Annotated in this window: 52 protein-coding genes and 11 pseudogenes (2 of these 63 cut by a window edge); 19 read left to right on the forward strand and 44 right to left on the reverse strand. The window is 66.9% G+C overall.

Annotated features, from left to right (window positions below):
* The 4 genes and pseudogenes from BMG07_RS43875 to wrbA form a co-directional block, all read right to left on the reverse strand.
* A protein-coding gene (locus tag BMG07_RS43875; protein WP_307866836.1) for an OsmC family protein crosses the window boundary here: on the reverse strand, positions 1-494 show its 5' portion. The gene continues 199 nt to the left of window position 1, outside the view; the window shows 494 of its 693 coding nt (coding positions 1-494); the start codon lies at positions 492-494; its stop codon lies beyond the left edge, outside the window.
* Positions 495-511: 17 nt separating this feature from the next.
* Positions 512-994, reverse strand: a pseudogene (locus BMG07_RS43880) (alpha/beta hydrolase family protein); the annotation flags it as partial.
* 11 nt (positions 995-1,005) lie between these two features.
* Positions 1,006-1,392 (reverse strand): OsmC family protein, encoded by a 387-nt coding sequence (locus BMG07_RS02405; protein ID WP_198083019.1) that lies wholly within the window; start codon positions 1,390-1,392, stop codon positions 1,006-1,008.
* A gap of 26 nt (positions 1,393-1,418) precedes the next feature.
* On the reverse strand, positions 1,419-2,021 hold the full coding sequence (wrbA, locus tag BMG07_RS02410) for an NAD(P)H:quinone oxidoreductase (RefSeq protein ID WP_198083020.1): 603 nt from the start codon (positions 2,019-2,021) through the stop codon (positions 1,419-1,421).
* Positions 2,022-2,427: 406 nt separating this feature from the next.
* Between wrbA and BMG07_RS02415 the strand changes: the two genes are divergently transcribed.
* Entirely contained in the window at positions 2,428-3,345 is a 918-nt protein-coding gene (locus tag BMG07_RS02415; RefSeq protein ID WP_198083022.1) for an MBL fold metallo-hydrolase, read from the forward strand.
* 52 nt (positions 3,346-3,397) lie between these two features.
* Here the strand turns inward: BMG07_RS02415 and BMG07_RS02420 are convergent, their stop codons facing one another.
* Together BMG07_RS02420 and BMG07_RS02425 are read right to left on the reverse strand one after the other, a co-directional pair.
* Positions 3,398-3,766 (reverse strand): hypothetical protein, encoded by a 369-nt coding sequence (locus tag BMG07_RS02420; RefSeq protein WP_269758562.1) that lies wholly within the window; start codon positions 3,764-3,766, stop codon positions 3,398-3,400.
* 49 nt (positions 3,767-3,815) lie between these two features.
* Positions 3,816-4,595: a sensor histidine kinase KdpD gene (locus BMG07_RS02425; RefSeq protein ID WP_198083023.1), complete on the reverse strand. Its 780-nt coding sequence runs from the start codon at positions 4,593-4,595 to the stop codon at positions 3,816-3,818.
* A 495-nt stretch (positions 4,596-5,090) separates the two neighbouring features.
* Between BMG07_RS02425 and BMG07_RS02430 the strand changes: the two genes are divergently transcribed.
* The gene (locus tag BMG07_RS02430; protein ID WP_198083025.1) at positions 5,091-6,110 is read left to right on the forward strand and encodes a helix-turn-helix domain-containing protein; all 1,020 of its coding nucleotides are present in this window, start codon (positions 5,091-5,093) and stop codon (positions 6,108-6,110) included.
* An 18-nt stretch (positions 6,111-6,128) separates the two neighbouring features.
* On the opposite strand, the gene BMG07_RS02435 is transcribed toward BMG07_RS02430, so the two are convergent.
* Positions 6,129-6,662 carry an EF-hand domain-containing protein gene (locus tag BMG07_RS02435; protein WP_198083026.1) on the reverse strand — a complete coding sequence of 178 codons (534 nt, stop codon included), beginning with the start codon at positions 6,660-6,662 and terminating at the stop codon, positions 6,129-6,131.
* 304 nt (positions 6,663-6,966) lie between these two features.
* Here BMG07_RS02435 and BMG07_RS41330 point away from each other — a divergent pair, with 304 nt between their 5' ends.
* From BMG07_RS41330 to BMG07_RS43890, 3 genes and pseudogenes are all read left to right on the forward strand, one after another.
* Positions 6,967-7,455 carry a winged helix-turn-helix domain-containing protein gene (locus tag BMG07_RS41330; RefSeq protein WP_269758563.1) on the forward strand — a complete coding sequence of 163 codons (489 nt, stop codon included), beginning with the start codon at positions 6,967-6,969 and terminating at the stop codon, positions 7,453-7,455.
* Positions 7,449-7,682 (forward strand): annotated as a pseudogene (locus tag BMG07_RS43885) (hypothetical protein); the annotation flags it as partial. The gene BMG07_RS41330 and the pseudogene BMG07_RS43885, both read left to right, overlap by 7 nt.
* 104 nt (positions 7,683-7,786) lie before the next feature.
* On the forward strand, positions 7,787-9,817 hold the full coding sequence (locus BMG07_RS43890; protein WP_307866843.1) for a transcriptional regulator: 2,031 nt from the start codon (positions 7,787-7,789) through the stop codon (positions 9,815-9,817).
* 16 nt (positions 9,818-9,833) lie between these two features.
* On the opposite strand, the gene BMG07_RS02445 is transcribed toward BMG07_RS43890, so the two are convergent.
* Positions 9,834-10,553, reverse strand: a complete 720-nt coding sequence (locus tag BMG07_RS02445) for a substrate binding domain-containing protein (RefSeq protein WP_307866837.1) — start codon at positions 10,551-10,553, stop codon at positions 9,834-9,836.
* 59 nt (positions 10,554-10,612) lie between these two features.
* A pseudogene (locus tag BMG07_RS43895) lies at positions 10,613-10,813 on the reverse strand (LysR family transcriptional regulator); the annotation flags it as partial.
* A gap of 13 nt (positions 10,814-10,826) precedes the next feature.
* Between BMG07_RS43895 and BMG07_RS02450 the strand changes: the two are divergent.
* Positions 10,827-11,576 carry an SDR family NAD(P)-dependent oxidoreductase gene (locus BMG07_RS02450; RefSeq protein WP_198083028.1) on the forward strand — a complete coding sequence of 250 codons (750 nt, stop codon included), beginning with the start codon at positions 10,827-10,829 and terminating at the stop codon, positions 11,574-11,576.
* Between the two features lie 33 nt (positions 11,577-11,609).
* Here the strand turns inward: BMG07_RS02450 and BMG07_RS02455 are convergent, their stop codons facing one another.
* A complete protein-coding gene (locus BMG07_RS02455) occupies positions 11,610-11,966 on the reverse strand; it encodes a hypothetical protein (RefSeq protein ID WP_198083030.1) in 357 nt (118 codons plus the stop codon).
* A gap of 316 nt (positions 11,967-12,282) precedes the next feature.
* Here BMG07_RS02455 and BMG07_RS02460 point away from each other — a divergent pair, with 316 nt between their 5' ends.
* The 3 genes from BMG07_RS02460 to BMG07_RS02470 all read left to right on the forward strand — a co-directional run bounded on the left by BMG07_RS02460 (position 12,283) and on the right by BMG07_RS02470 (position 15,443).
* On the forward strand, positions 12,283-13,512 hold the full coding sequence (locus tag BMG07_RS02460) for a hypothetical protein (RefSeq protein WP_198083032.1): 1,230 nt from the start codon (positions 12,283-12,285) through the stop codon (positions 13,510-13,512).
* Positions 13,513-13,724: 212 nt separating this feature from the next.
* Positions 13,725-14,315, forward strand: a complete 591-nt coding sequence (locus BMG07_RS02465) for a hypothetical protein (RefSeq protein WP_269758565.1) — start codon at positions 13,725-13,727, stop codon at positions 14,313-14,315.
* A gap of 114 nt (positions 14,316-14,429) precedes the next feature.
* Complete coding sequence (locus tag BMG07_RS02470; protein WP_198083033.1) at positions 14,430-15,443, forward strand: acyltransferase; 1,014 nt, start codon at positions 14,430-14,432, stop codon at positions 15,441-15,443.
* A gap of 222 nt (positions 15,444-15,665) precedes the next feature.
* On the opposite strand, the pseudogene BMG07_RS02475 reads toward BMG07_RS02470, so the two are convergent.
* Both BMG07_RS02475 and BMG07_RS02480 read right to left on the reverse strand, forming a co-directional pair.
* Positions 15,666-17,190: pseudogene (locus tag BMG07_RS02475) on the reverse strand (catalase).
* A 127-nt stretch (positions 17,191-17,317) separates the two neighbouring features.
* Positions 17,318-17,956: a hypothetical protein gene (locus tag BMG07_RS02480; protein ID WP_198083034.1), complete on the reverse strand. Its 639-nt coding sequence runs from the start codon at positions 17,954-17,956 to the stop codon at positions 17,318-17,320.
* A 276-nt stretch (positions 17,957-18,232) separates the two neighbouring features.
* On the opposite strand from BMG07_RS02480, the gene BMG07_RS02485 reads away from it, so the two are divergent.
* Positions 18,233-19,273: an alpha/beta fold hydrolase gene (locus tag BMG07_RS02485; protein WP_198083036.1), complete on the forward strand. Its 1,041-nt coding sequence runs from the start codon at positions 18,233-18,235 to the stop codon at positions 19,271-19,273.
* Positions 19,274-19,439: 166 nt separating this feature from the next.
* Positions 19,440-19,613, forward strand: a pseudogene (locus BMG07_RS02490) (IS5/IS1182 family transposase); the annotation flags it as partial.
* Between the two features lie 205 nt (positions 19,614-19,818).
* Here BMG07_RS02490 and BMG07_RS44615 read toward each other — a convergent pair.
* The 5 genes and pseudogenes from BMG07_RS44615 to BMG07_RS44620 form a co-directional block, all read right to left on the reverse strand.
* Positions 19,819-20,223: pseudogene (locus BMG07_RS44615) on the reverse strand (tyrosine-type recombinase/integrase); the annotation flags it as partial.
* A 555-nt stretch (positions 20,224-20,778) separates the two neighbouring features.
* The gene (locus BMG07_RS02495; RefSeq protein WP_198083038.1) at positions 20,779-21,666 is read right to left on the reverse strand and encodes a hypothetical protein; all 888 of its coding nucleotides are present in this window, start codon (positions 21,664-21,666) and stop codon (positions 20,779-20,781) included.
* A 417-nt stretch (positions 21,667-22,083) separates the two neighbouring features.
* Positions 22,084-23,949, reverse strand: a complete 1,866-nt coding sequence (locus BMG07_RS02500) for a hybrid sensor histidine kinase/response regulator (protein WP_198083044.1) — start codon at positions 23,947-23,949, stop codon at positions 22,084-22,086.
* Positions 23,950-23,972: 23 nt separating this feature from the next.
* The gene (locus BMG07_RS02505; protein WP_198083045.1) at positions 23,973-24,659 is read right to left on the reverse strand and encodes a response regulator transcription factor; all 687 of its coding nucleotides are present in this window, start codon (positions 24,657-24,659) and stop codon (positions 23,973-23,975) included.
* A 55-nt stretch (positions 24,660-24,714) separates the two neighbouring features.
* Positions 24,715-24,808: pseudogene (locus tag BMG07_RS44620) on the reverse strand (IS5/IS1182 family transposase); the annotation flags it as partial.
* Positions 24,809-24,885: 77 nt separating this feature from the next.
* On the opposite strand from BMG07_RS44620, the gene BMG07_RS02510 reads away from it, so the two are divergent.
* A complete protein-coding gene (locus tag BMG07_RS02510) occupies positions 24,886-25,599 on the forward strand; it encodes a DUF4339 domain-containing protein (RefSeq protein WP_198083047.1) in 714 nt (237 codons plus the stop codon).
* A gap of 72 nt (positions 25,600-25,671) precedes the next feature.
* Here BMG07_RS02510 and BMG07_RS02515 read toward each other — a convergent pair whose 3' ends face one another.
* The 4 genes and pseudogenes from BMG07_RS02515 to BMG07_RS02530 all read right to left on the reverse strand — a co-directional run bounded on the left by BMG07_RS02515 (position 25,672) and on the right by BMG07_RS02530 (position 30,821).
* Positions 25,672-26,109: a CBS domain-containing protein gene (locus BMG07_RS02515; protein ID WP_198083050.1), complete on the reverse strand. Its 438-nt coding sequence runs from the start codon at positions 26,107-26,109 to the stop codon at positions 25,672-25,674.
* A gap of 45 nt (positions 26,110-26,154) precedes the next feature.
* Complete coding sequence (locus BMG07_RS02520) at positions 26,155-27,210, reverse strand: 2-oxoacid:ferredoxin oxidoreductase subunit beta (protein ID WP_198083051.1); 1,056 nt, start codon at positions 27,208-27,210, stop codon at positions 26,155-26,157.
* A pseudogene (locus BMG07_RS02525) lies at positions 27,207-29,026 on the reverse strand (2-oxoacid:acceptor oxidoreductase subunit alpha). The gene BMG07_RS02520 and the pseudogene BMG07_RS02525 overlap by 4 nt, the downstream one beginning before the upstream one ends.
* A pseudogene (locus BMG07_RS02530) lies at positions 29,023-30,821 on the reverse strand (FAD-dependent oxidoreductase). Before BMG07_RS02530 ends, BMG07_RS02525 begins: the two co-directional pseudogenes overlap by 4 nt.
* Positions 30,822-31,040: 219 nt before the next feature.
* Between BMG07_RS02530 and BMG07_RS02535 the strand changes: the two are divergent.
* Positions 31,041-32,267, forward strand: a complete 1,227-nt coding sequence (locus BMG07_RS02535; RefSeq protein ID WP_198083053.1) for a hypothetical protein — start codon at positions 31,041-31,043, stop codon at positions 32,265-32,267.
* Here the strand turns inward: BMG07_RS02535 and BMG07_RS02540 are convergent.
* Genes BMG07_RS02540 through BMG07_RS43905 form a run of 4 tightly spaced genes read right to left on the reverse strand, consistent with a single transcriptional unit; the run spans position 32,264 to position 34,512 of the window.
* Positions 32,264-32,788, reverse strand: coding sequence for a ketopantoate reductase family protein (locus BMG07_RS02540; protein ID WP_198083054.1), 525 nt, complete (start codon positions 32,786-32,788; stop codon positions 32,264-32,266). The two genes, BMG07_RS02535 and BMG07_RS02540, sit on opposite strands and share 4 nt — an antisense overlap.
* Positions 32,755-33,279, reverse strand: coding sequence for a ketopantoate reductase family protein (locus BMG07_RS02545; protein ID WP_269758566.1), 525 nt, complete (start codon positions 33,277-33,279; stop codon positions 32,755-32,757). The genes BMG07_RS02540 and BMG07_RS02545 overlap by 34 nt, the downstream gene beginning before the upstream one ends.
* A complete protein-coding gene (locus BMG07_RS43900; RefSeq protein WP_307866838.1) occupies positions 33,269-34,000 on the reverse strand; it encodes a porin in 732 nt (243 codons plus the stop codon). The genes BMG07_RS02545 and BMG07_RS43900 overlap by 11 nt, the downstream gene beginning before the upstream one ends.
* Positions 33,967-34,512 carry a porin gene (locus BMG07_RS43905; RefSeq protein ID WP_307866839.1) on the reverse strand — a complete coding sequence of 182 codons (546 nt, stop codon included), beginning with the start codon at positions 34,510-34,512 and terminating at the stop codon, positions 33,967-33,969. Before BMG07_RS43905 ends, BMG07_RS43900 begins: the two co-directional genes overlap by 34 nt.
* A gap of 171 nt (positions 34,513-34,683) precedes the next feature.
* Here BMG07_RS43905 and BMG07_RS02555 point away from each other — a divergent pair, with 171 nt between their 5' ends.
* From BMG07_RS02555 to BMG07_RS02570, 4 genes and pseudogenes are all read left to right on the forward strand, one after another.
* Complete coding sequence (locus BMG07_RS02555) at positions 34,684-35,556, forward strand: fumarate hydratase (protein ID WP_198083056.1); 873 nt, start codon at positions 34,684-34,686, stop codon at positions 35,554-35,556.
* An 8-nt stretch (positions 35,557-35,564) separates the two neighbouring features.
* Positions 35,565-36,182 (forward strand): fumarate hydratase C-terminal domain-containing protein, encoded by a 618-nt coding sequence (locus BMG07_RS02560; RefSeq protein ID WP_198083058.1) that lies wholly within the window; start codon positions 35,565-35,567, stop codon positions 36,180-36,182.
* Between the two features lie 22 nt (positions 36,183-36,204).
* The gene (locus tag BMG07_RS02565) at positions 36,205-37,164 is read left to right on the forward strand and encodes a tripartite tricarboxylate transporter substrate binding protein (protein ID WP_269758567.1); all 960 of its coding nucleotides are present in this window, start codon (positions 36,205-36,207) and stop codon (positions 37,162-37,164) included.
* A 52-nt stretch (positions 37,165-37,216) separates the two neighbouring features.
* A pseudogene (locus BMG07_RS02570) lies at positions 37,217-37,971 on the forward strand (HpcH/HpaI aldolase/citrate lyase family protein).
* Here the strand turns inward: BMG07_RS02570 and BMG07_RS02575 are convergent.
* The 9 genes and pseudogenes from BMG07_RS02575 to ilvB form a co-directional block, all read right to left on the reverse strand.
* On the reverse strand, positions 37,958-38,725 hold the full coding sequence (locus BMG07_RS02575) for a DNA-binding transcriptional regulator (RefSeq protein ID WP_198083060.1): 768 nt from the start codon (positions 38,723-38,725) through the stop codon (positions 37,958-37,960). The pseudogene BMG07_RS02570 and the gene BMG07_RS02575 sit on opposite strands and share 14 nt — an antisense overlap.
* A 44-nt stretch (positions 38,726-38,769) precedes the next feature.
* A complete protein-coding gene (locus BMG07_RS02580) occupies positions 38,770-39,606 on the reverse strand; it encodes a hypothetical protein (protein WP_198083062.1) in 837 nt (278 codons plus the stop codon).
* 35 nt (positions 39,607-39,641) lie between these two features.
* Positions 39,642-40,271 carry a flavin reductase family protein gene (locus tag BMG07_RS02585; RefSeq protein ID WP_198083064.1) on the reverse strand — a complete coding sequence of 210 codons (630 nt, stop codon included), beginning with the start codon at positions 40,269-40,271 and terminating at the stop codon, positions 39,642-39,644.
* Positions 40,272-40,306: 35 nt separating this feature from the next.
* Positions 40,307-40,528, reverse strand: coding sequence for a hypothetical protein (locus tag BMG07_RS41350; RefSeq protein WP_269758568.1), 222 nt, complete (start codon positions 40,526-40,528; stop codon positions 40,307-40,309).
* The gene (locus BMG07_RS41355) at positions 40,528-40,746 is read right to left on the reverse strand and encodes a hypothetical protein (RefSeq protein WP_269758569.1); all 219 of its coding nucleotides are present in this window, start codon (positions 40,744-40,746) and stop codon (positions 40,528-40,530) included. The genes BMG07_RS41350 and BMG07_RS41355 overlap by 1 nt, the downstream gene beginning before the upstream one ends.
* 31 nt (positions 40,747-40,777) lie before the next feature.
* Positions 40,778-41,605, reverse strand: coding sequence for an amidohydrolase (locus tag BMG07_RS02595; RefSeq protein WP_198083158.1), 828 nt, complete (start codon positions 41,603-41,605; stop codon positions 40,778-40,780).
* A gap of 100 nt (positions 41,606-41,705) precedes the next feature.
* Positions 41,706-42,675, reverse strand: a pseudogene (locus tag BMG07_RS02600) (Bug family tripartite tricarboxylate transporter substrate binding protein).
* A complete protein-coding gene (locus BMG07_RS02605) occupies positions 42,672-43,883 on the reverse strand; it encodes a PLP-dependent aminotransferase family protein (protein WP_198083066.1) in 1,212 nt (403 codons plus the stop codon). Before BMG07_RS02605 ends, BMG07_RS02600 begins: the two are co-directional and overlap by 4 nt.
* A gap of 206 nt (positions 43,884-44,089) precedes the next feature.
* Positions 44,090-45,916 carry a biosynthetic-type acetolactate synthase large subunit gene (ilvB, locus tag BMG07_RS02610; RefSeq protein ID WP_198083069.1) on the reverse strand — a complete coding sequence of 609 codons (1,827 nt, stop codon included), beginning with the start codon at positions 45,914-45,916 and terminating at the stop codon, positions 44,090-44,092.
* Positions 45,917-46,167: 251 nt separating this feature from the next.
* Here ilvB and BMG07_RS02615 point away from each other — a divergent pair, with 251 nt between their 5' ends.
* A complete protein-coding gene (locus tag BMG07_RS02615) occupies positions 46,168-46,395 on the forward strand; it encodes a hypothetical protein (protein WP_198083071.1) in 228 nt (75 codons plus the stop codon).
* Positions 46,396-46,454: 59 nt separating this feature from the next.
* On the forward strand, positions 46,455-46,763 hold the full coding sequence (locus BMG07_RS02620) for a hypothetical protein (RefSeq protein WP_307866840.1): 309 nt from the start codon (positions 46,455-46,457) through the stop codon (positions 46,761-46,763).
* Positions 46,764-46,803: 40 nt separating this feature from the next.
* Here BMG07_RS02620 and BMG07_RS41360 read toward each other — a convergent pair whose 3' ends face one another.
* The 10 genes from BMG07_RS41360 to BMG07_RS02665 all read right to left on the reverse strand — a co-directional run.
* A complete protein-coding gene (locus BMG07_RS41360; protein WP_269758570.1) occupies positions 46,804-47,139 on the reverse strand; it encodes a hypothetical protein in 336 nt (111 codons plus the stop codon).
* Positions 47,140-47,290: 151 nt separating this feature from the next.
* Positions 47,291-47,458 (reverse strand): hypothetical protein, encoded by a 168-nt coding sequence (locus BMG07_RS41365; RefSeq protein ID WP_269758571.1) that lies wholly within the window; start codon positions 47,456-47,458, stop codon positions 47,291-47,293.
* Complete coding sequence (locus BMG07_RS02630; protein ID WP_198083073.1) at positions 47,455-47,889, reverse strand: biopolymer transporter ExbD; 435 nt, start codon at positions 47,887-47,889, stop codon at positions 47,455-47,457. Before BMG07_RS02630 ends, BMG07_RS41365 begins: the two co-directional genes overlap by 4 nt.
* Before the next feature lie 12 nt (positions 47,890-47,901).
* Positions 47,902-48,330 carry a biopolymer transporter ExbD gene (locus BMG07_RS02635; protein WP_198083075.1) on the reverse strand — a complete coding sequence of 143 codons (429 nt, stop codon included), beginning with the start codon at positions 48,328-48,330 and terminating at the stop codon, positions 47,902-47,904.
* Positions 48,331-48,370: 40 nt separating this feature from the next.
* Positions 48,371-49,252 (reverse strand): MotA/TolQ/ExbB proton channel family protein, encoded by an 882-nt coding sequence (locus BMG07_RS02640; protein ID WP_269758572.1) that lies wholly within the window; start codon positions 49,250-49,252, stop codon positions 48,371-48,373.
* Between the two features lie 54 nt (positions 49,253-49,306).
* Positions 49,307-49,696, reverse strand: coding sequence for a hypothetical protein (locus BMG07_RS02645; protein WP_198083077.1), 390 nt, complete (start codon positions 49,694-49,696; stop codon positions 49,307-49,309).
* Positions 49,681-50,493, reverse strand: coding sequence for an alanine racemase (locus BMG07_RS02650; RefSeq protein ID WP_198083080.1), 813 nt, complete (start codon positions 50,491-50,493; stop codon positions 49,681-49,683). The genes BMG07_RS02645 and BMG07_RS02650 overlap by 16 nt, the downstream gene beginning before the upstream one ends.
* An 8-nt stretch (positions 50,494-50,501) precedes the next feature.
* Positions 50,502-52,892 carry an alpha/beta fold hydrolase gene (locus tag BMG07_RS02655; protein ID WP_198083082.1) on the reverse strand — a complete coding sequence of 797 codons (2,391 nt, stop codon included), beginning with the start codon at positions 52,890-52,892 and terminating at the stop codon, positions 50,502-50,504.
* Positions 52,889-54,583 carry a serine hydrolase gene (locus tag BMG07_RS02660; protein WP_198083084.1) on the reverse strand — a complete coding sequence of 565 codons (1,695 nt, stop codon included), beginning with the start codon at positions 54,581-54,583 and terminating at the stop codon, positions 52,889-52,891. Before BMG07_RS02660 ends, BMG07_RS02655 begins: the two co-directional genes overlap by 4 nt.
* 72 nt (positions 54,584-54,655) lie before the next feature.
* A protein-coding gene (locus BMG07_RS02665; RefSeq protein WP_198083086.1) for an MFS transporter crosses the window boundary here: on the reverse strand, positions 54,656-55,275 show its end. 805 nt of this gene lie beyond the right edge of the window; the window shows 620 of its 1,425 coding nt (coding positions 806-1,425); its start codon lies beyond the right edge, outside the window; its stop codon occupies positions 54,656-54,658.

Below are 55,275 nucleotides of genomic sequence, written 5' to 3' on the forward strand. Positions count from 1 at the left end.
CGCGTCACCGGCCAGCCCTTGCTGTCGGCATGGTGGCGCAGCGTCATCGTGGTGCAGGCGGCGAGCGCCGATGCCAGCAGGTCGTAGGGCGTCGGGCCCGAACCGAGGCCGCCTGCCGTCTCGGGCTCGTCGGCCAACCACCGCGAACCGCCTGAGCGCAGCGCGAGCTGGAACTTGCCGAGTCCTGTCTCTTCGGCCAGGGCATCCGCGGCTTTGGCCTGCGATACCTGCGGCTGAGGCAAATAGCGCAGCGCCCATGTCGCTATCAGGCTGGCCACATCCTCCGCATCGTCGCGCCGCGACAGGAGGTGGTCGGCATCGTCCAGCGAGACATAGCTTTTGGGATGCCGGGCAGCGAGAAAGATACGCGTGGCGTTCTCGATGTCGACGATCTGGTCGCGCGGCGCATGCAGAAGCAGCAGCGGACGGCGCAGCGCCGCGATGCGCGCGCCCTGGTTCTGTCCGCGCAGGTCGTCGACGAAGGCCTTGCCCACGGACAGTGGCCGTCCAGCCACCTGCACGAGCGTTTGTGCTTGCGTTTCAAGCCGCGCCAGGCCTCGGGGTCAAGCAGGCGCAGCACGTGAGCGATGTCGAACGGCGCCGCGATGGTCGCCACCGCACGCGCGCTCGCGATGCCGCTCGTTGCCGCGAGCATTGCCGCACCGCCCAGGCTGTGGCCGATCAGCAGTTCAGGCGGCATCCCTGCTGCCTGCATTGCGGCCGCAGCGGACTCCAGGTCCTGCACGTTGAGGCTGAAGCTTGAATCGGCAAAGCTTCCTTCGCTCTCGCCGAGCCCGGTGAAGTCGAAGCGCAGCACGCCGATGCCGGCGCTCGCGAGCGTGCGGGCAATGCGCACGGCCGCGAGATTCTTCCGGCCGCAGGTGAAGCAGTGCGCGAAGAGCGCCCAGCCGCGCTGTATGCCCTCCGGCATCTCCAGGGTGCCCGACAGGCGATGACCTTCGTGGTTGGGGAATTCGAATGGACGGGTGGGCATGCGGTGCTCCTTCAGTCCAGGGTCGTACGAATTCGCAGGCCCGACTTCAGCGAGAGCGTGACCGGCGTACGCTCGGCAACCTCGGCCAGCCTTGCCTTCTGCGCTTCGTCGAGGCCTTCGATGCGCAAGGTGCGCGCCACTACCGTCGTGTTGTCCTCGCGCGAAAGCCGTAGCTCCACCTGCACTGATTCGAGCGGCCAGGCCTTGAGGTCTGCATACATTCGCAGTGTGATCGCGGTGCAGGCACCGAGGCCCGCGATGACGAGGTCGTAAGGCGAGGGGCCCGCGTCGTTGCCGCCGAGCGACAGCGGCTCGTCTGCGACGAAGCGGTGTCTGTCGCCGACCTCGATCTGTGTAAGGAAGCGGTCACGCCCGATGCTGGCGATGCCATGCGTCATAGAACCCTCTTTTCTCGCGGAAGTTGTCACTCCGCCAGCCGGGCCGCGAGCCTTGCCACGTGCTCGCCCTGGAAGCGGGCGATGGAGAGTTCATTGGCAGATGGCGTGCGCTGACCATCGGAGCCGGCCAGCGTGCCCGCGCCGTAAGGCGAGCCGCCGGTGATCTCATTCATGTTCGTGAGGCCGCTGCACGAGTACGGTACGCCGGCGATCAGCATTCCGTGGTGCAGCAGTGTCGAATGAAACGAGGTAATGGTCGTCTCGTGGCCGCCGTGCTGTGTGGCGGTCGAGGTGAACACGCTGCCAATCTTGCCGATGAGCGCGCCCGTAGCCCACAGGCCGCCGGTCTGGTCGAGAAAGGCGCGCATTTGCGTGGCCATGTTGCCGAAGCGCGTGGGCGTGCCGAACAGGATGGCGTCGTATCCAGGGAGCTCTGCAACCACGGCGAGTTCCGCGGCTTGCTCGGCCTTGCCTCCGGCTTGATGCAGAGCGTCTGCGGACATCGTCTCCGGCACTCGTCTGAGGACCACTTCGCTGCCGGGAACGCCGCGCGCGCCTTCGGCGACGGCCTGTGCCATCTGCTCGAGATGGCCGTACATGCTGTAGTAGAGAACGAGGATCTTGCTCATGGTGATGTGGAGAAGAGAGTGGAAGAAAGCAGTTGCCGCAGGGGATCGTAGGAAGACAGGCGCCGCGCCGGTAGAGCGTTGCGAAGGCGCATGGTGTTGCCGTCGCGGCACCAATGGCCGCACCGACCGCCACACCAATTGCCGTGCATATCGGGTGGCCTCGGGCATGCTCGGGGCACGACCGGCTGGTCTTGCATGAACATCGCATTTGGTGCGTATCAGGCACCACCGTGAGCCCTTTGGCGTACCTACCGACAAGGGGTTCCGCTGCCTAGGATCAAAGACACACGGCGCTGCGCCGTGATCGAGCCAGACGACAACCCCACGTGTCGAACGGCAATCTGCAGCCAGCCATTTGGCTGCCTTGGTCTGGCCTGCCGGACCATCCTTCAGGAGATTTACCGTCATGTTTTCCGTAGATGAAACCTTGCATTCCAGCCGTCAGAAAACCGCCGACCTGGTTCCGTCGCGCTATGCGCTGAGCATCGGCGAGATCGATGCGCTGGTCGTCAGCGATGGCGTGCTACCGCTGCCGGCCTCGACGATGGCCACCAACGCCGACCCGGCCGACCTTGCGAACTGGCTGAAGCGCATGTACATGCCGCCGGACAAGTTCGACTGGCCGTTGAACGTGATGGTGGCTCGCAGCGGCGCGCAGACCATCCTCATCGACGCCGGGCTGGGCGGGCAGTTCGCGGGATTTCCGCGTGCCGGACAGTTCCCCCAGCGGCTCGATGCCGCCGGCATCGATCTCGAGTCGGTGACCGACGTGATCCTCACGCACATGCACATGGACCATGTGGGCGGCCTGCTCGTGCCCGGGGTGAAGGAGCGGTTGCGTCCCGATGTGCGCATCCACGTGGCCAGGGCCGAAGTCGAGTTCTGGATTTCGCCCGACTTCTCCCACACCGTCATGCCGAACCCGGTGCCGGAGGTGCTGCGCGCGACCGCCACGAGCTTCTACAACGAATACCGCGACCAGCTGCGGATCTTCGAGACCTCGCACGAAGTGGCGCCGGGTGTGACCGTTCGTCTCACCGGCGGCCATACCCCCGGGCACAGCGTGGTTGACTTGGTGTCGGGCGGTGAACGGCTGATGTTCGCCGGCGACGCCATGTTCCCGGTCGGGTTCGACCACCCCGACTGGCAAAACGGTTTCGAGCACGATCCTGAAGAAGCAACCCGCGTTCGCATCGGTCTTTTCCAGGAACTGGTCAAGACCGGCGGGCTGCTGACGGCAGCGCACCTGCCGTTCCCGTCCGTCGGCCGGGTGGCGCTCGACGGTGACGTCTATCGTTGGGTGCCGGTGATCTGGGATTTCTGATCGCCCCCCGGTAACGCCCGGCTTGTGTGCCGGGCGGTTCGCTTATCGCGCTTCAGTCTTGCGAGAAGGTGTCGTCGCGCCAGCACAGCGAAGACAGGACGACACCTTCGCCGTCGATCTCGAATTCTTCCGGCAGCGGCCCGTCGATCTGCTCGAGCTGCACCGCGCCGGCGAGCCGGCCACGCAATTCGTTCGCCCAGGCGTCACCATTTGCCATCCAGGCGAGGCTCGTGTCGTCACCATCAAGCGAAGGTGCGAGCATTACCACGACGCGCATCGCGCCCGCGTCGCTCGCGCCCTCGGGCTGGATGGCCCACAGGCGCAGGATGGCGGGGGTGGCGTCGTACCAGTCGGACAGGATGCTCGATGTCCGCGCGCTCTGGTGGCGTGCGTCAAGAGAGGGGTCGAGGGTGATCTTCATGTGCTGCGATCGTTGAACGCCGAGGCGTCGGGGAATGAAGCCGCGACGCTCAGGGGCGGCTACGGCGGTGAAGAGGAAGCCACACGCTGAACTCGGCGCCGCGGCCGATGCCCGCCGACGTCGCTTTCACAAAGCCGCCATGCGCGACCGAGAGGCCGTGCACCAGCGCAAGGCCGATGCCGAAGCCGCCGTGAACGCCGTTGGCGGCCGAGCCGGCCTGGCTGAACAAGCCGAAGACATGCGGGAGGAATTCGGGCGCGATGCCACAGCCGTTGTCCGCCACGCACAGCCGCGCGAAGCCGCTCTCCGAAGAGAGGCGAACCACCACTTCTGCGCCTTCCGGCGAGAACTTCATGGCGTTGTCCAGCAGGTTGCCCACGATCTGTTCGAGCCGCACGGCATCGGCGTGGCAGAGCAGTGGATCGACGGATCTGAGTTCCGTTCGGATGCGCCCGGTGCTCCAATTGGCCCGCAGCGCGGCAACGAGGCCGAGTGCCAACTTGCCGAGATCGACCTCCGCGCAACGCAGCGCAAGCTTGCCGGTACGCACGCGCGAGAAGTCGAGCAGGTCATTGATGATGCGCGTCTGGTTCTCGACGGCGCGCTGAATTGATTCGGCGATCGTGCGGACGTGCGCGGATGCGCTCGACGCAGGCAGCCGTTTCAGCATCCGCGCGTTCATCTGGATCACGTTCAGTGGCTGTTTGAGCTCGTGCGACACGAGGGCCAATGCCTGGTCCCGGCTTGTGCAGCGCCATGCCGGCGCAACGCGGGGATCGTGGGCGATGTCCAGGGCGCCTGGCACGCCGGGCATGGATTGAAGGTTCATGGGGTTCGGTGCGATGGCGACATCAGGTGTTTGTGACCGGCACGATCGTAGGCAGCGGGCCCGCGCGGCGGAAGGCATGCGCTGCGGCGCATGGTGTTGTTGCGCAGGCACCAATCGTGACTGCATCGATGCCTTGGCACGGGGCATCGTTCATGATTCCCAGACGCATCGTTCGAAGACCTCGGGAACGATCCGGCCGCGGCTTCCTTAGGATGCAGGCATCCCGTCCTGGGGCGCAACGGGTGCCGCGCCAGGTGCGCGCCTACCCGGAGTTTTGAGATTTTTGTCACAAAACACCATGCTCAGCCGTCTTGTGTTCATGAAGCGCGCGTGCGTCTTCCCGGCTCTTTCATTCACAGGATCGTCACATGCAGTTCACCGACAAGGTCGTTCTCATCACGGGTGCCGCATCGCGCAGCTTCAGGATTTCGCCGCGACCAATGACAACATCGATCTTCTCGTCGCTGACGTGTCGAACCCCGCGACCTGAGGCCAATGCGATGCGAGGCGATGATGCGAGTTGATCCCGACGGGTACTTCGGCGGCGGCGAAGGCCGCGAGCGGGCCGGGGTGGCGTTGTCCGTGAGTCCGTTTTTCGGGCTGTCGCACTCCGACATGCGTGCCGCGCTCGCGCGCGAGGCCCGATACGTGGTGCATGACATGGGCGGCGTCACGGCCGTGCGCATGACGATGCCCGCCGCACGCGTCACGCGGCTGCCGTGGGACTCCGGCGAGGCCGGCGCCGACGACATCCAGCTTGCCGTGCTGATCGACGGCGCGGCCATGGTCACCATGGGCGAAGAGGCCGCGCGGTTGGGTGTGGGCGACTGGATCGTGCTGGACCAGCGCCGCGCAAGCACGTGGGCCGTGAACACCCACTCGACTTTCTTCGGGCTGCAGATTCCCAGGCGGCGCTTTGGCCGGATCAGGTTGCCGTCGATGCTGGCTTCGCGCGGCACGCAACCAGCAGAGGCGCAGGCGGGGGAAATGAGCGGCATCTACGGTGTCATGAGCAACTTCCTGCGAACGGTTGAAGCACAGCTCGCGCACATCGCTGGCGAGGCCGTCGCGCTGCTCGCCGATGCTACCGTCGGCCTGCTCGCCGCGGTCCTCGAGGAGGAGCGCAGCCGCAGCCGCGTGCCGCCCGACAGCCTTGCAATGCTGCGGCTTCGCGCGTCGCAGTTCGTGAGCGCCCATGCGGCCGACGCGGAACTTGGCGTCGAGGGCGTCGCGCATGCACTGAACTGTTCAACGCGATATCTCTACAAGGCGTTCGCCGGCGAGTCGATCAGTCCGGAAAGGCTGATCTGGAACGCACGGCTCGAGCGCAGTTGCCAGGCGTTGCTCGACCCGAAGAACCTGCACCGGCCGGTAGGAACGATCGCGTTCGAGAACGGTTTCAACAGCGACGCGCATTTCGCGCGCACTTTCAAGGCTTCGTACGGCATGCCGCCGGGCCGCTTCAGATCGATGGCGGCCGCGCTTGCGCGGCCTTCTGAAACGGCCGCCGACTGAGCGGCGGCCGGCGCCGCGTCATGCGCGGTGTTGTGCCGCGTCGAGAAAGCTGGCGCTGAAACGCCCGAACTCGGCCGATTCCACCACGCCGTTCCCATTGCCGTTGCGGTCCATCAAGTGCATCAGCGCCTGCGAGGTCTCGCTACCTTGCGTCGTGCCCTGCGTGGCCGCAAGGCCCTTCAGGAACTCGTCGCGCGAGATTTCGCCGTTCTTGTCGGTGTCCAGGCCGGAGGAGAGCTGGTCTTTCTCTTTTTGTGTTGCGCCGAGCTTGTCGAGCAGGCGATCGAAATCTTCCTTTGAAACAGATGCGAAAGGAGCCGCACCAGCCGCGCCCTGCGCTGGGTTCGCGGGTTCGTTCAGCCGGCGCATGGCGACCGTGATGCCGTCTGCCGAGAAGTCAGCAAAGGCCTTGGCGTCGTCGCTGAGCGAGACAAGCGAGGAGGGCTCGGTGGCGAGTTCTTCTGCGAGAGAGCGGGTCGGTAGCGCCGCGGCGGGAGGCGCCCTGAAGGATGGTTGGAGGGAGGGCGCGTAGAAGGCATTGATGGGTCTCATTGGTTCTCGACTTTGGGGTTGGGTCGTTGGCGAAACGGGTTGCTTCGTGCCGCACGCAACGTTATCCGGCGGGTGCAGATTCGATCGGCCGAACAGCGCAGCGAACCCGGATTGACTGTGCGCGCACTGTTCGCGTGGCAAGTGCAGTGCCGTGCAAGGCGCGATGCTCATTTGATCAACGCGCCGGACGACGCGGGGCATAACGTCGATGTCCAAGCCTATGACAACAGCCATTCCTTCCATCGGCGACATCCTCATGAATGCGGCGCGTGCCGGGCGCGCACGCTGACGACAGGCACAACGCATGCAGTCACTGCACTTCGCCGCAGCGCAAGACATGGTGGACGTTCGCTGGCGCTTCGGCTCGTTCGTCGTCTGGGAAACCCAACGCCGCCTCGAGCGGTTCGGTCAGGCCGTGCGCCTGGGATCGCGCTCGTTCGAACTTCTGCTGCAGCTGGTCAAGCGCGTCGGCCAGGTGGTGAGCAAGGACGAGTTGCTCTCCACGGTTTGGGCCGGCGTGGTGGTGGAAGAGGCCAGCGTGCGCGTGCAGATGTCGACGCTGCGCAAGGCGTTGGGGGAACCGGAAGACGGTGACGACTGCACCGAATGGATTTCCAATGTGCCGTTGCGCGGTTACCGCTTCAATGGAACGGTGCGCCGCGAATTGATCGACGCGTCGGGGGCGAGGGGATACCGGTCGCACCTCCCGAGCCGTTGCCGCCGGCCTTTGCGAAGTTGCCAGTGCGGCTCACGCGGCTGGTCGGACGAGATGCCGACGTTCAGCGCGTGCTGAGCGCGCTGGAGGGCAGCCGCGTAGTCACCGTCGTCGGGCCAGGTGGTATCGGCAAGACACGTGCGGCGATCCGCGCGGCGGAGTGCCTGCAGGCGCGGGACGCTACGCACACGGTCTTCATCGATCTCTCGCCACTGATCTCGCACGAGCACGTGCTGAGCACGATGGCTCGCTCGTTGGGCGCCGCACCCGACGCGCCCGATACCTTGCAGACTCTTCACCAACGGTTGACCGGCCGAGACGCACTGCTGCTGATCGATAACTGTGAACATGTGGCGGAGGCCCTGGTGCCGCTAGTCACGCGCCTGCTCATGGCGTTGCCAAGGTGCGCGTGCTTGCCACCAGCCGGGAGGCGCTTCGTATGGAGGGCGAGCATGTGCTACGGTTGTCGGCCCTTGCGGTGCCCGAGACCGAGAAGGTCACACTCGTCGAGGCGATGCGCTCGCCTGCCGTCGAATTGCTCGTGGAGCGGGCGAAGGCGGCGGGCGCGCGAGCGCTCGAGGATTCGGACGGGGCCTTGCTGGCCAGGATCGTCCGGCAGGTCGACGGCATTCCTTTGGCCATCGAGTTGGTTGCGGCGCGGTTGGGCGTGCAGTCGCTCGGCGATCTGGCATTCCGGCTCAACGACCACATGCGGCTTTACTCCGTTGGCAACGGCGCGATAGTCCCGCGGCACCGCACTTTGGCGGCTGCGCTGGACTGGAGCATTGCGCTGCTCAGCAACGCAGAGCTGCAGCTGTTGCGGGGGCTGTCGGTGTTTCGCGGCCGCTTCGACGTCGATTCCGCGTTGCGGGTTGCGGGGGAGGGCATGGACCCCGAGGAAGCTTTCGACGCGCTGATCTCACTGGCCAACAAATCGTTGTTGGCGTTCGACAACGAAGATCCCGTAGCGCCGTACCGCCTGCTCGATACGACGCGATGCTATGCCGCCGAACTGATGCTGCGGACCGGCGAAGGCCCCGCGCTGCGGCGCCGCCATGCGGCCGTCATGCGCGATCTCATGGGCGGCGCAACTGCCGCGCTGCGTGAACTCAGCGTGCATGCTTGGGCAGAGCGTTTTGCGCATCGCTTGGACGATGTTCGCGCCGCGATCGATGCCTGCCTTGCCAACGAGGAAGATGCGGAGATGGCCGCGTCGCTCACGATCGCCTCCGCGCCACTGTGGTTCCATGTCTCGCAGATCGAGGAGTACCGCAGCCGTGTTTACGCGACGCTGGCTTGCGTGACGCAGGCGCGCGATCCCGATCCGGAAACGGTTCTCTGGCTGCATGTGGCGCTCGGCAACGCGCTGTTCCACACCAAGGGGCCGGTTTCGGAGACCAGCGCCGTGTGTGAACGGGCATTCGCCGGGGCGCGCGTGACCGGGCGGAATGCGCTGGAACTCCAGGCCCTGTGGGGCATGTGCACGATGCTCGTGGGCCGTGGAGACTATGCAGCCGCGTTGCGCCATTCTCAAATGCTCACAGACGCAACGCGGTCGTCACCGGACCCGGCAGCGCTCAACCTTTCGCACCGCATGGCTGGACTGGCCCACCACTTCAGCGGTAACTTCGCGGTGGCGAGAGCCAATGCCGAGGATTCGATGCGCATTGGCGATGGCGCGCGACGCACGCGCAACAATACCTTCCAGATCGATGCGACGGTGGCCTCGACCAGCATCCTCGCTCGAACGCTCTGGATCCAGGGCGACGCAGCGAAGGCTCTGGAAACCGCCACCCTCGCAGTCGCGCACGCCGATGCCGGCGGCAATGCGATGTCGCTGTGTTTTGCGCTGTTCGGCGCATGCCCGGTCGCGTTGTGGGCCGAAGAGTTCGAACTGGCGCGGCAATGGGTCCAGCTGATGCTCGACGAGGCGCAGCGCAGAGGGCTGGTTTACTGGCACCAGTGGGCGCAGTGCTTTGCGCTGGGCCTGCAGGTCGGCACCAGGGACGGGGACGAACGGCGCCGGTACCTGCGGCAAGTGGCCGCGCAACTGCCGACCTTCGACGCCCCGCGCAAGGAACTGCTCGTGACCTTCTGTGCCGACTGGTTCGATGCAGCGTCTGTCGATCGGGTCCGCGGCGGCCACCGTCATTGGAGCGTGCCGGAGGTCTGGCGTGCCGCCGGCCGCTGCAACGAACGGCGCGGCCGGCTCGACGAGGCCGAACGCTGCTACCTGAAGGCGCTGGCCGTGTCGCGGCAGCAGGGCGCGGGAAGCTGGGAATTTCGTGCGGCCACCAGCCTTGCGACGATGTGGAGCGGGCTCGGCCGCGGATCGCAATCGCTCAGCCTGCTTGACGAAGTCTGCGAGCGCTCGACAGATTGCAATGGCCCCGGGCTCACACGTGCCCGCGCGTTGCGCGACGCGCTGCGCGGACATTGACCCTTTCGGGTTTGCTCTAGGCCAGTCGCGCCAATTCCGCGGCGAGGAACTCGATGAAGAGCCGTGCACGCACCGGCGCCTGGCGCCCGAAGCCGTGCAGGGCCGACACCGCCACGAGTGGCAGCGGCTGCTGCGGCAGCACGCACACAAGGCGGCCCGCATCGATGTCGGCCTGCACGAACAGCCGCAGGACCTGGATGACGCCGAGATCGCCGAGCGCCGCAATGCGCAGCGCCACGCTGTTGTCGGTGTCGAACACGCCGCTTTCAGGGTTCAGCACGGCGCCGTTGGCGAAACGGATGGGGAAGGGCTTGCCGCCCAGCATGTAGCGCACATGCGCGTGGGCGCGCAGTGCGTCGATCGAATCGGGCGTGCCGCGACGCGTCAAGTAGGCGGGCGAGGCCACCAGCACCAGCGGCAGTTCGGCCAAGTGCCGCGCGCTAAGGTCCGAGTCTGCGGCCTGGCCCGCCCGGATGGCGATGTCATAGCCCTCGCGGATCAGGTCGACGTGACGATCGGCGAGGCTCATCTCCAGTTTCAGCCCGGGATGCAATGGCAGGAAGCGGCCGACCACCGGCTCCAGCAGGATGCGCCCGAGGTCGCCGGGCGCGGTGACGCGCAGCATGCCCTGCGCGGTGGCGGCGGGCTGCACCACGTCGCTCGCCTCGTCGAGGGCGCGCAGCAGCGGCGCAATGCGCGCGTAGTAGGCCGCGCCCTCCTGCGTGAGCGACAGCACCCGCGCGAGCGCTGGAACAACCTTACGCCGAAGCGTTGTTCCAGCCGCGCGACGCTCTTGGATACCGCGGACGGCGAAGTGCCGAGCGCGCGCGCCGCGCCGCTGAAAGAACCGGCCTCGACGGCGCTGGAAAAGGCAATCAGACCGGGCGCATGGTCGAGCGCATTCATTGAGGACTCCTGGGCACAAGTGTTTCCATTCTTGCCTACTACCCGGTCACGCGCCGCGTCCCTAAATTGAAGTTTCCTCAACCAATCCATCAAGGAAGACTTCGTGAAACGACTCTCAGGCAAAGTGGCAGTAGTCACAGGCGGCAACAGCGGTATCGGTCTCGCGTGCGTGCAGGCATTCGCGCAAGAGGGGGCCCGCGTGGTGCTCGTGGGCAAGCGCCAGGAAGCGGTCGACGCCGCGCTCGCCGAGTTCGGGCCAGACGTGATGGGCTTTGTCGGCGACGTGTCCGACCTTGCGATGCACGATCGCCTGCTGGCCGAAGTAAAGGCGCGTTTCGGCGCCATCGATATCTACATGGCGAACGCGGGGACGGCGATTCTGGAGCCGTCCGCCGCGGTCTCGGTCGAGACGTACGAACAGCAGTTCGCAATCAACACGCGCGCCGTGTTCTTCGGTGTGACCAAGGCCTTGCCGTTCATGCGGGACGGCGGTTCGGTGATTCTCACGAGCTCGATGGCCACCGACAAAGTGATCGACGACCACGCCGTCTACGCAGGCACCAAGGCGGCCATCGAGGCCTTCGCTCGCGCCTGGGCGCTCGAAGTCAAGGCGCGGCGCATTCGCGTGAACGTGCTGAGCCCGGGACCGGTCGACACGCCGATCCTCGCGAAACTGGGCATCTCTGAAGCGGCGCGGCCTGAGTTCGACAAGAGCATGGCCGCTGCGATCCCGCTGGGCCGACTGGGCCTTCCGGGCGACCTGGCGCGTGCGGCGTTGTTCCTCGCAAGCGATGAAAGCGTCTTCGTCACCGGCGTCAACCTGAAGGTCGACGGCGGTATGGCGCTGACCTGAAGAACAGCATGTAGGGGGGCGTGTGCTGTCTTCTCAAGCCGGCGCCGCCGCACGCGGAGGGAGAAATCCCTTCGCATTGGCGAGATCGGGCCACGGCATCACCGTCTCGCCGCACACCAGCCACTTGCCGCCGGTGCGCCGCAGCCGCAGTTCGTAGAGCTCCGGATCGGCCTGGTCGCTCATGCGCCGGAAGAGGATGGCAGTCGCGTCGTCTCCTTGCTCTTCGATGTGCAGGATGCGTTTCTCGGTGGACAGCGGTTTCTCGCCGGCGTCACGCCGGCTCTTGAACTCGGCCATCATCTCGGGCTTCGAAAAGCGTGCGACCAACCCTTGCGGCGTGAGCACCAGGAAGCCGAGATCTTCGGTGTAAAGCGCTTCCATTTCATCCATCCGGTAGTGCTCCCGGTGTCGGCGAGCAGCTCGATGAAGGCGACGATTTCCGGGTTTTGGGACTGAGGCATGGGGGTGGTCCTTGCTGAAAGTTCGAGGGCATGTGCCCGTCCAGAGCATTGCGCCAATCCGATGAGGCTGCCAGTTCCATTGGCGTTGCGTGCGCCTCTTCCTTTCTTCCGATGCCCGGCGCAGCAACGTGCAATTGGTGTCGTTCGGTCAACACCGTGAGCCCTCCTGCGGGCCTATTGCGGTAAGCCGTCCATTCCTAACATCACGCTGAGCTTTCGTTTCATCCACCAACTGGGAACTGTCCATGCGTCTTCCTCTTATCGCCATTGCCTGCCTGCTCGGCGCCTCGTCTGGCGCCTTCGCGGCGGATGTCAAATCCATCTCTCGCCTCGCGGCCGGACCCGGAGACGTCATCTTCGTTGCCGACTGGAAGGCTGCGCGCGTCCATGCCATCACACTGCCTCCCGCGCCGCAGGCGCCGGCAGGCGCGGTGTTCAACATCCTCGACCTTGAGCAACTGTTGTCCAGCCAAATCGGCGGCGCCAGGGTCACCGTCGAGGACATGGTCGTGCGCCCCGGCACGGCGCAGGTGTACGTCGCGGTCAGCTACGGCGCCGCGAAGACGCCCGCGCTCTTCGCCGTGACCAGCGACAGGAAGGTCCGCCGCGTCGACCTGAAGGCCGCGGCGTCGACCTCGGTCGCGCTGCGCGAGGCACCCACCACGGACTACAAGTTCTGGAAGGAAACGCCCGAGCGAAGCTTCACGGTCACGGACATGAAGTGGCGCGAAGGTGAGCTGTTCGTCGCCGGGCTTTCCAATCAGGATTTCGCCTCGACCCTGCGGCGGGTGAAGTACCCGTTCGGATCGCAGCAGGCGGTCACGTCGGTCGAGATCTACCATGCGGGCCACAACCTGATCGAGACTCGCGCGCCCATCCGGGCGATGAGCTTCGCGAGTTGGGGCGGAAAGCCTTACCTGGTGGCCGCCTACACGTGCACGCCACTGGTCACGATCCCGCTCGACGAACTCAAGGACGGCGCGCATATTCGCGGCAAGACTGTCGCGGAACTCGGCTACGGCAATACGCCCGCCGACATGATCTCCTACAGCACGACCGCGCAGGGCAAGACCGAGGATTTCCTGCTGCTGGTGAACTTCGACCGGGCGTCGAACATCATTCCGGTCTCGCAACTCGAAGCCGCGGGCGCTCGCCCAGGCATCGAGACGCAGGTGCCGTTCGGTCAACTCGCAGGCGTGGAAGTGACGCCAGCTCCACTGGCCGGCACGCTGCGGGTCGACAATCTCGACGACAAATCGTTCGTCATGGTGCGCCGGCGGCTGGAGAAGGACGCGCTGCAGCTCGTCTCCATCGGCAAGGACCTGAGCTTCCGGCTGACCGACCACGTCTCCGAGTACGCCTTCTCTGAGTACAGCTTCAAGGGAAATACTTTCCAGCTGCAGAACATCAAGCCCAGGCAGGACGTGCTGCTGAAGGACGAAGGTTTTCCCGATCTCATCAAGGCATCGGAGTAAGCCATGCGCGGGCCTCGATGGCTTGGCGCCGCGGTGCTTGCGATGGCGGCAGGAGCTTCGCATGCCGGGCAACCGGCGCCGCGGGTCGTACTGGTGCAGCCTTCGTCGCCCGAAATCCCGGCCAACCTGCTTCGCATCTCCATCGAATTCGCAGCGCCCGTCGAAGGGCCCGTGCTTGCGCGAATCGCGTTGGCGCGCGCGGCGGAACGCCGGTGGAGGCACCGTTTCTCCAGCAAGAGCTCTGGTCACCAGACGCAAAGATCCTGACGATCCTGATGCATCCTGGACGCGTCAAGACGGGCTTGAATGCACGCGAGCAACTCGGCCCGATCCTGGAGGCGGGCGGCGACGTGGCGCTCACGTTCGATGGACATCCCGTCAAGCATTGGACCGTAGGGCCCGTGGATGCGAGCGGGCCGGTCGCTTCGGCATGGCAGCTGTTGCCTGTGCGTGCCGCTTCAAGGCAGCCGCTGGTTGTCTTGCTGGACGGACCTGTCGATGGCAGGGATGTCGGCTACCTGGCGGTCGTGGATGCAAGCAATGGCCTCGTCCAGGGACGCGCTCGGCTGACGAACGGCGAGAGCACATGGACATTCACGCCGAATGCCCCTTGGCGGGCCGGTGACTACAGGCTCGTGGTTCGGGGCACCCTGGAAGACCCTGCCGGTAACCGGCTGGGCGGCCACTTCGAGACCTCGATCGCCGCGCCCGCGGGTCCGGCAATCGATGCCGTCGTCCCGTTCTCGATCTTCCCTGCGGCAGGGCCAGGCATCGTCAAGAGCGCTGGGATGCAAGCCCGGTAGCGGCGGACCATCTCCACCCGCGGTATTCGTCGTTGGTGTATCTTGCGCCGGGACCGACAGCGCTCGCCTGCGGCGGCGCGCTGCCGGATCGGTTTTCCCCCAAATACAGCATCGATGCAATACAACCCCGCGCTGGACGGTATCCGTGCGCTCTCTGTTCTCGCCGTCGTCATGTTCCATTGCGAGGTTCCGGCCGCAAGGGGGGGCTTTATCGGCGTGGACGTCTTCTTCGTTCTCTCGGGCTACCTGATCACCTCGCTGCTTGAGGCGGAATACCGCGGAGGCGGCATAGGGGTTGGCCGCTTCTATGCCCGGCGTGCATGGCGCCTCTATCCGAGCCTGTTGCTCATGCTCGCTGCCTACGCCGTGCTCGCCCCCTGGCTATGGCCGACGGAAAAGCCATGGTTGTCTGTCGCCCTGGCCGCGCTGTATGTCTACGACTATGCACTGGCCTTTTGGCACTTGCAGTTCACCGTGGGCCACACCTGGTCGCTTGGCGTGGAGGAGAAGTTCTATCTCTTGTGGCCCTTGCTGCTTCCGCTGCTGTTGCGGTCACGGCGGCCGATCGGCTGGCTGTTGATCGCGTTTCTTGCCGTGACGCTCTGGCGGTACTTCGTTGCAGTGGCATGGAGTTGGCCGCAGGCCTACTTTGCCTTCGATACGCACGTGAGCGGAATACTCCTGGGAGCGATTGCGGCGCTGACGCGCCTCAAGGTGTCACGGGTCACGCTCGCAATCGCATGGGTCGCTTTGGCGATCGCCGCCACATTGCCATCGTTGCCGACAACGGACCAGGTCTCCGCCGTCACCGTGCGCATCACGCTGGCAGAACTGTCGGCGTTCGTGCTCGTGCGCTACGCCTCGGCGCATGGACACCAAGGAGTCCTGGCTTCGCGACCGATCGCGTACATCGGCAAGCTCTCCTATGGCATCTACCTGTGGCACTTTCCTGCCGCCCTGGTGCTTCGTGACGGGCATCCGTGGTGGGTCACCTTGATCGCGACGACGGGCTTTTCGTTCTCGATGGCTGCGATTTGCCTCCACTTCGTCGATATGCCGATCAGGCGGTGGCGCGAGGAAACCAGGGCGGCGCCTGCCGTGCGTACGGCGAGTCGCTCCAGGCTTTAGCGATCCGCTAGCTTGAAAACAAAAAAAGAAGGCGTCTAGCGAAGCGCGATGTCGCACGCGGCAAGCGTTGTGCCATCGCGTCGTGAGTTTTCATTTCATGTAGCCGTCACGCATCGTCTCTGCGATGGTTTGCGATCACCCCTTTGTGCTGCTTTTTCGGACAGCCATGATCGCCCTCATCGCGGCCGCCATCCTCGTCAGCGCTCGGGCGAGTGTGCTGGGTCAGACTGGCAGGACCGCAGGAGAGCCAAGTGCCGGATCGTCCTTCCTGGAGTCGAGCACCTTCTGCAGATGCAGCCCTAACGCCGTGGCCACGCCTGCGCCGTACGCCGCGTCGGCGGCGTGGCAGTTGCGGATGTGACGGGATTTGATGAACTCCGGCGCATCTCCCAGCGAGCGGGCGGTGTTGCCGAACAAAACGTCCTGCTGCGCCGACGTCATCAAGCGGAAAAGTTTTCCGGGCTGTTCGAAGTAGTTGTTGTCGTCCGCATCGAAGCGCCAGAAATCGGCATTGCCACCGATCCGAAGCGGCGGCTCGCGAAACTCGGGTTGCTGCTGCCATTGGCCGAAGCTGTTGGGCTCGTAGTGCAATGTGCCACCGTAATTGCCGTCCATTCGGCCCTGGCCGTCGCGGTGATTGCTATGCACCGGGCAGCGCGGGGCGTGACGGGTATCTGGTGGTAGTTAACCCCCAGGCGATGACGCTGCGCGTCGGCGTAGTTGAACAGGCGCGCTTGCAGCATCTTGTCGGGACTGGCTCCGATACCGGGCACCAGGTTGCTGGGTGCAAAGGCACTCTGCTCTACGTCCTGAAAGAAGTTCTCGGGGTTGCGGTTGAGTTCGAACTCGCCGACTTCGATCAGGGGATAGTCGCTCTTGTACCAAACCTTGGTCAGATCGAATGGATGCAGGTGGTATCCGTCGGCTTCCAGTTCGGGCATGACCTGCATGTACATCGTCCACTTGGGAAAGTCGCTGCGGGCGATGGCCTCGTACAGGTCGCGCTGGTGGCTTTCGCGGTCTTGGCCAACCCGCTGCGCCGCCTCATCGTCGGTCAGATTTCTGATGCCCTGTTGGGTCTTGAAGTGCAACTTGACCCAGAAGCGCTCGTTGCGCGCGTTGATGAAACTGTAGGTGTGCGAACCGAAGCCGTGCATGTGCCGGTAGCTGGCCGGGATGCCGCGATCGCTCATGACGATAGTGACTTGGTGCAGCGCCTCGGGTAGCAGTGTCCAGAAGTCCCAGTTGTGGGTGGGCGAACGCAGGTTGGTCCTTGGATCGCGTTTCACCGCCTTGTTGAGATCGGGGAACTTGCGCGGGTCGCGCAGGAAGAACACGGGCGTGTTGTTGCCCACCAGGTCCCAGTTGCCTTCCTCTGTGTAGAACTTGAGCGCGAAGCCGCGGATGTCGCGCTCGGCGTCGGCAGCTCCGCGTTCGCCGGCCACGGTGGTGAAGCGGGCAAACATCTCGGTTTTCTTGCCGACCTGTTCGAAGATCCTGGCGCGCGTGTACTTCGTGATGTCCTTCGTCACCGTGAAGGTGCCGAAGCGCCTGAACCCTTGGCGTGCATGCGGCGCTCGGGAACCACTTCGCGCACGAACTGGGCGAGCTTCTCATTCAGCCAGACGTCCTGTGCCAGCAGCGGTCCACGGGGTCCGGCGGTCAGGCTGTCCTGATTGTTTGCAACCGGCGCGCCGAAGGCGGTTGTCAGGTGTGTCACGGGGCATTTATTGGAGTCGTCTTTCATGGGGGTCCTCCTGTGGTTTCAGCAGTCTGCGTCGGGTATGTGTGGTTGCAAGCCAGAACGTGACGGTCGACGTGACGGGCGCGGCGATCCGGCCGGCGCTGGCTATGTCGCCAGGGCGAGGCTTGGCCTACTTCTGGCCGGCGTAGTTCTCGCCGTAGTTCGGGATTTGTCCAGCCATGTTGGCCGCCGCCGTGTCTCTGCGTTTCGCACTTCGCTCCGCGCGGCGCTGATCTACAGGCGCCTTCACAACTGCGGGTGGCCTGGGGTCGCCTTCCGCGGAGCGGAAAGACTTCGTCGCTGAGCTGCCTTCAGACTTGCGTGCTTGGCGAGACTTTTCCCGTTCATCGCGGGACACCTTTGCTTTGGCTGCTGGAATCGGATCACCTTCGCCGGGTTTGAACATCCGGGCTGCGTCCGCGCCCTGCGCATGGCGCTCGGCCCTTGCACGGGCCTTTTCGTCTTGTGAGACCGTTTGCGCAAGGACGGTCGAAGGCTGAATCAGGCACGCAATGGTGCTGACAATGAGTGTGATGGCAATTCGTTGCATAGCGACTCCAAAGAAAAGAGGGGGCATACCGCGCCAAACCTGGAACAGGATGCGCAGCGTCGATCTTTGACGCGATGCCTGCGATGTACCACTGCCCTGAAGAGTAGCTGCGGCTCTTCCAAACGGGCGAAGGCAAACCACGTTCTGTTCCAACTTGCCGGCATCGAGCACGGCGTGACGACGCCCGAGCGCGCGTTTGTGTTGGCTGCGCAGCAGCATGTCTATCCGTTTGGGGGGATGAGCGATTGGTGAGCAATGCACAACACCATGGAGCCTCCGACATGCCTATCGGCTGCGGATCCTGGCACCTAGGATTGCGCGGGCCTTCGCGTTCCTGAGGCAAGCATCCGGACCTCGAGGGCGCGCGACTTTTCAATTTCATGCACCACTCAAGGACGGACAGCTTCGTATGACTTTTTCAGTGACTACTGTGACCAGCGAACACCAAAAGACCGAGCGGACATGCGAGCTTGGCGTTGGCGAGGGGAAATCATCATGACCGGGGACATGAGTTTCAAGCGCCGTGGACTTCTGCGCGGTATCGTCGCGGGGATGGGAGTCGCCGGACTGGGCTTGGTCGCCGGAGGTGCTCGGGCGTTCAAGCTTGGCGAACCGCGTGCACTCGGTTCGCCAAGCTTGAAAAACGTGAATGCCGGAGTCTTGAATATCGCCTACTACGAAGCTGGACCTGAAAAGGGGCCAGCGGTGGTGCTGCTGCATGGGTTTCCATACGACATCGAGGCGTACGCCGAAGTCGTACCCATGCTGGTGTCTGCTGGCTGCAGAGTGGTCGTTCCCTATTTGCGAGGTTTCGGCCCCACCCGATTTCTGAGTTCAGAGACACTACGTTCGGGCGAGCAGGCAGCGCTTGGCGCGGACCTGCTGGCACTGCTCGATGCCTTGAAGTTGCCGCGTGCGGTGCTGGCGGGGTACGACTGGGGCGGCAGAGCGGCTAGTGTCGTGGCCGCCCTTTGGCCGGAGCGCTGCGCAGGGTTGGTTTCCGGCAACGGCTACGCAATCGTCGACTCGTCCACGGTGGGCATTCCGGCGAAACCCGAAGCCGAAATTCCGTTTTGGTGGCAGTACTATTTTCAGACCGAGAGAGGGCGCGCCGGCTACGAAAAGTATCGACGTGAATTCAACAGACTGTTCTGGAAACAGTGGTCACCGACCTGGCAGTTCGACGATGCGACCTTTGCGCGCACCGCCGCATCGTTTGACAACCCCGACCATGTCGATGTTTCGATTCATTCGTACCGCCACCGATTCGGTGCAGTCAAAGGCGACCCCGCCTATGCCGAGTTCGATCGCCGGCTTTCGTTGCAGCCTGCAATATCGGTGCGGACGGTGACGCTCGATGGTGCAGACGATGGCGCTCATGGACCTACCGACGGATCGGCTCAAGCCGCAAAGTTCACGGGGCCTCGCACGCACCGTGTAGTGGCGGGGGCGGGACACAACCTGCCGCAAGAGGCACCGAGGGCCTTTTCGGACGCCGTACTCGAACTCGTTCGCGCCGATCGACGGACACCGTGAGCTTTCGAGACGCTGCTTGACCCTATAAAGTAGCCGTAGCTATGTGTAGATCGTTACTGCGAAATCGCTGCGAGATATTCTTTAGTTAGGGATTCGCTGATCAATGAGTCGCGACAGGCTCGGCCCATGCATGTGTGAAGACATCGCAAATCGTAGGATCACGGACATGAGTCAACGCAATTTTGCCAGTGCCGAGTACGCGATGAAGAACAAGCGCACACGGCGCGAGAAGTTTTTGGCCGACATAGAACGCGTTGTGCCGTGGGCGCGATTGGTCGCCGTGATCGAGCCTCTGTACCCCACGAGTGGGTGCGTCGGTCGACAGCCGATCGAGCTGCCGTCAGGATAGCGAACTCTAGGGCGCGAGCCGCCGTTCCTGCGCGCTGCCGCAAGTTGGCCATGAACTGTTGCATCTCGTCGATTGGGACCGCGCGGTGATGCTGCACCTTCTGAATCTTCATTGGTGCAGCCAGGACCTTGTCCAGGTGGCCTTTCCAGCGCGCCGGGTTTTCGCCGGAGCGGTACTTGCGCACGGTAGCCCAATCCAGTACCGATTCAATGCGGCCGCGCAAGCGTGAGGCCGTCTCGTTTTTGGTCTTCCAGATCGGCTCGAGACAGAGTAGAACGTGCTGCAGGTCAATGTCCTGCACCAGCAGGCGACCCAGATGGGGTGAGGCATAGGCCTTGAGGGTGTTCTCCCACTGCTGGCGGTGCTTGGGATTTTTCCACTCGTCTGATTTGGACTTGATGAATTCGGTCGTGCACCAATCGAAATCCTTCTCGGCCGCCTGGCGGGCAAGCAGGGCGCTTCTCTGGGCGCGCTTCGAGGTCAGCGGGTCAAGGCCTTGGCGAACCAGCCTGTGCATCTCGCGGGCTTTCTCGCGGGCCTCGGCCAGACCGACGTCGGGGAAGGGCCCCAGGCCAACGTCGCGGCGCTGCTCACCGACCATGATGCGCAGAACCCAGCCGCGGTGCCCGACTGCGACGCGAAGGTGAAGTCCGGGAGTGCCGCCCACGGCATGGCGTCCTCGGTCTTGATGGCGGCTACAGCACGAGCTGAGAGTTCAGTGGCGATCTTGGGTAAGGGAGTGGTTCCGTTGAACTATCTTGTCCCACATTGTGCCCACATAAAACATCGGCCGTCATCGGTATTGATCGGATCGGGTCGGACTGTTCTAGGAAAAATGTCTTTTAAAATCAACTGGTTATGGACTGCATCGGACTGCATCGGATAGGGGGTCTACGGACACACTCTCCGCCAGAATTGATCCTTGGCAGTTTTTGAAAGTCCCGCGCAGTCCACGCGACGGGACTTTTTCATTTGGGGGGTGCGTCCTTTTGAGTCCGACGCGATCTGCGATAGACCACCCCTAGCTGCGAAGCTCCAATAGGTTGTATCCGGTGTTCATCCGGATTGGGTTTGAGCGACTGGAAGTCGCCAAACATCCAATCGACTCAGGACGGACAACGGCCCGGCGTTCCGCTCGCGCGAGTTCCAGGCGACTCTAGGGCAAAAGAACAGCGCCTCCGCGGTTCAGGTCCGCAAGCAATACGCCCTGAACATAGACCGCATATTCCGCGAAGGTCATCGCGGCACCTCCGCTCGCACTGGTCGGAATGGTCAAGCCCGAGTAGAAGAATCCTTGACTCGCTTGGTCGTTGAGCCGGGCGAGTCCTTCGGGTGTGTTGATATCGACCGGACCTCCAGGGATTTCATCGGAGAAGCGATAGGCGATCGCCGCGGGGCGGCTGCTGTCGAGCTCGTAGGCATTGAAGACGCCTCGAACGGGCTGTCCACTGCGGTTGGCGAAATACTCGAAGTAGCCTTTGTAGCGGAACCCCGATTGGCCGCGGCTGCCGAGTTGCGGCTTGGGATCGGAGACGACCGGATCGAACGCGTAGCTGTAGATCGTCCCTGCCGCTGCAGAGCTCTTGACGACGATCGCATTCACGCTCGGGCTGAGACCCCACTCGGTGTTCAGGAAGCGATAGCCCTCCTGTCCCAATGTGTTCAGTTGGGCGATGAGGTCCGCGGGCATCATCTGGTCGAAACTGAATTTTCGATAGGTGTAGGTGGCCGGTTGACTCTCGTTCTTGACCAGGATGAAGCTGGCCTTGCGGATCGCGTTGAGAGAGTCGTCCAGGGTTTGTGTTTCCCCGACCAGGTTGTGCAGCACATAGCCGTCCGCGCCCTCGGCTTCCAGCCGTTGCAGCAGCGCGGTGCTGGCCTGGTCCCAGCCATCGCGACCGGAGAATACGAGCGTGAATTCCTTGTAGCTGTACTTGTCGCTGGCAGCTTGCGGGTTGACGTAGAGAGAGTTGCTCCCAACGGTGCGCAGCCGGACGCTGCCCTTGGCGCCCTGGTCGTTCAACTGCTGCACGACGGCCGGCACCGAAGCGATGTAAGAGTCCTTGTCACCGTTCCATGCGGACGGAAGGGTCTCGTATTGTGCTGGCGCAGGTGTTCCGGGTTCCTGTGTTCCCGGCTGCTGCGTTCCGGGTCCCTGAGTTCCAGGACCTTGCGTTCCGGGACCTTGCGCTCCCGGGTCGCCTGTCCCGGGTCCGGAAGGTCTCACGGGGATTCCAACGCCGCCACCACCGCTTCCACCGCCGCACGCGCTCAAGGTGAGCGCCACGGTCAAGAGTGCCAAAAAGAATTTCATCTTCATAAGATTCCCTCCGTTCTTAAAGTCAAAACGCAGAGCGGCCCCTGAGGAAGCTCTGTCGGAGGGAATGCTAGGGAGCGCCCGGCATGGCGGCTAGTGACCAAAGTCAAGTTTCGCCTCTTCGTTACAAGCCTGCGCGCGTGGCTACGTCACGGGTTGGCCGAGGTATCGATTCGTTGGAGAGAAGTTCCTTGCATGCTCCTTTGTCGATGCCAATTCCGACATCGCTTGCAGCAGGGTGGCTGCGCTCACCGGCTTGAACAGCATCGGAACCCCTGATGTCTGTGCACGCCGCAGCCGTTGCGGGGCGGTCTCTCCGGTGATCAGAAGCAGGGGAATGCCGAGCTGAAAGCGCTCGAGCAGGCGCAGGCCCACCGCCAGTCCGTCCTCCCCGCCGGCGAGCCGGTAGTCGCACAGCAACATCGAGAAAGGACTGCTTTTCGCATCCTGATGCGTCAACACTTCGACCGCATGGGACTCGTCGCTCACGGTCACGACATCGACCGAGTGCGCGCGCAGCAGCGCCGTCATGCCCACGCGAATATCCGCCTCGTCGTCGATCAGCAGCACCGGCCCGTGCAGGTTCGGCACGGCAAGGTGGTGCTCCCCAGGGGCATCCAATTCCGCCAGGAGCAGTTCGGTGGGCGCCGTCAGGGCCGGATCGGCTTCCGGCAGGACAATCCGGAAATGCGTGCCCCGTCCCGGACGCGAGTGCACCACGAGCGGGTGGGACATCAGGTGCGCCAGGCGTTTGACGATCGACAGCCCGATCCCGAGTCCACGCACCCGGTCACGGCCGGGGTTGTCGACCTGATAGAACTCCTCGAAGATGCGACTCAGCTGTTCGGGTGCAATGCCGATGCCAGTGTCGCGAACCTCCAGCCACACCCTGTCTCCTCGCCGCCGCGCGGCCACGCTCACGCCACCCTGATGGGTGTACTTCAAAGCGTTGTCTACCAAGTTGGACAGCAGGCGATACAGCAGTTGGAGGTCGCTGCGTACCCACATGCCGCTGGCACGTATGCGCAGCTGCAAGCCCTTCTGTTCGGCATGCGGGGCAAAGGTCTGATTCAGGACAAGAAGCAATGCGTCGAGTTCCAGCGCGTGCGGTTCGGACACGACCACGCCTGCATCAAGATGCGAAACATCGAGCATCGTGTCCAGCGACGAGCCCAGCGCATCGACGGCACGCATCAGGCGCGCGGCATTCTCTTTTTCAGGGTGGTCGTGCAGTGCGTTCTCCATGGCCGCGCCGAAAAGCGCGATGGCATGCATCGGCTGGCGCAAGTCGTGGCTGGCCGCGGCAAGAAAGCGGGTCTTTTCAGCGCTGGCGCTCTCCACGGCGGCGATCTGCTCGCGCAGCCGGGCAGCCAGCGCTTCGTTCTCGAACTTCTGTATCAGCGAAGCTGTCAACCGCCTGTTCTGCTTCACTCCCTCGTGCAGCGTCAGCATGAGATTGGCAAAACTGAAAAACGCCAGGAACCAGTGCAGCGTGCCACCGTGCCAGATCAATGCGAGGATCAGCCCGCTCATGATGGGGATGCCGCAGCCGAACATGGCCGCCTTGATCGGCCAACGCGCCTGAACGGCCCGGGTCCAACTGACCATGATCACGACGATCACGAGGGTCGTCAGCTCCGGGTTCTGGATGAGCACAAGGAACAAGGCACACGGCAGTGCCGTTGTCATGCTGATCAGCGTGACGATGCATGTGTACCGGCGCGCCCAGTAGTGGCTTTCGGACAAGGGAGCGTTCGGCTTCCACCGCGGAGCAAACAACGCATACACGTTCACCAATACGACGGCAGCGACCATGCCAATCACCAGCAGGTGGTGGATCGGATCGATGTTGAAGTACCCGAAGATGCCGATGGCAATGGCAAAGCCCATGTGCGCACATATGGCCGTCGTGTACCCGACATAGACCGAGGCAACGTGTTCGCGAAGCACTCGATTGTCCAGGTCAGCGGCGACCGCGGTCTGATGCATGGATCGGGCAGCGTCACTCATGAATTGAGCCCTTCTCTCGTGGCTCACCGCAGGCTCGTAATCAATTGCGCCCGCGATCGCACGCCGAACAGCAGGAGAATCGTCGAGACATAGTTCTTCACTGTGCCTTCGCTCAACTCGGCCAGTTGTGCGATTTCCTTGTTGGTCTTGCCTTCCAGAATCATCTGGAGCACGCGCGTCTGGCTTCCCGTGAGCGAGCCCAAGGCACTGGTGTAGGAACGGCGTGGAGCCTTGGAGACCCACTTGAATGTGTCTGAAAGGCCATCGACAACGTCACTCCCGAGCAAGCCGCAGGCACGGATGAAGCTCACGACCTCCTTGAGGTTTGCCGACTTTGGCAAGAACGCGCTGGCGCCGAGAGCCAACACACTCTGCGCAATGACGCTTTGAACCAACGACGTGGTTCCGGCGCCCGACAACGCGACGACACGGGCCGCGGGATAACGCCCAAGGAAGGCGGACACGCCGCTGAGACCCTTGGTGTCAGGGAGTGCCAGGTCGAGCAATACCAACCCGATGCTCGTCTGAAAGCGCTCGTATATCGCCATCGCCTGCTCCAGGCTGTTGGCCTCGAACACCTCGACCGCAAGCCCATTGGGCGAGGCTTGCGCCTGAAGCAGGGCTCGCACACCCAAGCGCACAAGGTCATGATCGTCCACGATCAGGATGGATGACGATCGAGTCGACGCAGGAGGGCTCATGATGCGCATGTTAGGTTCATGAGTCGTCGGGCGAAAGTGACTAAAGTAAGTTCACATTCGGTGCACCCAAACGCCCGAGCAACGCGCGACCTTCGGGTCGCATCGTGCGCCTGGCCCGGCGACAACGAGAACGTGACGGCCGTGCGCGCGTCCGCGGCGCAGGAGATGGATCGAATGCAACGGTCATGGAATACTCGGCCGATCCAACTTCAAAAAAACAGAGGGGCGATCAAATATGGATATCCACGTCAATCGGAACGGCCAGGGTTTCGGCCCCTATGAATCGAACGAAGCCAAATCGTTGTACGCGCGAGGAAATATTGCGGCAACGGATCTGGTCTGGCATGACGGAATGACCGAGTGGCAAACGGCCAGGCAGTTGTTCGGTGAACGCCCCATCCCGTCGGTTGCGCCTCCCATTGCGCCTCCCCATCCGGTGCCGCCCCGCCAAGCGCCGCCCGTTCCCGGGTTCGAAGCACCGCGATCCTCGTACGCAAACCAAACGGCGGTGCCGGATATGCAACTGCAATCGCCGCCCAAGCTGCATTGGGCGTTGGTATTGCTCTTCGGCGTACTGAGCTTCGGTATTTTTATCGCGGTCTGGGCGTTCGTGCAGTCGACCTGGGTGCGCAAGATAAACCCCCAGTCCAATGCCACCAACTACCTGATTGGCTACGTGGCTTTGGCTGTCGTCGGCGCAGTCATGGGCGAAGCGGATTCGTCCGCAACGCAGGGGCTCGGAGTCTTGCTTCAGCTCGCGTCGTATGTCCTCTTCTACTGCGGGTACTACTCGATGAGGCGCTCGATGATCGACTACTTCAACAAGGTCGAACCGATCGGGTTGCAGCTTTCCGGCGTCATGCTCTTTTTCTTCAGCGTTCTCTATCTGCAGCATCACATGACGCGCATTGCTGAATGGAAGAAGACTGGAAACATCACGCCGCAATAGCGAAATAGCGCAATGACATCGATCCGTTGTCACGCCGCGTGCGCCGACGTGACTCGCTGATCGGGGCCCAGGCTAACCCAGCGCGTCGTTCACCTGCTCGCGAAACTCGGTCAAGCTGACCGCCGCGCCGATCTCCCGCGGCAGCGCGTCGCGCACCGAGAACACGCCGAGGATCTTCGTTCCCGCCACCAGCGGCAGATGGCGAAAACCCCGCTCGAGCATGAGCACCACGGCGTCGGACACCAGCGTCTCCGGTGGCACGCAGATCGGGTTCGGGGTCATGACTTCCCGCACCGCCGTGCGATCGGGGTCGAGCCCCCGGGCCAGCACGCGGGTCATCAGGTCGCGCTCGGTCAGGATGCCCAGCAGGATGTCGGGCAGCTCCATGACGAGCACGCTGCCGCAGTTGGCGCGCGTCATCACGCAGGCGGCATCGCGCACGCTGGCCTGCGGGGCCAGGGTGATCACATGCGTGCGCGAGATCGATTGAAAAACGGTGCGCTCGGCCATGGTGCGCCCTCCAGAAGAGCCGTCTATGTTGCCGCTGGCCGCCGCTCAGCGCAAGGAGTCGTTGAGCCGCGCCAGCGCGCCCGCGCCCGGACACAGCTCCGCCGCCCCCAGCGCATTGAGCGGCCGGTCGCTGGTGTTGAGCGCCGTGTGCAGGTCGGTGGCCAGCGGGTCGACATAGAGCAGCCCGGTCACCACCTCGCCCATTTCCTGGTGCCGCTGCATGTAGGCCATGGCGGCGTAGCGGTCGCCGGGGTTGTAGTCGGGGTGCAGGCTGCGCAGGCGCAGCAGCGTGCCGTCGTGCTGGCGCACGTCGACCACTTCGCCCGGGCCCATGTCGACAGTGATCTCGTCGCGCCCGCTGATGAAGTCGATGCGGCTCACGGCTTCGTTGTGCTCGCGCACATAGTCGTAACTTTTCGTGCTGCCGGGGTGGTTGTTGAAGGCCACGCAAGGGCTGATGACGTCGATGAAGGCCGAGCCGCCGTGGCTGATCGCGCCCTTGATGAGCGGCACCAGCTGCGCCTTGTTGCCCGAGAAACCACGCCCAACGTAGCTGGCGCCCAGCTGCAGCGCCATGGCCACGAGGTCGACCGGGCTGTCGGTGTTGACCACGCCCTTCTTGCTCTTGGAGCCCTGGTCGGCCGTGGCGGAGAACTGGCCCTTGGTCAGGCCGTACACGCCGTTGTTCTCCACGATGTAGGCCATGCGCACGCCGCGCCGCATGGCATGCGCGAACTGGCCCAGACCGATGGAGGCCGAGTCGCCGTCGCCCGACACGCCCAGGTACAGCAGGCTGCGGTTGGCCAGGTTGGCGCCCGTGAGCACGCTGGGCATGCGGCCGTGCACGGTGTTGAAGCCGTGCGATGCGCCCAGGAAGTAGTCGGGCGTCTTGGAACTGCAGCCGATACCCGACAGCTTGGCCACGCGGTGCGGTTCGATGTCGAGCTCCCAGCAGGCCTCGATGATGGCGGCCGAGATCGAGTCGTGCCCGCAGCCGGCGCACAGTGTCGAGATCTTGCCCTCGTAGTCGCGCCGCGTGTAGCCGACCTTGTTGGTGGCCAGCGTGGGGTGGCGCAGCCGGGGCTTGGCGAGGTAGGTCATGCCGCCTCCTTCGTCGGATGAACATGCGCGTCGATCGCCTGCACGATGAAGCGCGCGGTAATGGGCGTGCCGTCGAAATGCAGCACGCGAATCAGCTTCGCCGGATCGGCGTCGAGCTCGTTGACCAGCAGGCTGCGCATCTGCGCGTCGCGGTTCTGCTCGACCACGAAGACCTTGTCATGCCGCGCGATGAATTCCACCACGCTGTGCGGAAACGGAAAGGCGCGCAGCCGCATCGCATCGAGGTGCGTGCCGCGTGCTTCCAGCGCGTCCAGCGCCTCGTGCATCGACGGGCTGGTCGAGCCGAAATAGAGCACGCCCAGCGAGGTCTCTTCGGCGGCGGGACGCAGCACCGGCTGCGGCACCAGCGTGGCCGCGGTCGCGAACTTCTTCAGCAGCCGCTCCATGTTGTAGATGTAGTCGGGCCCGCGCTCCGAGTACCGCGCATAGGCGTCGCGCGTGGTGCCGCGCGTGAAGTAGCTGCCCTTGCTCGGGTGCGTGCCCGGCAGCGTGCGCCAGGGAATGCCGTCGCCGTCCACGTCCTTGTAGCGGCCGAAGTCGCGGCCGGCTTCCAGCTCTTCGGCGCTCATGACCTTGCCGCGGTCGTAGGCCGCGCTGTCGTCCCAGGCAAAGGGCTCGCACAGGCGTTGGTTCATGCCGATGTCCAGGTCGGTCATCAAAAACACCGGCGTCTGCAGCCGGTCGGCCAGGTCCAGCGCCGCCGCCGCGTGCGCGAAGCACTCGTGCGGGTCTTCGGGGAACAGCAGCACGTGCTTGGTGTCGCCGTGCGAGGCATAGGCGCAGGCCAGGATGTCGGCCTGCTGCGTGCGCGTCGGCATGCCGGTCGAGGGGCCGCCGCGCTGCACGTTGATGAGCGTGACCGGAATCTCCGCGAAGTAGGCCAGCCCGATGAACTCGGCCATCAGCGAAATGCCCGGCCCCGAGGTCGCGGTGAAGGCGCGCGCGCCGTTCCAGCCCGCGCCCACCACCATGCCGATGGAGGCCAGCTCGTCTTCCGCCTGCACGATGGCAAAGCGGTGCTGGCCGGTGGACGCATCGACGCGGAACTTGGTGCAGTACTTCTGGAAGGCCTCGGCCACCGAGGAGGAGGGCGTGATCGGGTACCAGGCCGCGACCGTCGCGCCGCCGTACACGCAGCCCAGCGCCGCCGCGCTGTTGCCGTCCACGAAGATGCGTTCGCCCACCCGGTCGGCGCGCCGCACCTGCAGGCCCACGGGCTCTCGCAGGTTCTCGCGCGCGAAGTCGCAGCCCAGGTGCAGCGCCTGCACGTTGGAGGCCAGCAGCTTCTCCTTGCCCTTGTACTGTTCGCCGAACAGCTTCTCGACCACCTCGGGCTCGATGCCCAGCAGAATGGCCAGCGCCCCCACGTACACGATGTTCTTGAACAGCTGGCGCTGGCGCGGGTCTTGATAGACGGCGTTGCAGATCTCGGTCAGCGGCATGCCGATGACGCGGATGTCGTCGCGAAACTTCGAAGGCGGCAGCGGCCGCGTGCTGTCGTAGAGAGGTAGCCGCCCGGTGCCAGCTCGGCCACGTCGGCGTCCCAGGTCTGCGGGTTCATCGCCACCATCATGTCGGTGCCGCCGCGCCGGCCCAGGTGCCCCTCTTCGGTCACGCGCACCTCGTACCAGGTCGGCAGGCCCTGGATGTTGCTCGGGAAGATGTTGCGCGGGCTCACCGGCACGCCCATGCGCAGGATGGCCTTGGCGAACAGCTCGTTGGCCGAGGCCGAGCCCGAGCCGTTGACGTTGGCGAACTTGATGACGAAATCGTTGACCGCTTCGATCTGCTTCATGCGGCCACTCCCTGCCCGGCCGGCGTCATCTTCAGCAAGAACTTCTGCATGTCCCAGGCGCCCGTGGGGCAGCGCTCGGCGCACAGGCCGCAGTGCAGGCACACGTCTTCGTCCTTGACCATCACGCGGCCCGTCTTGAGCCCGCCCGACACGTACAGGTCTTGCGCCAGGTTCAATGCGGGCGCCTTGAGGCGGGGCCGCAGTTCGGCCTCGTCGGCGTTGTCGACGAAGTTGATGCAGTCCATCGGGCAGATGTCCACGCAGGCGTCGCACTCGATGCAGGCGGCCTCGGTGAACACGGTCTGCACGTCGCAGTTCAGGCAGCGCTCGGCCTCCTTGAAGGCGGTGGCGGCATCGAAGCCCAGTTCCACCTCCACGCGGATGCTGGCCAGCGCCGTCTCGGCCTTGGCCCACGGCACCTTGTAGCGCAAGTCGTTGGAGGTGTCGTTGTCGTAGCTCCACTCGTGGATGCCCATCTTCTGCGACACCAGGTTGGTCATGGGCGCGGGGCGCACATAGACCGGCTCGGCGCGCAGCAGCTTGTCGATCGACACGGCGGCCTCATGGCCATGGGCCACGGCGGTGATGATGTTCTTGGGTCCGAAGGCCGCGTCGCCGCCGAAGAAGATGTTCGGCACGTTCGACTGGAAGGTGTCCTTGTCGAGCACCGGCAGGCCCCACTTGTCGAAGTCGAGGCCGCAGTCGCGCTCGATCCAGGGGAAGGCGTTTTCCTGGCCCACGGCCACCAGCACTTCGTCGCATTCGAAATACGCCTCGGGCTCGCCGGTGGGCTCCAGCGAGCGGCGGCCCTTGTCGTCGTACACGGCGCGCACGATCTCGAAGCGCATGCCCACCAGCTTGCCGTCTTCATGCACGAAGGCCTTGGGCACATGGAAGTTGATGATCGGAATGCCTTCGTGCGCGGCGTCTTCCTTCTCCCAGGGCGAGGCCTTCATCTCCTCGAAGCCGCTGCGCACGATCACCTTCACGTCGGTGCCGCCCAGGCGGCGTGCCGAGCGGCAGCAGTCCATGGCGGTGTTGCCGCCGCCCAGCACGATCACGCGCCGGCCGATGCTGCTCACGTGCCCGAAGGACACGGAGTTGAGCCAGTCGATGCCGATGTGGATGCTCGCCGCCGCTTCCTGCCGGCCGGGAATGTCGAGGTCGCGTCCGCGCGGCGCGCCGCAGCCGACGAAGATCGCGTCCCACCCTTGCGCCATCAGGGCCGTCATGGAGTCGATGCGCTCGCCGCTGCGGAACTCCACGCCCAGGTCGAGCACGTAGCCCGTCTCTTCGTCGATCACCGACTCGGGCAGGCGAAAGCGCGGTATCTGGGTGCGGATGAACCCGCCGGCCTTGGCTTCGCCGTCGAACACCGTGACTTCGTAGCCCAGCGGCGCGAGGTCACGCGCGACGGTCAGTGACGCAGGCCCCGCGCCCACGCAGGCGATGCGCTTGCCGTTCCTGGGCGCGACCTCGGGCATGCGCGCGTGCACGTCGTCCTTCATGTCGGCGGCCACGCGCTTGAGCCGGCAGATCGCCACCGGCTCGGGCGCTTCCGCGTTGCTTTCTTCCACCCGCCCGCGCGGCAGGCCGGCTCGCACGGCCGGTCGCAAGTGCGCCCCAGGATGCCGGGAAAGACGTTGGAGGCCCAGTTGATCATGTAGGCGTCGCTGTAGCGGCGCTGCGCGATCATGCGTATGTATTCAGGTACGGGCGTGTGCGCCGGGCAGGCGTACTGGCAATCGACGACCTTGTGGAAATAGGCCGGGTTGGCAATATTCGTTCGCTGCAACGCATATCTCCTGGCTGTCGCCTGGAGCCCCGGAGGGGCCGGCGAGTGGCTGTTTCGCGAGTATGCGCCGCGTGGGCGGACGTGTGGGCTTGGTGGAATCCCGCACGCAGGAGCCGCTCCGCCCGCGCGCGCGTGCGTGCGTGTCATGCGCCGGCGCCCCGGTGACCGGCGGCCCTGCGACGCATGCCCTCGCTATACTGAAATGCGGAGGGGAGTTGCATGCTGTCATTCATTCGTCGCCTGTTCCAGAGGCAGCCCGACGCCGCTCGCGTCGCCTCGCTCGTCCTCGGTAGATTGCAGCAGCAGTTACCCGGCGAGACCCTGGTGTTCGACCCGGCGCAATACCTGATCCGCCGCACCGGCAACGGCGTGATCTACCTCAACAACATCTACCGCGACTACTGCCAGGCGGCGCCGTCGCGCCGAAGCGAAGAGATCGCGCGTTTCGTGCTCGGCGTCGTCGGAAGCGGCGAGCAGCCCGACGATCTTGAGGCCGCAAGGCCGCGCCTGCTGCCCGTGCTGCGCTACCTGGCCGGCCTGGACCTGCTGTGGATCCCCAACGAAGACCTGGCCAAGCCGCACACGCCGAAGATGATCTGGCGTCCGTTTTCTCCCGCGCTGGGCGTGGCCGTGGCAATCGACAGCGAACATTCCATCGCGCAGGTGGGGCGGCCCGACCTCGAGCGATGGGGCATCACGTTCGACGAGGCGTTCGCCATCGCGGTGGACAACCTGCGCCACAAGGCGGCCCCGGCTTTCACGCAGGTCAGCCCCGGCCTCTACATGTCGCACTACGGCGATTACTACGACGCCGCGCGCGTCCTGCTGCAGGAACTGGCCTGGCAACTGCCCCTGGCGGGGGAGCCCGTGGCGATGATGCCCAACAGGGTCTGCCTGCTGCTGTGCGGCGCCGACGACCCGGCCGCGCTGGCCGACATGGTGGGCAGGGCGCGGCAGATCCTGCGCGAGCAGTCGCGGCCGCTGAGCAGCGAGATGTTCAGGCTGCGCGGCAACGCGTGGGCCCCGTGGAGCCCGCAAGGCGAGGCCGGCGGCGCGCTGGCGCAACTGCAGCGCGAAGACCGCATGGCCGACTACGCCGAGCAGAAGGCGGCGCTCGAGAAGGCGCACGAGGCCGCGGGCATCGACGTGTTCGTGGCCGCGCACACGCTGATCCAGCGCAACAGCGACGGCGCGTTCCTGAGCTATGCCGTGCTGCCCAAGGGCGTGGACACCTGGTTGCCCGAGGCCGACCTGATCGTTCTCAGCGAATCCGCCGAGGGCGAGCCCACGATGGTCTCGTGGGCCCACTTCGTCGAGCACGCGAGCCATCTGCTCGAACGCCTGTCTTTTGCCGCGCCGCGATGGAAGGTGCTTGGTTTTCCCGAGGGAGAGTGCCTGCGCAAACTCCGGCAGGTCGCCACGAACTGGGACGACGCCAAGGTCTAGCCGGGCACGGCGTACAGCCCCGCCTGTTGCGCCCGCATGCCCGCCAGCGCGAAGACGCTTTCCATCTGCGGCACCGGTTGCTGCAAGGCCGACGCGCATTCGAGCGCGGCGCCCAGGATCGCATCGAGCTCCACGCAGCGGCCGGCCTCGAAGTCCTGCAGCATCGAGGTCTTGATCGCGCCGAGCTTGCGTGTCTGCGCCATGCGTTGCGCGGTGTCGATGTCCAGCGCGAGGCCCAGGCGCCGGCCCAGCGCGATGCACTCGTCCATCACGCGCGCGAAGAGCCGGTGCATGCCGGGGTCGTCCAGCATGCGGCCGGTGGTCACGCCGGTCAGCAGGCTCAGCGGGTTGGCGCAGGCATTGCCCAGCAGCTTGAGCCACAGCTCGGCGCGCATGTCTTCGCTCACGACCGCGCCCAGGCCGGCGTCGGCCAGCACGGCGGCCCAGCGCTCGGCGCGCGCGGAGCGCCCGCCCGCAGGCTCCCCGATCACCACGCGCCCGCCGGCACTGTGCACCACCACGCCCGCGCCGGGCAATGGCAGGAGGCCATCACGCTGCCGCCCAGCACCTGCGTCAGATCGATGGCGTGCTCGATCGCACCGCCGGGGTCGACACTGCGCAGGCGCAGGCCCGACAGCGGCTGGCCGGGCACCATGAAGTACCACCACGGCAGGCCGTTGCCGACCGGCAGCACCGTGGCGCCGCCCGCGAGCAGCGGTGCCAGCGCGGGCGCCACGGCCGGCAGCGCCTGCGACTTGAGCGCCAGCACCACGAGGTCGGGCGCTTCCATCTCCAGCGGCGACGCGGCGGCATGGACCGCGATGCTGCGCTGCGGCCCCGTGCCGCTCGTGTAGCGCAGGCCGTGCGTTCGCAGCGCATCGAGCGTGGCACCGCGCGCCAGCAGGCTGACCGAGTGGCCCGCCTCGGCCAGCCGCGCGGCGAAGTGGCCGCCGATGGCGCCCGCGCCGACGACCGCAATCCGAAGCGAGGCCGGCATGGCCTCAGAAGGCATGGCGCAGGCCGAAGTCGTAGCCCGTCGATCGCTTCGGCGTGAAGGCCCCCGTGACATAGGCCGGCCCGCTCACCGAAAGCGACGCACCGTTCTTGTTGTCGATGCGCGCCACGCTCGCATACAGCGCCGTGCGCTTCGACAGGTGATGCACGTAGCTCAGCGCGAGCTGGCTCGCCTTCGGGTCCGGCGTGCCGCTGAACGGGCGGTTGTAGTCGTAGCGCACCCTGGCATACGAGCCGCGGATCACGCCCGGCCCCACCGGCACGTTGACGCCGAACAGCGCACCCGTGAGATCCACATCCGACGACGTGGCGGACGTGGAGGACGCCAGGCCGGTCACGATCGTCCGGTTCTTGATGCGCGTCACCTCGCCGAAAAGCTTCGCCATGCCCAGGTCGTAAGAGGCGCCGAGGTTGAGGGTGTCTTGCCGCAGCGTGCTCCCCGCGAGGTAGTCGCTCAGCAGCGTGTTGCGGCTGAAGGCCACGGCCACGTTCAGCGGCCCCTGTTCGTAGCCGAAGCGCCCGCCCATGAAGCGGCCCGAGCGCGTGTCGGTCGCGGCGGGCGTCAGCACGCCGGGCGACGTGCGGTTCTTCTCGTTGAAGGCGTACTGCACCTGCCCGTAGAAACCGCCCAGGTTCGCCGGCAGGAAGTACGCCACCATGTTGCTGCTGCGCGCATAGGCATTCGTCAGCACGGCGGACACGGGCGGGTTGCCCGGCACCTGCGTGCCTGCGGCACGCCCATCTTGCTCATGGCCGTGCCGGCGCGGTAGAGCAGGCTCACGCCCACGCCGTTCACGCCCAGCGGGTCGAACACGAAATCGTTGGTGAAGGTCGCGTTGATGTCGCGGCCCAGCCGGATCTCGCCGAAGCCGCCGGACAGGCTGACGGTCGAGCGGCGCGCGAAACTCTGGATGCCTTCCTGCCCCGAGTCGTTCGTGATCGACGACTCGAGCCAGAAGCTCGCGGCCAGTCCGCCGCCCAGGTCCTCGGTGCCGCGAAAGCCGACGCGGCTGGACGCCAGGCCCGAGTTCGACAGCACGCGCTGGCTGGCGGTGCGGCTGCCCTGGTTGCGGTAGAACGGATTGGCCGGCGTGGCCGACTTCGCGTCCTCCGACCGGTTCGAATAACCGCTGATGCCCGCATCGACCACGCCGAACAGCGTGACCGATGACTGGGCGCAGGCCGTACCGGCGAGGCCGATGGCGGCAAGGCCCATCGCAAAACTCTTCATCGCTTGTCTCCTCCATGTAAGTTGGGGAGCGCATTGTTGGAGAAGCGATGGCATCGCCGCAAACGAAACGTTCAGACTTTTCTACAGGTGAAAACTTCGAAGAATGCGCTTGAACACTTGCCTGCGACGGCGCATCGTACGGGCCATCGAGACAAGCGAACCCACGTAAACATGGCCATCGACAGTGCCACTCTTCAACGAGTGACGGCGCAGCTCTACGAGCGCTCCCTGAAGAAAATTCCCGACGACACGCGGGCCGCGCTGCAGCGCGCCGAAAGCGCCGAGACCGGCGCCACCGGCAAGCACACGCTGAAGATCATGCTGCAAAGCGCCGACGCCGCACGGCAGGGCGACGAGCTGGTGTGCACCGACGTCGGCATTCCCACCTACAGCATCAAGATCGGCACGCGCGTGCAGTTCGAGGGCCCCGTGCGCGAGGCCGTCGTGCGCGGCTTCGCCGACCTGGTGCAACACATCGACCCGCCGATCCTCAAGATGGTGACCAACCCGCTCACGCATGCGCGCAGCTACGCGGGCAAGGACATGCCGCTGCTGAGCTTCGACGTGATCGACGACGCCGACTACATGGAGATCGTCTGCGCGCCCAAGGCCATGGGCACCGGGCGCTGGGAAGCCATCGACGCCTTCGTCTACCCGACGCTCGAGCAGATCGAGAAGTTCGTGCTCGACACCGTGCTGCGCGCGGGCTCGCAGCCCTGCCTGCCGATCGTGGTGGGCGTGGGCATCGGCGGCACCTTCGACTACGCGGCGCGGCTGGCCAAGGAATCGGTGCTGCGCCCCTTCGGCCGCACCAACCCCGAGCCCATCCTCGCGGCCATGGAAAAGCGCCTGCTGGACGCCATCAACGCCATGGGCTTGGGCCCCATGGGCACCGGCGGCGACGCCAGCGCGATGGCGGTGCACATCGACTACGCGGCCAGCCACGGCTTCGTGCCGGTGGCCGTGTGCTTCAACTGCTGGATCAACCGCCGCACGGCGGCGCGCATCTACAACGACGGCCGCGTCGAAGACCTGAACTGGTAGGCCGCGCGATGCTCCACACGCTCCAACTTCCTCTGACGCGCGACAAGGTGCGCGAACTCGCGGTGGGCGACATGGTCACGCTGGACGGCGACATCACCGTCAGCATCGGCCTGCCGACGCACCAGCGCATGGCGCAGGCCGTGGCCGACGGCCAGCTGCTGCCGGTCGACCTGCGCGGCGGCGCCTTCTTCCACCTGAGCACCTTCGTGCGCGAGAGCGCTGAAGGCCCGGTGCCGCTGTACATGAACCCGAGCACCAGCACGCGCTACAACGCCTGGATGCCGACGCTGGTGCGCGGGCTCGACCTGCGGCTCACGGGCGGCAAGGGCGGGCTCGACGCGGCCTCGGTGCAGGCGCTGCGGGACACCGGCTGCGTGTATCTTTCCTTCCTCGGCGGCGGTGCGCCCCTGCTGTCGCGCGGGTTGCGCCGCGTGGTGTCGTCGCACTGGAACGAGTACATCTCCCAATTCCGGTTGCTGACCTTGAACGTGGCCTCGCTCGGCCCGGCCACGGTAGCGATCGACGCGCACGGCAACAGCCTCTACGACCAGTTGCGCGAACAGGCGCAGGCCCGCATGCCGCAGTTGCTGCAGCGCCTGGAAACGGCCCGCAAGGCATCCCTTTAGAAAACCTCAGGAGACTTCGAGAATGAACAGGAGACATTGGCTCCGCGCGAGCCTGTGCGCCGCCGGCGTGGCCACCACCCTTTCGCCGGTGGCCGCATGGGCTGCGGGCGGCGCATGGCCGAACCGGCCGATCCGCATGGTCGTGCCCTTTCCGGCCGGCGGCAGCACCGACATGGTGGCGCGCTACCTGGCGCAAGGCCTGGGCGAAAAGCTGGGCGCGCCCGTGATCGTCGACAACCGCGCCGGCGCGGCCGGCAACATCGGCACCGACGCGGTGGCCAAGGCGTCGCCCGACGGCTACACCATCGGCCTGGTCACCTCGGGGCCGCTGGTGAACAACAAGTTCCTCTACCCGTCGATGCCCTTCGATGCCGACAAGGACCTGGCGCCGATCGCGCTGGTCTGCGAGATCCCGATGGTCTTCGTGAGCAACCCCGACCAGCTGAAGGTTCGCAACCTCAAGGAGTTCATCGACGCGGCGCGGGCCAAGCCCGCTGCGTTCGCGGTGGCCACGCCCGGCAACGGCACCATCGGCCACCTGGCGCTGGCCGACCTGTCGCTGACCACCGGCGTCAAGCTGCAGGACGTGCCGTACCGCGGCGACACCCCCGCGCTCACCGACCTGCTGGGCGGCGTGGTGCAGGCCATTTCCGCGCCGGTTTCCACCTTCATTCCGAACATCCAGGCCGGCAAGCTGCGCGGGCTGGCCGTGACTTCGCAGACGCGTTTTCCGGGCCTGCCCGACGTGCCGACCGCGAAGGAGCAGGGCATCGACCAGACGGCCACCGTGTGGTTCGCGATGGTCGGGCCGGCCGGCATGCCGGCGCCCATGGTCCAGCGGCTGAACGCGGAAATCAACAAGCTGCTCGAGTCGCCGCAAGGCAAGAGCAAGCTGCAGCAGTACGGCGGCGTGGTCGCCAGCGGCGCGCCCGAATTGCTGCGCCAGCGCATCAAGCCGACGGCCAGAAGTGGCAGCGCGTGATCAAGACAGCGCAGATCAAGCTCGACTGAAGAACAAAGGCAGGCGCATTCCCATGAACAGCAGCAGCACCAGCACAACCGCCGCGCAACTCGGCACCTTCGTCAAGACCGGCTCGCCGCAAACGGTCGAGGTGCTCGGCACCACCGGGCTCGACTTCGTCGTGGTGGACGCCGAGCACGCCCCCTTCGACCGCGGCCTGCTCGACCTGATGGTGATGGGCGGCCGCGCCGCGCGCATTCCGGTGTTCATCCGCATCCCCGAGATCAACCCGGCGGTGATCCTGTCTTGCCTCGACATCGGCGCCGCCGGCCTGCTGGTGCCGCACGTCGACACCCCCGAACAGCGCGCGAGGTGGTGGCCATGGCGCGCTACCGGGGCGGGCGGCGCGGCTACTCGGGCGGCCCGCGTTTCGCGAGCTACGCGAGCCTGGGCATGGCCGAGGCGCTGCGCCTCGGCGACCAGGCGCAGATCATCTGCCAGATCGAGAGCGCGCAAGCCGTCGACGAAGCCCAGGCCATTGCCGACGTGCCCGGCGTGGCCGGCCTGTTCGTGGGCCGCGCCGACCTGGCGCTGTCGATGGGGCTCGAAGACCCGCGCGCGCCCGAGGTGCTGAAGGCCACGCAGATCGCGCTGCAGGCCGCCACGCGCGCGGGCAAGCTCGCCGGCATGCACGTGGGCGGCGCGCCCGAGCGCGACCAGTTCATGGCCGAGGGCGCCAACTGGTTCGTGGTCTCGTCCGACCAGACCTTGCTGCGGCAGGCGGTGCAGGCTTTTGCCGGGCCGCCCAAGGCGTCTAGAGCGCGCTGAGCCGTTCGGAGATGCGCTGCGCCATCTCCTGCATCGGCGGCAGGAATTTCTTCACCGCCTGCTCTTCGCTGACGGCCGAGGCGATCCACGTGAGCCCGGCGCTGGCCACGGCCCGGCGCCCTTCGAAGATGGGCACGGCCAGCGTGTTCGAGACCGGCTTGACGCCGGGCACGCGCAACGCGTAGCCCTGCTGGCGGATCTGCCGCAGCATTGCCTGCACGGTGCGCGGCTGCCCGGCCACCGCGTCTTCCGGATCGCCCGAGACCTTGAGGATGTCGAGCAGCGCGCGGCACTCCTGCGCCGTGCAGGCCGCGAGGTAGACCCGCCCGAGCGCGCGGGTCATCAGGCTCAGGCGCATGTTGATGCTGGAGTGCAGCAGCGACAGCGGCGAGCTGGGAATGGTGCTGTAGCGGATCACGACCGCGTCGTAGTCGGGCACCGCCAGCGCAATGGGCCACTTCAGCTTGCGCGTCAGGTCGTCCATCGGCCGTATCGCGGCCTCGACGAGGCGGGGCTCGCCGTGGTAGCCCGAAGACAGCTGGCGCACGCCGGAGGTCAGGCTGTAGGCGCCGTACTGCGGCGCGCGCGCCACCAACCCCTTGCCCTGGAGCGTCTCGAGCAGGCGGATCAGCGTGGGCTTGGGAATGCCGGTCTGGCGGTGCAGCACGTCGAGCGTGGAGACGGGCGCGCGGTTGAGCGCGGCCAGCACGTCGACGGCGCGCTCGACGGCGCGAATGGGAGTGAAGGATGCCATGGAGGGCGCAGTTTAGGCCGCGCCGACCGCGCACCTGCCGCGCGTCAATCGGCCTTGCGCCGCTCGTAGTCGCCCGCGTTGGCGACCCAGCCCTTGTCGATGAAGTCGTGGCGCGGCGGCGAGAACACGTCGATCAGCAGATGGCGCCCCGGGCCGACGCCTTCGGTGGTGTGCACCAGCAGCGCCGGCACCGTGATCATCGAAGGCGAGGGCGCGTGCAGGTGCTCGTCGTCGCGCCACTGGTCGGCGTTGCCGCCCCAGTTCACGCGCAGGTGGTGCACGAAGTCGCCCGCCATCGCCAGCGAGCCCTGCTCGAAGTCGGCGTGGTTGTGCGGGCTCAGCTGCGTGCGGTCGCGCGGGCCCTGGTACTCGACCCAGTTGATGCTCAGCGTGTCGGTCTGGAACATCTTCAGGCGCGGCTTGTCGGCCGGTGGCTGGATGGTGTCGACCTCCATGACCTTGATGGCCGGCGGCGCCGATGACGTCGATGCCGCGCGGCGCTGGTAGTCGTTGCCGACCGGGCGCAGGCGCGCGTCGGGCACGGTGTAGTCGGCTTCGTTGCGCGCCACGCCGGGCGCCAGGTCGGGGCGCGACGAAGCGACCAGCGCGGCGCGGCCCGCGCCCGCCAGGCGCACCGTGACGCTGCCCGCCGGCAGCACGCAGACGCTGCGGCCCGGCACGTCGCGCACCTCGGCGCCGGCATGCACGGTGGCGCCGCCGTCGGGCAACAGCAGCAGCATCTCGCTGAGGCTGGTGGCTTCGACCGGGGCGGCGCCCTCGATCCATTGGACCTGGAAGTTCTGTCCGCGCGCCACCGAGCCCGGCGGGAGTTCGTGGACCGCGGCGCTGCGCACGCCGGTTTCGGCTGTGGTGTTCGTCATCGTGTGTTCTTTCGTTGTCTTGTCTGTCGAGATGCTCAGTCGCGCCGCGGGCTCGGCCGCGACAGCTCCACCAGCGGGCCGACCGATGCGTACTGGTTGCCGCCCAGCCGCGTGAGCGGCAGCGTGCGCGCCACGTCGAAGCGGCCGCTCGGCTCGATGAATTCGGGGTCGAGGTGAATGCCGACCACGCGGCCGAACACCACGTTGCTGACCGTGTCGCCCGGGCCCTGCGGCTCGATCTCCACGATGCGCAGCAGCTTGCATTCCATGCTCGCGGGCGAGCGCGCCACGCGCGGCGGCCGCACCTTCTGGCTCGGCGCTTTTTCCAGCCCGGCCAGCTCGAACTCGTCGGTGCCGTAGGGCGCGTCGAGCGAGCTGATGTTCATCGGGTCGCGCAGCTCCCAGGTCACGAGGTTGGTGACGAACTCGCCGGTCGCGCGCACGTTGGTGATGGTGTCCTTCTCATGCCGGTCGGCCGGCGCGTTGCAGGAAAAAATGACCACCGGCGGCGCCGTCGAGACCAGGTTGAAGTGCGAGAACGGCGCGAGGTTGACCCGGCCCTCGGGGCTCATCGTGCTGATCCAGCCGATGGGCCGGGGCGCCACGATGGCGTTGAAGAGCGTGCGCTTGAAGTTGGGGGTGTTGTCGGGGTCGATGAACAGCATGGGGGCTTCTTCTTTCCTTCGTGCTTTCCTGCGCTTCAGCCCGTGGTCGGCGTGTCGTCGCGGAACAGCGGCCGCAGCGTGCGCAGCGCATAGAGCCAGCCGCCGTCGGCCTGGCGCACGACCGTCTCGCGCACGTCGGCGATCATGATCGCGGGCCTGGAGGGCAGCACGCCTTCGCCGTCGGCGGCGTACAGGCTCATCACGTAGTTGCAGTCCACGCGGTCCGGCGACACCGGCACCGCGCGAAAGTTCTGCACTACGTGCAGCGAGGTGCGCGCGCCGCGCGCCTGCCGCGCGTGTAGAAGTCGGCAATGGCCGCGCGGCCGGTGCGCGACTTCTGGCTGGTGGTGAACACCGCGTCGTCGGTGTAGTAGGCGTCGGCGTTCTGGCCCCAGTTGAAGTCGACCTCGTACCAGTAGTCGACGGCCAGCGCCTCGAGCGCCTGGCGAAGCGCGAGTTTTTCGGTGTGGTTCATGCGTGTGGCTCCCGTGCCGGTTCGGTTCGATTCAGTCTTGCCAGTAGAGGCGCGTGGGGTTGTCCACCAGCAGCTTGTGCAGCACGGCAGGGTCGTCGGAAAACAGCGGCAGCAGGTCGACCAGCTTGCCGTCGTCAGGCATCTCGCGCACGCTGGGGTGCGGCCAGTCGGTGCCCCAGAGCACGCGGTCGGGCGCGGCCTCGATCAGCCGGCGCGCAAAGGGCACGGCGTCTTCGAAAGGCAGGCCGGGGCCGGCAGACAGCAGGTGCGAGGTGCGCTCCGCGCCGCTCACCTTGACCCAGCAGCGCTCGTCCTTCATGAGGTCGAGCAGCGCGTCGAAGGGCTCCTGCTGCGGGCCGCTCTCGGCGAGCACGCGGCCCATGTGGTCGATCACGTAGGGCAGCGGCAGCGCGTCGAGGAACTGGCGGTACACCGGCAGGTCTTGTGGGTCGAAGTGCAGCACCAGGTGCCAGCCCAGTGTCTTCACGCGGTGGGCCAGGCTGCGGATGGCGTCCAGGTCGGGCGCGCCGCCCAGGCGCCGCACGAAGTTGAAGCGCAGCGAGCGCACGCCGCCTTCGTGCAGCGCGCGCAGCCCGGCGTCGTCGATCGACGCGGGGGCCATCGCCACGCCGCGGTAGGTGTCGGGCGACTGCGCGATGGCATCGAGCATCGCGCTGTTGTCGTGGCCGTGGATGCTGGCCTGCACCAGCACCACGCGCTCGATGCCCAGCAGCGCATGCAGCGCGCGCAGCTGCGCCGCCGGTGCGTCGGTCGGCTCGTAGGTGCGCTTGGGCGAATACGGAAAGCGCGCGCCGGGGCCGAACACGTGGCAGTGCGCGTCGCAGGCGCCGGGCGGCAGCCGGTAGGCGGGCCGGCTGGGGTTGGGGTGCGGCGGCGGGTTGACCTCAGGGGGGCGGGTGTGGTGGTGTCTGTCATGGTGCTGTTCGTGCGTTGTCTCTTCACTCGGCCTTGAAGCCGGAACGTTTGATGGGGTCTTCCCAGCGCTTGTACTGGGAGGCCTGCGTGCTCGCGAGGAGCTGCGAGCCGCCGTGGTCGGCCACCATTGCCAGGTTGAGCAGCTTCTCGCGCACGTCGGGCAGCGCGAGCGCCTGCGCCACGGCCTTGTCGATGCGCTCGGTGACGGCGGCCGGCATGTTGGCGGGCCCGTAGAGGCCGAAGAAGTTGTCGACCACCACGTCGATGCCCGACTCGCGCAGCGTGGGCACGTCGGGCAGCGCGGGCGTGCGCTGGGCGCCGGTCACGGCCAGCACGCGCAGCTTGCCGTTGCGGTGCATCTCCACCACTTCGGCCGGGCTGTCGATCATCAGCGGCACCTGGCCGCCGATCAGGTCTTGTATGGCGGGCGCGCCGCCCCGGTAGCACGTGCAGCAGCGGCACGCCGGTTGCCTGCGCGATCACCAGGCCCGCGAAATGCGGCACCGAGCCCGCGCCCGAGGTGGCGTAGGTGGCCTGCGCGGGGTGGGCCTTCATCCACGCGAACATCGCCTTCACGTCGCCGGGCGGCACGGCCGGGCCGACGGACACGGCCAGGTCCAGCGTGGTCAGGCGCGACACCGGCGTGAAGTCTTTCACCGGGTCGTAGCCCAGGCTGGTCGGGTAGAGCCACGGCAGGATGGTGAGCGCGCCGCCCGGGGCAATGGCCAGCGTGCGGCCGTCGGGCCGCGAGCGCCGCAGCTCGCTGAGCGCGATGCGCCCGGCCGCGCCGGGCCGGTTCTCCACCAGCACGTTGGTGTTGAGCGAAACGCGCAGCTTGTCCGCCAGCAGGCGCGCGACCGCGTCCACGCCGCCGCCGGGCGGAAAGCCCACCAGGATGCGCGTGGGCGTGTTGTCTTGTGCCCATGCCTGCGGCAGGGGCGAGGCGGCCGCCGCGAGGGCGAGCGACATCGAGAAGTGGCGGCGTTTGATCATGGGGTGTCTCCTTGTCTTGTGTGTGTCTGGCCCGGTGCCGTGTGCAGCGCCTGCGCCAGCAGTTCGATGCCCCGGTCGATCTGCGCGGGCGGCGCCGTCACGAAGGACAGGCGCAGCAGGTTGTGGCGCGAGCGGTCGGCAAAGAACGCGAAGCCGGGCACATACGCCACGCCGAGCTCGACCGCGTGCGCCAGCAGCGCCATGGCATCGACGCCCTCGGGCAGCTCGACCCAGAAGAACATGCCGCCGGCCGGCACGCGCCAGCGGCAGCCCGCGGGCATGTGGCGCAGCAGCGCGGCCTGCATGGCGTCGCGGTGATCGCGGTAGCGCGCGCGGACCAGCGGCACGTGCTGCGCCAGGAAGCCGTCGCGCACGATCTGGTAGACCACCTGCTGGTTGAAGATCGGCGTGTGCAGGTCGGCCGCCTGCTTGGCCTGGACCAGCTTGGGCATCAACGACGGGGGCGCCACCAGGTAGCCCAGGCGCAGGCCCGGCGCCAGCACCTTCGAGAACGAGCCCAGGTACACGCTGCCCTCGGGCCAGTGCGAGGCCAGCGAAGCCGGCGCGGGCGCGTCGAACCAGAGGTCGCCGTAGGGGTTGTCCTCGACCAGCGGCAGGCCCATGCGGCGTGCCTGCGCGGCCAGTTGCGCGCGACGCGGCGCGCTGATGGAGCGCCCCGTCGGGTTCTGGAAATTCGGCACCAGGTACAGGAAGCGCGCGCCTTCGGCCTGCGCCAACGCCTCGGGCAGCGGGCCTTCGTCGTCGTTCGCAATACCGAGGTAGCCGGCCTCGTAGGGGTTGAAGGCTTGCAGCGCGCCCACATAGGTCGGCGACTCGACGGCCACCACGCTGCCGGGGTCGAGCAGCACCTTGCCGACCAGGTCCAGGCCCTGCTGCGAGCCGTTGGTGATCAGCACGTCGCCGGCGCCGATGTTCAGGCCCTGCGCGGCCAGGTCTTGCGCCACCCATTCGCGCAAGGGCGCGAAGCCTTCCGTCGAGGCGTATTGCAAGGCTTCGCGCGGCGACTGCCGCAGCACGTGCTGTGTCGCCTCGCGCACCGTGGACAGCGGAAACGCATCGGGCGAGGGCAGTCCCCCCGCCAGCGAGATCACCCCGGGCCGGGCCGCGAGATTGAGGATCTCCCGGATGATCGACGGCTGGATGCGCTGGGCACGGCGGGCCAGCTGGAACGGGGGCGAAGAACTCATGCGGCGTTGGATTCCGGTACGCGAAAAGAAGAAGCGTCCGATCCTTCGCATGACACGGGGCCCGAGACGACTTCCACGAGAGCCGGCATCTTTTCATCGGGCCCGGGCCGCCGCAATCGAAAAAATCGAAGTTTTCAACAGGCGAAAAGTAGCGGGAATCCACGAGGGGCACGGCCGCCGCAGCCGTGCCCCTCAGGCCGGCGCGCCTACAGGTCTTCGCTGCCCAGCAGCATCTCGGTCATGCCTTGCCCGTCCTTGACCGTGGGGAACACGTTCTCGGTCGGATCGATGCGGAAATCGATCAGCACCGTGCGGTCCCGGTGGCCGCGCGCCTCGCGCAGCGCGGGCCCGACGTCGGCCGGCCGCTCGACCCGCATGCCGACGTGGCCGTAGGCCTCGGCCAGCTTGACGAAGTCGGGCAGGGCGTCGAGGTAGCTGTGGCTGTAGCGGCCGTCATAGCCGATCAGCTGCTGCTGGCGCACCATCCCGAGGTAGCGGTTGTTGAGCAGCACGATCTGGATCGGCGCGTCGTACTGCAGGCAGGTCGACAGCTCCTTGGTGCTCATCTGCACCGAGCCGTCGCCGGTGATGCAGAACACCTCGCTGTCGGGCCTGCCCATCTTCACGCCGATGGCATACGGAATGCCCACGCCCATGGTGCCGAAGCCCCCGGAGTTGATCCAGCGGCGCGGCGCGTCGAAGCCGAAGTACTGCGCCGTCCACATCTGGTGCTGGCCGACGTCGGAGGTGATGTATACGTCGTCGCCGCGGGTCATCTCGCACAGGGTCTCGATCACGCGCTGCGGCTTGATCACGTCGGTGTTGTAGCGGTCGTAGCGCAGGCTGTCGCGCGCGCGCCAGGTGGCGATGCTGCGCCACCACGCGGCCATCTCCCGCGGGTCGGGCCGGCGCAGCACCGACTCGCCGAGCAGCGCGACGAGCGCCGTCAGCACCTGCCCGACGTCGCCCACGATGGGCAGGTCGACCTTCACGCGCTTGGCGATGCTCGACGGGTCGATGTCGACGTGGATGATCTTGCGCTGGCTGCGCGCGAAGTGCGCGACGTTGCCGATCACCCGGTCGTCGAAGCGCGCGCCGATGGCCAGCAGCACGTCGCAGTGCTGCATGGCGTTGTTGGCCTCCCAGGTGCCGTGCATGCCGGGCATGCCCAGGAACTTCGGGTCCGAGGCCGGGTAGGCGCCCAGGCCCATGAGCGTGGTGGTGACGGGGCAACCCAGCAGGTCGACCAGCGTGCGCAGTTCCCGCGCGGCGTTGCCCATCACCACGCCGCCGCCAGCGAAGACGCAGGGGCGCTCGGCCGCCATCAGCAGCGTGAGCGCCTGGCGGATCTGCTCGCGCTGGTCGTCGGCCTCTGGCGGCTGCGAGGGCGCGCGCATCGGCACGGTGTCGGGGTAGCCGGTGTAGGCGACCTCGGTGCGCGACACGTCGATCGGAAAGTCCACCACCACGGGACCGGGGCGTCCGCTGCGGGCGATGTGGAAGGCCTTCTTCAGGGTCCGCGCGATCTCGCGCGGGTCTTTGACGAGGAAGCTGTGCTTGACGATGGGGCGCGTGATGCCCACTGTGTCGCACTCCTGGAAGGCGTCCTGCCCGATCGCCTCGGTGGACACCTGCCCGCTGATGACCACCAGCGGAATCGAGTCCATGTACGCGGTGGCGATGCCGGTGACCGCGTTCGTGAGCCCGGGCCCGGAGGTGACGAGCACCACGCCGACCTTGCCGGTGGCCCGGGCATAGCCGTCGGCCGCATGCACGGCCGACTGCTCGTGGCGCACCAGCACGTGCTGCACGGTGCGCTGCCGATGCAGCGCGTCGTACACGTGCAGGACGGCACCGCCCGGGTAGCCCCAGACGTACGCGACGTCTTCGGCCTGCAGGCAGCGGACGAGGACTTCGGAGCCTGTCAACGCCTGTGCTTCAGGGGTCTCGCAAAGAGACGCAGGAGGGGGAAGAAATGTGCCAGCCGGCAATGCAGCGGCGGCCGGGGGATGCCCGGCAGGGGAGATTTGCATGGTCAACCTTTGTGAATTTCTCTGACGAAAAACCTTGGGTGCCCCTTCGCTCGACCCTTGTGGGGTGGCGTCGGGACTTTGGACCCTGCGGACATGGGCGAGATACTTGCTGTGCCGGACCGGGACCCGTTTGCCGTTGAAGTGCAGCCCCGATTATGGCGGCGCAAAAAACTTTTCCGGCCGCGCGACGGATTCCGCCGGCACCGCGCGTTTAACTCCCACGCTGATCCAGCGGTCTCGGGAGTTTTTCAATGATCGTTCGTTCGTCGCTTGCCGTGGCGACCCTGTCCGCCCTCGTGCTGTCCGGCTGCGTGGTCGCGCCGGCGGTGGTGCGGCCGGCCTATGTGGCGCCCGCCGGCGTGGCCTACGTCGGGCCGACCTATGCGGTGCCGGGCCCGGGCTTCGTGTGGCAGTACCACGCCCGCTACGGCTGGGGCTGGCATCACCCCGTCTATGGCTGGCATCGCGGCTGGCACTGACGCCGGCCCGCCTCCCGCTTCGTTTTTTTCATCCGGCCGATGGCCGAAAGGTAACTCTCATGAAATCACGTGGTTCGACCTTGCTGGGGCTCGGCACGCTCTTTCTCGCATGCGCCGGCGCGCTGCTGACCACCGTGTCGGCGCGGGCCCAACCGGTGGTCGTCGGCCCGCCGCCGGTGGTGATCGTGCGGCCGGCCCATGTCGTGCGCCCGAGCGTCATCGTCGAGCGGCCGGCCTACGTCGTCCCGGCGGGCGTCGTGTATGTCAGGCCGACCTACGCGATGCCGGCGCCGGGGTACCTGTGGCACTACCGCGCCCATGGCGGCTGGGGCTGGTACCACCCGCGCTACGGCTGGTACCGGCGCTGAGCGGGTGATCGACTGATCGATTGACCGCGCGGCGCCCGCCTCACTCGATGCGGAACACGAACTCCTGCGTGGCCACGACTTCGGCGTCGCCCGTCGTCTGGCATTCGTAGCGCATCACCGCCGAACGCACCGCCGACTGGTAGACCTTGGGGCCCGACAGGAAGCGCACTTCGGTCACGTGGCCGCCCTTGATGCGCACCTCCGCCTTGACGACACCGCTGATGCCTTCGTCCAGCGCCTTGCGCGGCATCTCGGGCTTGACCTGCCGGGGGCAGGCCACCGCGATGTCGGTGGACACCGCCTGCGGCGGCGCAGGAGGCGCGGGCGGTGCCGGCGGGGCCGCCGGCGGCGGTGCCACCGGCAAGGTGCTCTGCACCGCGGTGACCGCGGGCGCGAACTCGGCGGCGGTGTCACCTCGGGCGGCGGCACGTAGGCCGGACGCGGCGGCGGCGGGGCCTTCGGCGTCTCTTGCCGGACGATCTTCTTCGGTGGAGGCGGCGGGGGAGGGGGCGGCGGTGGCGGCACCTTCACCTCGCGATGATGGTCGCGTCCATCGGCTTCTTGATCATCTCGATGGTCTTGCGCGCCAGGCCCGAGACGAGCGCGTAGCCCACCAGCACATGGAACAGCACCATCACGCCGATGCCCACGGGGCCGAAGCGCGACTTGGGGTCGAAGTCGTTGGCGCGCCTCATGGGATGAACTGCTCCGAGCCCATGATGCCCAGCTTGGTCAGGCCCGAGCGCTGCGCCGAGGCCATCACGCCGGCCACCACGTTGTACTTGGCATGCTTGTCGGGGCGCAGGTGCACTTCGGGCTGCACCGGCTGCGCGGCCACCTGCTCGAAGCGCCGCTCGACCTCGGCCAGCTCGGCCACGGCCTCGCCGTTCCACAGCACCGTGCTGCGCTCGTCGATGTCCACGCGCAGCACCTCGGGCTTGATGTCGTTCGGCGGCGGGTTGCCGTTGGGCATGTTCAGGTTCACCGAGTGCAGCTGGATCGGGATGGTGATGATCAGCATGATCAGCAGCACCAGCATCACGTCGATCAGCGGCGTGGTGTTGATGTCCATCATGGGTTCGTCGGACGGGGTGCCGCTGCGGCGCCCCTGTTTTTCTTTTCGCATGGCTGTGTGTTCTCAGTTGCGCGCGGGCGGCTCGGTGATGAAGCCGACCTTGACGATGCCGGCCGACTGGCACGCGTAGATGATCTTGCCCACGGGCTCGTAGTCGGAGTGCCAGTCGCCGCGGATGTGCACCTCGGGCTGCGGGGTGAGGGCGGCCACCTTCTTCAGCTTGCCGGCAAGCGTGTCCACGTCGCGCACGGGGGTGTCGTACCAGTAGATGCGGCCGGCCGAATCCACCGACAGCACGACGGTGTCCGGCTTGCTTTCGCGCACCTCGTTGCGTTCCTTCGGCACCTCCACGGGCACCGAGTAATTGACCACCGGGATGGTGATGAGGAAGATGATCAGCAGCACCAGCATCACGTCGACCAGCGGCGTGGTGTTGATGGCGGCAATCGCCTGTTCCTCGTCGCCCCCGCCGGAGGGAATGTTCATCGCCATGGTGTGGCTCGCCTTGCGTGCGGTGTGGGTGCCAAGGCGCTCAGGCGGTGGCGCTGCCGGCCAGGATCACCGAGTGCAGCTCGCCGCTGAACTCGCGCACGTCGTCCATCACGGTGATGTTGCGGCGAAGCAGCCAGTTGTAGCCCAGCACCGCCGGCACGGCCACGGCCAGGCCGATGGCCGTCATGATGAGCGACTCGCCCACGGGGCCGGCCACCTTGTCGATCGACGCCTGCCCGGCAATGCCGATGGCGGTGAGCGCGTGGTAGATGCCCCAGACGGTGCCGAACAGGCCCACGAAAGGCGCGGTCGAGCCCACGGTGGCGAGCAGCGACATGCCGTTGCCCAGCCGGCGCTGCACGCGCTCGGTGGCGCGGTGGATGCACAGGTCGACGAACTCGGCGAAGTCGACCTTGCCGCGCAGGCCGTGGTGCTTCTGCGTGGCGTGCACGCCGGCATCGGCGATGAAGCGGAAGGGGCTGCCCTCGGCCAGGCGCGCGGTGCCGGCCTGCACGGTGCCTTCCTTCCAGAACTCGTTGTCGACCTCGCGGGCCTGCCGGCCCATGCGCATCTGCTCGAGCAGCTTGGTGACGATCACGTACCAGCTGCCCATCGACATGACCGCGAGGATGAACAGCACGGCCTTGGCCACCAGGTCGCTCTGGGCCCAGAGCGCGCCGATCCCGTAGGGGTTGTCGACCTTGGCCGCGGCCGGTGCGGGCACCGCGGCCGGCGCCGTGGGTGCAGGCGCGGCGGCAGATACGGCGGCAGGTGCGGTGGTGGGAGCGGTATTGGGAGCGACAGCGGATGCGGGCTCCGGCGTGGCCTGCGCGTTGGCGGCGTGCGGCGCGGCGCCCAGGGAAAGCGACAGGGCGAGCGGCGCGGCCACGGCCATCAGCTTGGCGAAAAAGGTCTTCATCATGAGTGACTCCAAAAAACAAAACGGGGGCGATTCGGGGGCGATCGGGGCGTCCGGTCAGGCCGGGCGCCAGCCAAGGGCCTTGCCCCACACGGCGTGCACGCCCGTACCGGCGCCGCGCACAACGTGGTAGCGGTCGTAGGGAGCCGCGGTCATGCAGGCGTGATGCGGAAGAATGCGCACGCGGCTGCCGACGGGCAGTGCGTCGAACATGGCCCGCAGGTCGTCGTCGCCATCGCCTTCGATGGCGATCAGGCCGTGCTCCTGGTGCAGCTCGGCCACGCGCAGGCCGGGCAACGGCGTGGTGCCGTCCGCGCGGCAGACCAGTCCGAAGCCCAGGCCGCCGCGAAACTCGGCCGCCGACTCGTCCTTCGACAGCGCGAGCGCGCCGGCGTCGATGAGCACGCGGCGCGAGCGCGGGTTGTGGCCGATCACCGTGGCCAGCACCGACAGCGCGATGTCCTCGATGCCGCAGATGCCGCGCGCGGCCTGGTCCAGGTCGAAGAAGGTGTAGACGCGGGGCGCATTTCGGTGACGCCGTCCAGCCGCTCGGCGCACACCGCGGTCGGCGTGGCGCCCACGCTGACGACATCCACCGCGAAGCCGGCCGCGCGCAGGCACCCGGCCGCGCGCACCGCGCCGGCGCGCTCGGCTTCGGCGATGGCGCGGATCGCGTCCAGCCCCTCGGCGTGGTAGCTGTGGCCGGCGTGGGTCAGCACGCCGGCCAGCGTCAGCGATTCGCTGCGTTGCACTTCGGCCGCGATGGCCCGCAGCGCTTGTTCATCGTCGGGCGCGACACCGCCGCGTCCGCCGCCGGTGTCGACCTCGATCAGCAGGCCGAAGCGCGCACCGAGGGCGCGCGCCCGTGCCGCCGCCGCACGCACCGCTTCGACGCCATCCGCGAGCAGGTTCACGCGGGCGCCGTGCACGTGCTGCACGCGATGCAGCGCATCGATCTTGCCGGCGCTGATGCCCACCGCGTAGGTCAGGTCCAGGAAGCCGTAGCGCGCGAAGTAGTCGGCCTCGGCCACGGTGGACACCGTGATCGCGCCGCCGTGCCCGCGCGTGGCCAGGCGCGCCACCTCGGCCGACTTGGAGGTCTTCAGGTGCGGGCGCAGCGCCACGCCGTGGCGTGCCGCGCGCCGCGCCATCGCGTCGCAGTTGCGTTCCAGCACGGTGCTGTCGAGCAGCAGCGCGGGCGTGCTCAGTTCGGCCAGCGGCGTGTGTGCGAGCGGTGTGTGCACGGGCGGCATCACCGGGCGCATCCGAGCTCCGCCATCACCCAGTCGACTTCCTCGGCAATGCGGCTCACGAAAGGCGGCAGCACGATCAGCGTCATGTGCTCCGCGCCTTCGATGCGATGCAGGCGGCTTCGCTTCGACAGCGCCGTGTGCGCCTCCTGGTATTCGGGCCAGCGGCGTTGCACTTCGGCGCCTTCCTCGGCACCCGGCGGCAGCTTCTGCATGACCGTGGCCGACAGCACCGACAGCGGCCGCACGCCCAGATCCGGCGACGCGCCGGCCTGCCGCGCGACTTGCTGCAGGCCTTCGTGCTCCTTCACCATCGTGTCGACGGTTTGCGGCGTGTAGTTCGCGGCCATCTGCCGCAGCACGTGGGGCATGTCGGCAAAGATGGCCTGCACCGGCGCGAAGTCCGGCGGCGGCAGACCGCCGGCCTGGAACTCCGCGCGCTTCTGGCGCTCGGGCGCCAGCTGCTCCGCCGGCAGGCCCTTGAACACCTCGAACTGCTCCGGATGGCTGGCGTCGAGCATCACGACCCCGACCACCTGCTCCGGATACAGGCCGGTGTAGATGCGGTTCAGCAGGCCGCCCAGCGAATGGCCGATCAGCACGATCGGCCCGGTCACGCCGGCCGCGGCCAGCAGCGCATGCAGATGCTGCGCGTTGCGCTTGCCGTCGAAGGGCGCGTCGTCGGCATCGCTCCAGCCCATGCCCGCGCGGTCGTAGCTGATCACCGGGTACTTGGTCGACAGCGCCTGCTGCAGGCGCGCGAAGATCGGCGAGGCGCAGCCGCCGCCGGCTTCGAGCACCAGCGTGGGAGACAGCGCGCCGGCCGGCGCGGGGCCGCTGCGCTGCAGGTGCATCTTGCGTCCGTCGACGGTGTACAGCTCGCCGGGCGCGGGCATGCCGCGCCCGTCCACCGACGACGGCAATGCACGCGCGGCGCGCTTGGGTTCTTCCACGCGCGGCCAGTAGTCGAGGTCGCGCACGCGATACGGCAGGTTGGCGAAGTCGGTGCTCAGCGAGGCCGGCGTCGACACGTACAGCACCGACTTGGCGATGGGGCCGAACTCCGCATGGAAGTGCTGCGCCGACTTCACGATGATCAGCTTCTTGGCCGCCAGGTCGATGCCCAGGCCCGTGAAGAGGTCGGCGCCGATGACCTGGTTGCGCTTGCTGATGAGCACGATGTCCACGCCGTCGGCCGCCTGCACCCACACGCACGGGCCCATGGGCGTGCGCACGCCGGAGAGGCCGCCCTGCGAATGCGCCTCCACCACGCGCTTGACGGTCACGTGCAGGTCGATCGGGTCGCCCGAGGCCGGGCCGCACTTGCCGCCCAGGCGCAGCTCGAAACTCGCGCCTTCGCCCGCGTCGCGGCACAGCTGCACCGCGCCCAGGTCCCACACGCCGCCGAAAGCCACGTCGCCGATGCCGCGCTCGACCACCGCGCGCAGCATGAAGGTGCTGTCGCTGGTGGCGCCGCCGCCGGGGTTGTCGGCGGTGTCGGCAATGACCACGGGGCCGTCCGGCGTGGCCATGGCCTGGGCGAGCGTCTCCTCGATCGAGAGCGAGGGCACGCCGGTCTCGTGGCGCAGGTCCCAGAAGCCGCGGCCCAGTTCTTCGGCGAGCTTCGCGGCGAGCGCGGGTTCGTTGTCGGTCACCACCCAGAGCTTGGCGCCCGACTCGGGCACGTCGGCCCAGGGGAAGCCGTGGCCCAGCGACACCGAGAGCACGCCCGGCAGCTTCTCGGCCTCCTGCATGCGGCGCACGAAGCCGGCCATCGGTTCGCGCGTGGTGTGCCACTTGCCGACCATGCGGCAGTCGTGCACGGCCGTCACGGGCCGCACGCGGCCCTGCGCGGTGTCGACCACGATGCGGATCAGCTCGGTCAGGCGCTCGAACGCGTCGGTGTGCGGATATTCCTTGTAGCAAATGATCGCGTCCGCCGCGTCCAGCATCTTCTGCGTGAAGTGGCAGTGCAGGTCGAGCGACACGCCGATGGGCACGTTCGGCCCGACGATGTCGCGCACGCGCGAGATCACGTCGCCTTCACAGTCGTCGTAGCCGTCGGCCACCATCGCGCCGTGCAGCACGAGGATCACGCCGTCGACCGGGCCGGCCTTGCGCAGGTCGTCCAGGATCTCGTCGCGCAGGCGTTCGTACACGCTGCGCACGGTGCGCCCCAGGGGCTGCGCAAAGGCCAGCAGGCTCTCGACCGTTTCATGGCCTTCGGCGGCCAGCTGCCTGCGCACTTCCACCGCGTACAGGCCGTAGCCGGCCGCGTCGCGCGTGCTCGCATCGCCGCGGAAGATGCCGTATTCCTCGTAGCTGCCCAGGCCGGTGGGGGCCGAGACGAAGGTGTTGGTTTCGGTGGCGAACAGGGTGGTGAAGAACTTCATGCGTGGGCCTCCTGGCGGGCAAGGTGGATGTTTCGCGAGCGTGTGGTGGCGAACTGCAGTCCCACGACCCGGCCGTCCTTGCGCTTCACGTTGAGAATCGATTTGCCCAGCTGGGCCAGCACCGGGTCGACCGAGGCGAGCGTCATCACGTCGGCCGACAGCGGCGTCAGCACGCACACGTGCTGGCCGTGGCGGCCCTGCACCGTGAGCAGCAGCTTGCCGTCCACCAGCGCCATGTGCGCGGTGGCGTCCAGGTCGGGGCTGGTGTAGTCGCCACACAGCTGGTCGGCGAGCGACGCGGCATCGGGCGCGGTCTCGGGCAGGCGCTCGAAGCGGCGCGGCTGACCGCCTTCGTGCAGCACGAGTGCGTCGGGCGCGCGTTGCGGGTCGATGTCGCTGGCGTCGAGCACGAGGTCGTTCGTCGGCAGGTCCTGCAGGCCCAACCACAGCTTGCCGTCGCCCTGGTTCATGGGCCTGGCCTCGCCGGCCTGCCACGACATCGCCAGCTTGCCGGCCACGTCCGCAAAGCCCAGCAGGCAGCCCGTGGAGGGGGCGTGGTAGCGCTGGCCGGGCAGCGCGGGGAAGGCGCTGGCCAGCGGGCGCGCTTCGGGCGCCGCGAGCGCGTCGCCCAGCAGCAGCTCGATCACCTTGAGGGCCAGCGCCGCCGGCGACACGGGCGCGCCGTTCACCATGGCAATGATGTCCAGCCCGTGGCTGGGCACGCTGATCATCTGCGACTGCGCGCCGAGCACGGCGCCCGCGTGGTGGACGATCTCGACGCCGCGGTACGGGTGGCGCGCGAGGCCGAAGCCGTAGTTCACCTGGGAGCCCGACGACAGCGTGGTGGGCGCCGACAGCAGCGCCCAGCTCCTGGCGCTGCCCACGATCTTTTCGCTGCCGTGCATGTGCGCGAGCCAGCGCAGCATGTCGTCCGCCGTCGACACCAGCGAGCCGCCGCCGTCCAGTTCGCACGGGTACAGGCCGCGGCGCCAGCCGCCGCCGGGCGCGGGCATGTACAGGCCGGCCATGCCGGGGACCACGTCGAGGTCGGTCTGCACCGACAGGGTGTGGTGCATGCCCAGCGGGGCGAACAGGCGCGCCTGCAGGAAGTCGTTGAAGCTCTGGCCGCTCACGCGCTCGACGATCTTCGCCAGCAGGAAGTAGCCGCCGTTGCTGTAGACCATGTGCGTGCCGGGCTCGAAGTTCAGCGCGCTCTGGCGCGCCATGGCCGGCAGGCCCGGGCCGGGCAGCGTGAACGTGAGGCCGTGCGCAATGGCCCACAGCTCGTCATGGCCGCGCCAGCCGCTGGTGTGCGTGAGCAGGTGGCGCAGCGTGGGGCCGTTGGCGCTGAGCCGGGGCAGCTCGGGCAGGTATTTCTGCACCGGGTCTTCCACGTCGAGCAGGCCGTCTTCGGCCAGCAGCAGCACGGCCATCGCCGTGAAGTGCTTGCTGGTGGAGGCGATGCGCATGCGCGTGGTCGGCGTGAGGGCCACGCCCATCTCCAGGCTGGCCATGCCGACGGCGCGGCGATACAGCAGGCGGCCGTGCTGCGCGATGCCCAGCACCAGGCCGGGCGCGTCGCCGCGGTTCAGGGGCGCCACCAGCGCGTCGATGGCGGCCAGCGCGGCAGCCTCGGCGGCGGGTGAAGAGGGGGGAGTGTCGGGTCGTGAAGGCGAGGGTTGTTGTGACATGGAAGGACAACGCAAGAGGGTGGGAGGAACGAGAAGGAATCGGGTGGCTTCAGGTGGGCCGGGCCGAACGCATCAGGCGCACGAACGGGCCTTCGGTGGCGCGCAGCACCATGCGCCGAGGACGCCGCCGATCAGCGTCGCGGCAACGATGGACATGGCCAGCCCGTTGGGCACGGACTTCAGGGCGTCCGACAACATGCCCACCAGCAGCGGCCCCACCACGCCGAACGGCAGGCCGGCCACGGAGAGCAGCGCGATGGTGCGTGCGCGCAGGTGCGGCGGCGCCGCGTCCTGCAGCACGTTGGGCAGCAGCACCGCGCCGCTGATGAGGGGAATGACCAGCAGGGCCAGCAGCGTGAACGCGTCGGTCGCCGAACGCGTGAAGAGCAGCAGCGACGACAACAGCGCGGCCGTCAGATTGCCCAGCATGATGATGCGCAGCGCGGCGGCCGGCCCCATGCGGGGCTGCACGTAGCGCATCGCCGCCACGCCCAGCAGGCCGCCGATCACCGTGCCGCACAGAAAGGCGATCCCCATGCCCTGTCCCATCTGCGCCGGCGTGACGCCGTACTGGCGCGCCGCCATGATCGGCAGCCAGGTGCCGATCGAGCTCATGCCGATGCTCGCCAGGCCCGCGCCGACCACCAGGCCCGCGAAGGTGCGCCAGTGCTCGCGCAGGTGGTCGCGAAAGC

It is taken from the genome of Variovorax sp. E3, assembly GCF_016082275.1.
Classification (GTDB): Bacteria; Pseudomonadota; Gammaproteobacteria; order Burkholderiales; family Burkholderiaceae_C; genus Variovorax.

Coding starts and splice junctions, on each gene's coding strand:
- BMG07_RS02470 (WP_198083033.1), top strand. CDS start 14,430: ATGCAATACAACCCCGCGCTGGACGGTATCCGTGCGCTCTCTGTTCTC.
- BMG07_RS02565 (WP_269758567.1), top strand. CDS start 36,205: ATGAACAGGAGACATTGGCTCCGCGCGAGCCTGTGCGCCGCCGGCGTG.
- BMG07_RS02460 (WP_198083032.1), top strand. CDS start 12,283: ATGCGTCTTCCTCTTATCGCCATTGCCTGCCTGCTCGGCGCCTCGTCT.
- BMG07_RS43905 (WP_307866839.1), bottom strand. CDS start 34,512: ATGAAGAGTTTTGCGATGGGCCTTGCCGCCATCGGCCTCGCCGGTACG.
- BMG07_RS02585 (WP_198083064.1), bottom strand. CDS start 40,271: ATGCTGTTCATCGACCCCGACAACACCCCCAACTTCAAGCGCACGCTC.
- BMG07_RS02420 (WP_269758562.1), bottom strand. CDS start 3,766: ATGAAGATCACCCTCGACCCCTCTCTTGACGCACGCCACCAGAGCGCG.
- BMG07_RS02660 (WP_198083084.1), bottom strand. CDS start 54,583: ATGTCACAACAACCCTCGCCTTCACGACCCGACACTCCCCCCTCTTCA.
- BMG07_RS02505 (WP_198083045.1), bottom strand. CDS start 24,659: ATGCGCATCATGAGCCCTCCTGCGTCGACTCGATCGTCATCCATCCTG.
- BMG07_RS02520 (WP_198083051.1), bottom strand. CDS start 27,210: ATGACCTACCTCGCCAAGCCCCGGCTGCGCCACCCCACGCTGGCCACC.
- BMG07_RS02575 (WP_198083060.1), bottom strand. CDS start 38,725: ATGGCATCCTTCACTCCCATTCGCGCCGTCGAGCGCGCCGTCGACGTG.
- BMG07_RS02535 (WP_198083053.1), top strand. CDS start 31,041: ATGCTGTCATTCATTCGTCGCCTGTTCCAGAGGCAGCCCGACGCCGCT.
- BMG07_RS41355 (WP_269758569.1), bottom strand. CDS start 40,746: ATGAACCACACCGAAAAACTCGCGCTTCGCCAGGCGCTCGAGGCGCTG.
- BMG07_RS02485 (WP_198083036.1), top strand. CDS start 18,233: ATGACCGGGGACATGAGTTTCAAGCGCCGTGGACTTCTGCGCGGTATC.
- BMG07_RS41365 (WP_269758571.1), bottom strand. CDS start 47,458: ATGAGGCGCGCCAACGACTTCGACCCCAAGTCGCGCTTCGGCCCCGTG.
- BMG07_RS41330 (WP_269758563.1), top strand. CDS start 6,967: ATGCAGTCACTGCACTTCGCCGCAGCGCAAGACATGGTGGACGTTCGC.
- BMG07_RS02635 (WP_198083075.1), bottom strand. CDS start 48,330: ATGGCGATGAACATTCCCTCCGGCGGGGGCGACGAGGAACAGGCGATT.
- BMG07_RS02515 (WP_198083050.1), bottom strand. CDS start 26,109: ATGGCCGAGCGCACCGTTTTTCAATCGATCTCGCGCACGCATGTGATC.
- BMG07_RS02640 (WP_269758572.1), bottom strand. CDS start 49,252: ATGATGAAGACCTTTTTCGCCAAGCTGATGGCCGTGGCCGCGCCGCTC.
- BMG07_RS02430 (WP_198083025.1), top strand. CDS start 5,091: ATGCGATGCGAGGCGATGATGCGAGTTGATCCCGACGGGTACTTCGGC.
- BMG07_RS02620 (WP_307866840.1), top strand. CDS start 46,455: ATGAAATCACGTGGTTCGACCTTGCTGGGGCTCGGCACGCTCTTTCTC.
- BMG07_RS02405 (WP_198083019.1), bottom strand. CDS start 1,392: ATGACGCATGGCATCGCCAGCATCGGGCGTGACCGCTTCCTTACACAG.
- ilvB (WP_198083069.1), bottom strand. CDS start 45,916: ATGCAAATCTCCCCTGCCGGGCATCCCCCGGCCGCCGCTGCATTGCCG.
- BMG07_RS02555 (WP_198083056.1), top strand. CDS start 34,684: ATGGCCATCGACAGTGCCACTCTTCAACGAGTGACGGCGCAGCTCTAC.
- BMG07_RS02415 (WP_198083022.1), top strand. CDS start 2,428: ATGTTTTCCGTAGATGAAACCTTGCATTCCAGCCGTCAGAAAACCGCC.
- BMG07_RS02630 (WP_198083073.1), bottom strand. CDS start 47,889: ATGCGAAAAGAAAAACAGGGGCGCCGCAGCGGCACCCCGTCCGACGAA.
- BMG07_RS02510 (WP_198083047.1), top strand. CDS start 24,886: ATGGATATCCACGTCAATCGGAACGGCCAGGGTTTCGGCCCCTATGAA.
- BMG07_RS02435 (WP_198083026.1), bottom strand. CDS start 6,662: ATGAGACCCATCAATGCCTTCTACGCGCCCTCCCTCCAACCATCCTTC.
- BMG07_RS02615 (WP_198083071.1), top strand. CDS start 46,168: ATGATCGTTCGTTCGTCGCTTGCCGTGGCGACCCTGTCCGCCCTCGTG.
- BMG07_RS02425 (WP_198083023.1), bottom strand. CDS start 4,595: ATGAACCTTCAATCCATGCCCGGCGTGCCAGGCGCCCTGGACATCGCC.
- BMG07_RS02655 (WP_198083082.1), bottom strand. CDS start 52,892: ATGAAGTTCTTCACCACCCTGTTCGCCACCGAAACCAACACCTTCGTC.
- BMG07_RS02545 (WP_269758566.1), bottom strand. CDS start 33,279: ATGCCTTCTGAGGCCATGCCGGCCTCGCTTCGGATTGCGGTCGTCGGC.
- BMG07_RS02455 (WP_198083030.1), bottom strand. CDS start 11,966: ATGGATGAAATGGAAGCGCTTTACACCGAAGATCTCGGCTTCCTGGTG.
- BMG07_RS02480 (WP_198083034.1), bottom strand. CDS start 17,956: ATGCTGCTGCGCAGCCAACACAAACGCGCGCTCGGGCGTCGTCACGCC.
- BMG07_RS02605 (WP_198083066.1), bottom strand. CDS start 43,883: ATGAGTTCTTCGCCCCCGTTCCAGCTGGCCCGCCGTGCCCAGCGCATC.
- BMG07_RS02560 (WP_198083058.1), top strand. CDS start 35,565: ATGCTCCACACGCTCCAACTTCCTCTGACGCGCGACAAGGTGCGCGAA.
- wrbA (WP_198083020.1), bottom strand. CDS start 2,021: ATGAGCAAGATCCTCGTTCTCTACTACAGCATGTACGGCCATCTCGAG.
- BMG07_RS02580 (WP_198083062.1), bottom strand. CDS start 39,606: ATGACGAACACCACAGCCGAAACCGGCGTGCGCAGCGCCGCGGTCCAC.
- BMG07_RS02500 (WP_198083044.1), bottom strand. CDS start 23,949: ATGAGTGACGCTGCCCGATCCATGCATCAGACCGCGGTCGCCGCTGAC.